Genomic DNA, 56990 nt, shown 5'->3' on the forward strand with positions numbered 1-56990 from the left:
TACGGCGATCAGCCGAGGAGCTTTACGATTTGCTGCACTGCCAGCACGACGAAGAGAATGGCAGAGCCCGCCAGGGTTATGTTGGCAATGACGCCATTGCGCGCTTCGGCGGGCAGTCGCTCCGAATTGTTGAGCATCAGCAGCGTCACCGCCAGGAACGGCATGAACAGCGCGCCGAACGCGCCGTAGATGATGACGAGCAGGAAGGGCCTGTCCGCGAACAGCAGCAGCATTGGCGGGAAAGTGAGCCAGGCGAGGTAGAAGCGATAGGCACCGCTGCCCTCATGCCCGCCCTCGTTGCGGCCTTTCAGCTGATACCACCAATCGGAAAAGAACAGGCTCATGCCCTGCCAAACGCCGAGGAGCGAGGAGACGGACGTGGCGGCAAAGCCTATGAGGAAAAGCATTGCGATGGTCCGTCCGAAGCGCTCCTCCAATACGCCGGAGAGGCCGAGCAGGCCCTGATCGCTATCCTGTAGCGCGATGCCGGCGGAATAAAGAAGCTCCGCGCCGACGATCAGCATCGCGATCACAAAAATGCCCGTGACGATATATGCGACCGAATTGTCGACGCGCATCATCGGCAGCCACGGCGTGCCGCGCCATCCCTTCGCTTGTGTCCAGTATCCGTAAGCGGCGGTGGTGATTGTGCCGCCGACGCCGCCGATCAGGCCTAGTGTGTAGAAGAGCGAGTCCTCGGGCAACGAGAACGCCATGCCGCGGGCCAGATCGGGCAGAGAGGGGGCAACCAGTATGGCAAGGCCAACCATGATGACAAACATCGTGCCGACCAGCGCTTTCATCACCACTTCGAATGTCTCGTACTTGTTGAACCAGACGAACACGAAACCGAAGATGCCGGCAATAATTGCCCATGCGCGTAGCGATAGACCTGGGAAGAGCGCGGTAAGGGGCAGCGCCGTCGCGCTCATCGCGGTGGCGCCGTAGATGAAGCCCCAGATGATGACGTAGATGCCGAAATACCAGCTGGTCCATCGGCCGAGCGATCGCCAGCCGGCCAAGATGGTGGAGCCGGTAGCGAGATGATAGCGGGCCGAACCTTCGGACAAGGCAATCTTGACGATGCAGCCGACCACCGCGGCCCAGAGAAGCGCATAGCCGAACCTCGATCCGGCGATCAGCGTGGCGACGAGATCGCCTGCGCCCACCCCCGTCGCCGCCACGACGATACCGGGGCCCAGATGCCGCCACATCTTTGAACGTGGCGGCGGGGCCTTCCGGGCATCGGGGCCCTCGGCATCGGCGGCGCGATCGTCCTCCGCCTTCTTGTGGGTGTCCTTCATCCTGCCCCCTGTCGCCGTCCAACTGCTACAATCTCGCTGCGCCGGTATAGTGGCGAAAACGGCGGCTGTGCGGCTATTTTTCCGGAACGGCCAGATCGGGGTCCTGATCGATACGGGGCAGCTCGCCCGACGTGGCAGCCTGGAACTGGGCGAGGTCGAAATTCCCCTCCCAGCGGCTGACGACGATGGTGGCAACCGCGTTGCCGATGAAATTGGTCAGGCTGCGGCATTCGGACATGAACCGATCGATCCCCAGGATCAGCGCCATGCCCGCCACCGGGACGCTCGGCACGATGGAGAGGGTGGCGGCCAAGGTGATGAACCCGGCGCCCGTGACACCCGCTGCGCCTTTCGACGAAATCATGGCGACCGAAAGCAGTGCGATCTGCTCGCCCAGCGTCAGCTCGATACCTGTCGCTTGCGCGATGAACAGTGCGGCGAGCGTCATATAGATGTTGGTGCCGTCCAGATTGAAAGAATAGCCGGTGGGCACGACGAGTCCGACGACTGTCTTGGGGCAACCGGCGCGCTCCATCTTCTCGATCAGCGAGGGAAGGGCACTTTCCGAGCTCGACGTGCCGAGCACCAGCAGCAGCTCCGCCTTCAGATAGGAGATCAGCCGGAAGATCGAGAACCCGCAGAGCCGCGCGACGATGCCGAGCACGCCCAGAACGAACACCAAGGCGGTGAGGTAAAAGGTCGCTACCAGCTCGGCGAGATTGGCCAGCGTACCGATGCCATAGGCACCGATGGTGAAGGCGATCGCACCGAACGCGCCGATGGGGGCTGCGCGCATGATCAGCGATACGAACTTGAAGACGATCGTGGAAATATCTTCCAGCACGCTCAGGATGCGGTCACCGCGCTCACCCACAAGCGCTAGGCTGATGCCGAACAGCACCGAAACGAACAGCACCTGAAGGATCGAGCCGCTAGTGAGCGCGGACACCATCGTGTCGGGGATGATGCCGAGCAGGAAGCCGCTGATCGAGTTTTCATGCGCTTTAGCGGCGTAATCGGCGACGGCGCTGGAATCGAGCGTGGCCGGATCGATGTTCAGTCCCGCGCCGGGCTGCACGACATTGCCGATGATCATGCCGATAATCAGCGCCAGCGTGGAGAAGAAGATGAAATAGGCAAAGGCCTTGCCCGCGACGCGGCCGATCTTCGCCAGATCGCGCATCCCGGCGATACCGATGACGATGGTGAGGAAAATCACCGGCGCGATGATCATCTTGACGAGCTTGATGAAAGCATCGCCAAGCGGCTTCATCGCCTCGCCCGTCTGCGGCGCGAAATGCCCAAGCAGGACGCCCGCGATGATCGCGATAAGCACCTGTGCGTAGAGATGTTGCCACCAAGCGCGCGATTTCGGCGGCATGGCGGGTTCGGCGGAATGCTGAACGTGGCGCATGATCATTTCCTCTCCCAAGGTCCCTGCCGAACGGCTGTCCTTTATCCGCAGATGCGTGGAGCGGACACGGGCAGAAGTCCATCATGCCGAATCCGGGTTGCTCCAGGATTCCCATGGTAAACTTTCGGGGAAATGTCAGGCCATTGCTGAAAATGGTTCGCGAAGGCCCCGCGCCGTCCGCGCATTTCCTGTTGGCAAGAGCAACACGCGCGCTGCGTTATCAGCTAATGTCAAAACAGTCCGTCGTCCTCATCATCGTCGTCATCGCCGAATAGACCGAGATCGTCCGCGTCCAAATCGTCGACAACCGGTTCTGGTATGGGAGAGAAAGCGCGGTGGATGTCGCGTTCCTGGGCCATCGAATAGAGTTTGGCGATCTGCGGCAAGAGGACTGCAAGATGGTCCAGAGCCGCTTCGCACGGTTCCGGTGCCCCCCGCGCCAAAGCCGAGAGGCCGTCGCCCGCGCTTAACATCGCTTCTTCCAGCGCCAGTTCATCGGCGAGGTCAGTTCCGGTGCGGTTGAGCAGTTCGATCAGATGGCTGGCATCCGCCCGGCCCTGTTCGAGGCCGGCGTCGTTGGTGCTGCATCCTTTTTGCACAATCTCCAACGCGCCGCCAAGACCGCCATCGTCCAGATCCCGGGGGCGCTCTTCCTGGATCGAAGAGCTTTCCGAGGACAGACGCCTGATCGTATGGATCGTTTCGTCGAGTTCCTCGCCCAGCTGGTTGCACAGCACATCGATTTCCTTGGCAACCACCAGCACCGCGCGGCCCGTGTCGCCTGACCGGCGGCAGAGGAGGGAGGTATTCATGGCTATGTTGCGAAGATCGACCCGTAGCCAGTGAAGCACCTGCAGCTTCGCATCGAGCCCCGCCAGCGTGGACGCCACCATTTCGACAAGCCGCCCCGATTGCTCCTCGGTGGTTTGCAGGCGGTCCGTCAGATCGTCCATCTGAATGATGCTGCGCTCGACTTCCTGCAAGATCTGCGGACCGTTCGATCCGCCGTCCGTCTCAATGACGGAGAGAAGGCGCGTGGTGTGCGGCCCGATGTCCTGCAAGGATCGCAGAAGCGTATTCGCGCCGGCTGAGAAGTCCTCGGCGGCGCCGACAAGCTGTCCTGCGAGAATCGCGTAGATGCTCGATCGAACCGCCTGCTCCACTTCCGGTGCTGGCGCGGCATCCGCGGACCAGCCATCCAGAATTTCCAGCGTCTCGACCACATGTTCCACCCGCTGGCGGGTGCTGTCGCCAACCTGCAGAGCCCCCAGGACGGTGGCCACCTCTCGCTGGATATCGCCGGCAATGGAGAAGATATCGCGCGCCAGTTCGCTCATCGATTGCATGTGCTGTTGAAGCGAGGCGGCGTCGGCGGCAAGCTGCTGCGGTACGGCGGGGACAACACGCTCGCATTCCCGGCGCAGCGGGTCGATGGCGCTGCCTGCCTCTTTCAGATCAGGGGCAAGCCGGTCCAGCATGGCGCCGATGCCGTCCAGCTCAACCAGCCCGCCGTCCAGGCGCAGATTGAGGTCGTCGACGAACTTGATGAAGCCTTCGCCTCCGCCAGCGGCGATCTTGATGTTGAGCCCATAGATGCGAAGGACATCCAGGAGCCTGCGCATTTCGACGAGGTGCTTTTCCAGCGTCTCCGAATGCGATCGCGCCGCATCCAGAGTGAGTTCCCTGGCCTGAAGCGTGTCGGGCAGGCTGCCGAGCCTTTCGGCCATGTCCGTCAAGGTTGCGATCGCATCGCGCGCGGAGGTATCGTCGAGGGCGGAGCTGATGTCCTTCAGCACCGCCATGAGGCGGTCGATTGTCTCGATCGCGGTCATCAGCATGGTGCCGGCCTCGACAAACCGCCGATCCATTCCGGCGGCTAGGCTGGAGAGACCGGCGGCGATACTACGGCTGTCCTGACCGGCGCCGGCGGGGGGCGAACCCGCAGCGCCGTCCGTCGCGAGCGGCCCACCGTTCTGCGTATCGAGCGCTTCGGCAAGCTCTGCGGACAGATCGGAGAAGTGCATGCTCATCGTTGGGATGCTCGCAGTAATTCGTTAGCAATTTGCCCCAAGGGCAGAATGCGGTCTGTCGCACCGCGCGCGATCGCTTCCTTGGGCATGCCGAAGACGATCGAGGTCGCCTCGTCCTGCGCCATGGTGCGTGCGCCCGCCTCCTTCATTTCCAGAAGCCCGCGCGCGCCGTCGTCGCCCATGCCGGTCATGATGATCCCCACCGCGTTCGACCCGGCGGTGCGCGCGGCAGAGCGGAACAGCACATCGACCGATGGCCGGTGGCGCGACACCAGCGGCCCTTCGCGGACCGAGACATAATAGCGCGCGCCCTGCCGCTCCAGCATGGTGTGGCGCAGACCGCCGGGCGCGATCAGCACATGACCACGCATCACGGTATCCCCGTTTTCGGCCTCCTTCACATCAACCTTGCACAGGCCGTTGAGCCGTTTGGCAAAGGCTTTGGTGAAGCTTTCGGGCATGTGCTGGACCACCACGATACCGGGCGAATTGGCCGGCAGCGCCTCCAGCACTTCGCGCAGCGCTTCGGTGCCGCCGGTGGAGGCGCCGATGCACACCACCATTTCGGTGGTGCGGCGCATGGCGCCGGCGCCCGGCGGCGGCATCATCGCATCGGCGGTAAGCCTTTGCTGCGGCCCCTCTTCCTTCCGGGCGGCGGACCGCTTGCCGAGACGCGCCTGCGCCGCGCCCTTCACTGTTTCGCGAATGCGCATATGCGCCTCGTTCAGATGATCGGCGACGCCCATGCGCGGCTTCAGGATCACATCGACCGCCCCGGCCTCCATCGCCTGGAGCAGCGTTTCGGACCCTTCTTCCACCAGGGAGGAGCACATCACAACGGGCACCGGGCACTGGCTCATCAATTTGCGCAGGAAGGTGATACCGTCCATGCGCGGCATCTCGACGTCGAGCGTGACCACATCGGGCATTTCGGCCTGGATATAGCGCGCCGCAGCGAAGGGATCGGACGCCGCAGCGATCACTTCGATCTCCGGGTCCGCCGAAAGAATGGCGGTCATCGCCTGCCGGACGCTGGCGGAATCGTCGATAACGAGGACGCGGATGGTTTTCTTCGGCATCATCCTAGTCCTTCTGGAAGATGGTGTGGCCCACCTGGCGAAGCGGCAGGTTCATGTCGGTGATGGTTTCCGAATGGCCCAGCATGATCCAGCCGCCCGGCTTCAGATTACTGCACAGCCGGCCGATTACCGCCTCCTGCGTCGGCCGATCGAAATAGATCAGGACGTTGCGGCACATGATGATGTCCATCGGGCTGCCGACCGGATAGCGCGGATCCATGAAATTGAGCTGCGCATAGCCGACCGCCGAGCGCAGGGCGGGGACGATGCGGACATTCTCGCTGGCGGGGTCGATCGGTTCCATCACATAGCGCTTGCGCAGAACCGGCGGCACCGGTTCCAGCTGCGTGCGGGGATAGATGCCGCGCCGGGCCACATCGAGCACTTCGCTGTCGAGATCGGTGGCCAGAATGCCATATTCCGGGCCGCCGTGCCGCTGCGCGAAATCGTCGAACAGCATGGCCATGGTATAGGATTCCGCGCCCGTCGAGCAGCCCGCGCTCCAGGCCCTGAGCCGGCGCGTGCCTGCCGCCTTGATCGCGGGCAGGATAGTGCTCTCCATATAGTCGAAATGCTTGGGCTCACGGAAGAAATCGGTCTTGTTGGTGGTGACCGCGTTCAGCAGATGCTCCGTCTCGTCCTCACCGAAATCGCCGTCGAACAGCGCCTCGCAATATTCATCGAGATCGGCCGTGCCGGTGGCTCGCACGCGCCTGCGCAAGCGCCCTTCGAGCATGGTTCGCTTGGTCAGTGGTATCTTGATCCCCGAAAGTTCGTGGATGTGGGCTGCAAGCCGCGCGAAGTTGCGCTGGGATATGTGGTCTTCGGTAATCGGGGAGGCGGCAAGAGCTGCTGAGGCCATGTCACAAAATCCGGAAGGGGCTGACGGCGGCCCGGAAGGGCCGCCGGCTCGAAGACGATCGAGAAAATGCGCCGGAGCGTAAAAGCCGCTCAGGCCGCCTGCAGGCCGGGAAGCATTGCCGCTTCCTCGCTGGAAAAGAATGTCGCCAGGTCCACCAAGATGACGAAGCCGTCGTCCTGCCGCACCACGCCGTCGATATAATCGGACCGCCAGCGCATGCCGATATCCGGTGCCGGTTCGATCTGATCCGCCGAGAAGGCGGTGACGTTGAGCACCCGGTCGACAACCAGGCCCAGCGCGACGTTACGGTCGGCAAGGGCCAGGTCCACGATCAGGATGCGCGTGGTAAGTGTCGGTTCCTGCATCGGCAGGCCCATGCGGGTGCGCAGGTCCACAGTCGGTACGCCCGCCCCGCGAACATCGGTAAGGCCCAAGAGCCAATCCGGCCCCTGCGGCACGCGAAATACCGGAGCATAATCCAGTATCTCGCGCACCATGCCGACCGGGACCGCGAAGATCTCGTCCCCCAAGCCGAATGTTACGGCCTGGGTTTCGGTGCCGCCCGTCATGCCGCCTGACCGAAGTCGGCGTCGTCCGCGTCCGGGCCGCCGCTCGAGAGGTCGAGCGCGAAGCCGCGGGCGCGTTCCTGCTGGTCGCCCACGCTGTTCGGCTTGAACTTGGGAGCGGCTTTCTTGGCTTTGGACATGGCGCCTCTGGAGGCCACCTTCTTCGCTTTCGACACATTGACCGACTGGACCGCATCGTCGGCAGCCACCCGGAAGAAGGCGATGGCCGACTGCAGATTCTCGGCGCGGCTCGCCAGTTCCTCGGACGTGTTGGAGATCTGCTCCGACGCCGTGGCGTTTTGCTGGGTCACCGTATCGAGCTGCTGGATCGCTTCGTTGATCTGGCTGGCACCGATGTCCTGCTCGCGGCACGCGGCGCTGATTTCGGTGACCAGCTCGGCGGTACGACGGATATCGGGGACCAGCTTGGTCAGCATGTCGCCGGCCTGCGTGGCGGCGGTGACGGTTTCGGTCGACATCGAGCCGATTTCCGCCGCGGCAGCCTGGCTGCGTTCGGCCAGTTTACGCACTTCGGAAGCAACCACTGCGAAGCCGCGGCCATGTTCGCCCGCCCGCGCCGCTTCGACCGCGGCGTTGAGCGCCAGAAGATCGGTCTGACGTGCGATTTCCTGCACGATCTCGATTTTCTCGACGATGGTGCGCATCGCGCCGACCGCCTTTTCCACCGCGACACCGCTTTCCTGGGCATCGGTAGAGGACTGGCGAGCGATCTTCTCCGTCTGCGCGGCGTTGTCGGCGTTCTGTTTGATGTTCGCAGCCATCTGCTCCATCGAGGCGGATGCCTCTTCGGCGGAAGCGGCCTGTTCGGTCGCACCTTGCGAAACCTGTTCCGCGCTGGCCGACATCTGCTGGCTGCCCGAGGCAACGGCATCGGAAGCCGAAGTGGTGTCGCCGATGACCTTGCGCAGACGCTCGACCATCATCGCCACCGAAGCAAGCACGCTGTCGCGGTCGTTCGGCTTGACGTCGACCTTGACGGTCAGGTCGCCTTCGGCAACCTTACGTACCACGCCGCTTACGAAAGCGGGTTCGCCGCCAAGCTGCTTGAGCACCGAGCGCGTCACCAGAAGGGCGGCACCCACGCCGATCACCAGAGCGATGGCGATCAGGATCATGAAGATCATGCGAGCGCTTTCAAAGATCGCGTCTCCTTCGAGGCTGGCGGCGTCGCCACCCTCGACGTTCATCTTGACCAGTTCGCTCAGTGTATCCTGCAGGGCGTAGAAGTTTTCGCGCGAAGCAATAAGAGCCTGCTCTGCTTCAGCATTCTGACCGGCCGTAGACAATTCGAGAATGCGCGCACTGTCCGCATCATAGGCCTTCGTCTCGACAAGATATCTGTCATAGACAGCGCGCTCTTTGGGAGAAGAAATCAGCTTCTCATATTCCTTCTCTTGCTGATCCAGCTTTGCGTTTGCAGCCTCGAAATTGTCCTGCGCACGCTTCTTACCCTGGGGCGTTTGCGCAAGCACGTTGCTGTATTGCTGGGTACGGACTTCGGCCGTCAAAGTGTTCATGCGGTGGATCGTGTCGATGCTGGGTAACCAGTTTTCGGTGATGACCGTCGATTGATCGTTGATGGAACTCATTTGCGTGATGCCGAGCCAGCCGAGCGCTCCAGTCAGGAGCAGGATGGCCGAAAAGGCAGCCGCCAGCTTCGCTTTTAGTGTCATGTTCATGGCTGTTCACCTGGTTCAAAAAGAATAAGCGGGAAATTTCGAGAAAACTGAAATGCGTTAAGCCGCCGCGGCCATGCCGGAGGGGGGCGACCGCAAGGTGGGCTCGAAGATCGCGGGAAGATCGGGAATGACGATTACGCCGTCACCCCGGCGCGCGAGGCAGCGGACATGCTTGCGGTTCCACCGCATCCCCACCATCGGTGGTTCCTCGCAGGAAGACTCAGCGATGCCGGCGACTTCGAGCACCTTGTCGGCCCGGAAGCCGAGCCAGTGCTGCTCTTCGTCCAGTTCGGTCTCGATCACCACGATCCGGCTGTCGATGGTGGCCTCTGCAGGCTCCATGTCGAAGGCGAGACGCAAGTCGGCGAGCGGGATGATCTTTCCGCGGAAATTGACTACGTCGCTCACCATTGCGGGGGCACCCGGCACCGTGGTGGAGGTGACCACGTCGAGAATTTCGCGCACGATCATCGCCTCCAGCGCGAACACCTCGCCCTGAAGTTCGAAGTGCAGGAATTCCTCGCCATCTTCGGATTTTTCGGATGTTGGATTGGTCGTCATTCTATCCCGCGGCCTGCAGCCGCTCCTCCTGTTGCTGGGCGAGGGAGACGAGTTGCGGCACATCCAGGATCAGCGCGACGGCGCCGTCGCCCAGGATAGTCGCGCCGGAGAAGGACGCCGCGCTCCGGTGGAAGGCGGACATCGACTTGATGACCGTCTGATGGTTGCCGATGATCTGATCCACCACCAGGCCGACCCGTTCGGCGCCGGTCGAGACGACGATGATCTTCTGATAGGGATCGGGTTTCGTCCCGCTGGTAAACAGCTCGCGCAGGCGCAGGAACGGCACCAGCGCGCCGCGCAGCGAGATCAGGCTGCGTCCGCGATGGCGCATATCGTCTTCCAGCGAAAGCTCGATGCACTCTTCCACACTGGACAGCGGAATGACGTAGGGCTGCTCGCCCACACGCACGAGCAGGCCTTCGATGATCGCCAGCGTCAGGGGAATGCGCAGCGCGATGGTCGATCCTTCGCCCGGTTCGCTGGTCACCTCGATGGTGCCGCGCAGGCTTTCGATCGTGCGCTTGACCACGTCCATACCCACGCCGCGGCCCGATAGATTGCTGATGGTTGCGGCGGTGGAAAAGCCGGGATGGAAGATGAGCTGGAACAGTTCCTGGTCGCTCAGTACCTGATCGGGCTTGATCAGACCGTTCTCTTCGGCCTTGGCGCGCACGCGGTCCCGGTTGATCCCGCGGCCGTTGTCGCGAATGGTGATGACCACCTCGCCGCCCGCCTGATGCGCGGATAGGGTGACATTGCCCGATTCCGGCTTACCCGCGGCAACGCGTTCCTCGGGCGTTTCCAGCCCGTGATCGCAGGAATTACGGACAAGATGGACGATCGGATCGAACAATCGCTCGATCACCGTCTTATCGACTTCGGTGCCTTCGCCCTCGGTCGTCAGCGCGATGGCCTTGCCGGTCTCCTCGGACAGATCGTGGATCAGGCGGCGAAACCGGCCGAACAGAGATGATACGGGAACCATGCGCATCACCATCATGGTGTCGCGCAGTTCACCCGAAAGCCGTTCGATCTCCTCCGAGACGGACCGCAAAGCGAGATCGATATTGCCGTGGGCGATCTGCGAAAGACGGCTCTGGGCGATGACCAGCTGGCCCACCCGGTCCATCAATTCGTCGAGCCGCTCCGCGGGCACGCGCAGCGTATCGCCGGCGGTCTTGCCGCCTTGTGCCTTGCCGTCCGCCGCGGACGCAATGCCTGCAGCTGCTTTTTCTTGTGTGGGCGTCGCCGCTGCCTCGCGCGAAGGCGGAGCGGGCGTGCCCTCGGTTTCGCCGGGCGCATCGGCCAGCGGCTCTATCGATAGCTCCATGTCGTCCATCACAAAGATGAACACATCTTCGATATCGTCCCGGTCGATCGCGCCTTTCAACGTGACATCCCAGCCCAAATGGCATTCGCGCGGGGCAAGATCGGCCCATGCAGGAATCTGATCGGTGAGGAGGGCAATCTCGCATTCCCCCAGCTCGCGCAGTTCGTCGAGCAGGAAGAGCGGATTGGTGCCGTTCGCCATGCAATCGGCAGGCAGACGAAAGCGAACGCGCCAGCCTTCGGCCGCCTCGCCTTCCGCCGGCGCGGAGGCGGGCGGTGTCTGGCCAGAAGCCGCTGCAACGGCTTCGCTCAACTTGCCAAGGATCAACGCCTGTTTTTCTTCGTCCACGTCTCCATTGACCAGCGCCCGCATGCGATCCTGCGCGCTCAGCACGATGGAGATTAGTTCCGGCGTCGTCGCAACCGCGCCTTTGCGGACCTGATCGAACGCGCTCTCGCAGTGATGCGTAAAGCCCGCCAGATCGTCAAAGCCGAACATCGCGCCCGATCCCTTGAGCGTGTGCAGCCCGCGGAACACCGCGTTGACAAGGTCCTTGTCGCCAGGGTTCTCGGCCAGATCCAGCAGTGCCTGCTCGACTTCGTTCAGAACGTCGGCCGCTTCGATCCGGAAGGTTTCGGTCGGATCGGAATGGTCCTGACCGCTCACCGGCCGAGCACTTTGCGTGCAACCTTGGTCAGCTGCTCAGGCACGAAGGGCTTCACCAGCCAGCCGGTCGCGCCCGCCGCCTTGGCCTGCGCCTTCATATCGGCATCGGATTCCGTGGTGAGGAAGATGATCGGCACACCGGCCTGCGCGGGCTGCTTGCGCAACTCGCGGATCATGGAGAGCCCGTCCATCTTCGGCATGTTGAGATCGGTCACGATCATGTCGAATTTGTTCGCATTGGCTGCGGCAAGGCCTTCTTCGCCGTCACCGGCCTCCGTTACAGTGTAACCAGCACCGGTCAGCGCGATGCGGATCGCCATGCGGATGGAGGGGGAATCATCCACCGTCAGAATGGAAGCGGTCATTGGCTGAGTTCTCCGTGAAACCAGAATGCGTGATCTTCGGCATCCGCATGGGTGAGCCGCCCCGAACGTTGGAGCAGATCAGCCAGCGGGCCGGTTGCGGGATGGGAAAGATGTATTGGCTTGCCGCGGCCTGACGCATCGATCCGCGCCGCTTCGACAAGTTGCAGGAAGCTGAGATCGACGGTCTGCAGTTCGCCAATATCGACGCGCACCTCGCCTTCGTCGGCAAGAGCGTGATCGATGGCGGCGCGCCACTCTTCGATATTGGTGATGGTTGCGTATTCGAGCGCAACGGACGTACGACTGGTACTGACTTCGGATGAGATCAAGATGCCGCCCCCTGGATACAGCGATTTGATCGTAAGTGGCACGCGGTGGTTAACGCAGCGTAAAGCATGGGAAGCACTGTTATCAGTCGCCGAAATAAGTGGTGAGTAATGCGGGGTTCAGGACTTTTCAGGGCAAAGTCGGACTACGCCGTTTTGTCTACGGCATGACTGGTGCAAGCGTGTCAGCGCGAATCAACTTCCAGTTTTGCTTGGTCCGATTCGGTACGATCATCGGTCCGCTTCGGTGCCGATTGCACGGTAGGGGTTAGGGATCTGTTCAGCACGGCGCGGCATGACGCTCATGTATGAGCAAACATTTCCGCGTGATCGATGGCGGCTATCGCAAAGCGCCGCGCAGTTACCGGCCGGGCCGTGGTGCGCGGGCCGATCGCCGTACATCTTTCGATCGCTGGCTGATGGCCGCGCCCGTGCTGCTGTTCGCGGCCATTCTCTGGGGGCCGGAGTGGCTTGCCGGAGAAGGGATCGCAGTGCCGGGCCTGTCAGCGGCACCGTCCGGACCTGGCGAGCGGCTGGCCTTCTCAAAATGCCACCGCGGCGGCGGTATCAACTGTGTCGTCGATGGCGACACCATCTGGATGCATGGCGAGAAGATCCGGCTGCTGGACATCGACACGCCCGAAACCCACCCGCCCCGCTGCGCGCGCGAGGCGGAACTGGGCGCCGCGGCGACGAACCGCCTCTACGCGCTGCTGAACGGCGGCGCCGTGAGCATCGCGCGCGACGGCACAGACCGCTACGGCCGCACCCTCGCCCGTGTTTACGTCGATGGCGCCCCGGTGGGCGATCGCCTGATCGCCGAGGGGCTGGCGCGGCCCTATGGGAATGGGCGCAGGCCCTGGTGCTGAGCGGTTTTGCCGCTGCGGGTGCATGCTGTGCAACTCATCTCGACGCATTTCATGCTGCACCGCAGCAAATGCTTCCTATATGATAGAGCCGCCCGCCTTAAAGGTTTGAGCTCATGCGTAACACCAATCTGCCGAACGGTTTGCCTGCCGGTATTTCCGATGCCCTTACGGAGGCGTTTGCCGGAATGCGGGGCGGCCCGCAGCCCGCCGCCGGGCGGCTGGAGCCTTTCGACGACTTCGCGTCCAATCCCGGCGCGCTTTCGGCCTATCGCTACATCCCGACCGAACTGGCGCCCGGCGCGCCGCTGGTGGTGGTGCTGCACGGCTGCACGCAGAACGCGCAGGGTTTCGATCTCGGCAGCGGATGGTCCCATCTGGCGGACCGCTACGGCTTTGCGTTGCTGGTTCCGGAGCAGACGCGCGGCAACAACCCCAATCTCTGCTTCAACTGGTTTCAGCCCAAGGACACCGCGCGGGGGGAAGGCGAAGCGGCCTCGATCGCATCCATGATCGAGGCGATGGTTACGCGCCACGGGCTCGATCCCGCCCGCGTGCACATCACCGGCCTTTCGGCGGGCGGCGCAATGACCGCATCCATGCTCGCCGCCTATCCGGATCTGTTCGCGAGCGGCGCGATTATCGCCGGGCTTCCCCACGGCATCGCCCGCAATGTGCCGCAGGCGCTGGACGCGATGGCCGGGCGCAGCTCCGCCGATGACGATACGCTGGGCGATCATGTCCGCGCCGCATCGGAGCACCAAGGCCCCTGGCCGCGCGTATCCGTGTGGCAGGGCGATGCCGATCACACCGTGGTGGCGGCCAATGGCGATGCGGTGGCCGCGCAATGGCGTAGCGTTCACGGGCTGGACGGACCGCCGGATGTGGCGGAGCGCATCGGCCCCCACCGCCGCAGCGCGTGGACCGATGCCCAGGGGCGCGAACTGGTCGAACTCTACGCAATTTCCGGCATGGGCCACGGCGTACCCCTGCGCCCCGGCATAGGTGACGGAGAGGCCGGAACGGCAGGCGCACATATGCTGGACGTGGGGCTGGACTCCACCGGCCGCATCGCCGCCTTCTTCGGCCTGACGAATGCTGAAGCGGCTAAGGCGCGCACCGCTAAACCCGAAAAGCCCTCAACCCCGCATAAGCCCGCACCCCGCAAGGCCACCGCCCAAGTCGTACCGCTGGTCCGCAAAGCCAAGCCGAAACCGCAGCCTCAGCCCGAAACGACGGGTGTACAGGCGGTCATCGAAAAGGCGCTTAAAGCGGCTGGGTTGATGTAGCAATTGTCACTTTTGCCGGGCAATCGCGAGATCGCCAGACGCTGCAACGAACAAAGCCCGCTTCGGGAATCGATATGGGCTGGTACGATTCACAACTGCCTGGTACGAGATACGAGCGTTGTAAGTGGATCGGGAAAAGGGCTCCAAGCGCAAGGTCTGTTTGGTAGTGCTCGACCTGCTTCTGCTCGCCTTAGCCGGCACTGGACGCCCGATGAGAGACGGTACATCTTGCCTTCTTTGGACCAGACTTTCTTAATCGCTGGTTGCATCACCTTCTTCAGTAGCTAGCATCTTAATCTCAAACGTCATCTTTTTGTCGGATTGTTCCATAAGTTGGAATAGCCGTAAAAGTTTTCCTTGTATATCTCCGCCCCCTGCATAATTGTCCAACCGCTGGCGAAGGTAAAACAGAAAAGACGGCTCAACTATATATAGAACACGCTCATCATCATGCCAATCCAAGAGGCGCATTTTGCTTCTCTCTTGAAAATTCCCCAATGCCTTCAGAGCAGAGGTGACAGAGGCATTGGGGATATTTTCGTCATCGTCACTAAGCTTATGAACTCTTTCTATGAGCTCATGATACTTCAGCGAAAACTGAAGGGGCTCAAGGGCGAATGACGCAAGAATCTTTTCATAAGTTGCATGCTTTCTTTGACTTTTACGGGGCCCAGTTATTAGCTGCTCGTAATCGCCCTTATGATTTGCATATAGATTGTCAGCGACAAAGGTTTGAGCCTTTTCCAAGGCGTCGAATTGGACGCTCGCACTTCGCTTTAATGAACCTGGAGACATGTCATGATTATTTGCGATTTCCTGACACAATTGCTGGGCAATGATAGGGAGGCCAACAGACTCTTTGGCAATTCTGTCCCTTATGGCGGCGGATGTTCTAATTCCCAGCACTTTAAAGCCCATCTCTGGTATTTTGGCCAAGTCTGCCTCTGACCATTGACCCACGTCTATAAAGCGGGTTCGTCCAGATAGATCGGGATTCGCTCGAGCGATATCTATGGCGTGGTGAGTAGTGCTGACAACCAGTACCGAAACTCCCTCGTCAACAAACGCCTTCCACTGCTGAAATATTTCCTTCTTTGTCTCTTCCTCTAGGTAATGAAAGTCTTCAACAATCAATTGTAAAGGTAGGTCTTTCAGGAGGGGTATCAGGTGTTTCGCACTTAGAGATGCTTTAACTACCTCCTTCTTTATTGCATACTCGCCTGAAGCTGAAACATCAAAGCCGATTGTTGCCATGGCTTTTGCGACCCATGACCAACCTGCTTCTCCTTTGAACCCAATTTTTGTACTAGTTGCTAAGCCCCATTTTTCGGCTGACTCAGCTAGGCGCTCAAAATTCAGCGTTTCCAAAGCACTCGCCCAGAATTCGCTGGCTGTAAGTTTTCCGGAGCATCGTATGATGAGTTCCTGTCGCCGAAGCATGGGGAGTACGCTTTTGTACAGCGATGTCTTACCAGTCTTTGATGGACCAGTTACCAAGCAAATCTGGCCTGGATTTCTTAGCCCGCTTTCGAGTCGCCGCTCATTTTGACCCTCTTCGCGTTCTACGTAGGTGTACGTAGGCCTGCCAACTGCAGGGAAGACAGTCTCAGGAGAAGGTCTTTTTTCAAACATAGGAAGTCTTTCGTTAGATCCTATTGGCATGGATTTATCGTAAACATTTGCTAAGTGTTACCGGCAATTTCCGAGAACGTCTCTTTCTACAAAAGCGCTTCTGCCCACCTTGTTAGGCAATGTCTACAGGCAGTATGTCCGCTGATAACTAGGCAACTGTTCTGGCCTTTCTTCGACAACTATATTCATGCTCAAGTATACCAAACCTAAGTATATAAAAGCACGCGGAAGGCCTTCGCTCTGTTCGGGCCGAAAAAAACTAGGGCCATTAAAACCGACCGTAACCGACTGTAGTAAAACGCGAATGCTATGGTTTTCCGACATCTCCGCTGCCGGCTTACTACCCACTCTTGATCGCGGTGATGAAGACGTTGTCTACTCCGCCGCAACCCCCGCCTGCGCGAACATGTCCTCGCCTTCGTCCGCGACGATGTCTTCATTCGCGACCTTCTTCTTGCGCCGGTCAAAACTGTCCCAAACCTCGTTCCAGTTACCGCGCGTTGCCGCTTTGGAATATTCGGTGGCGCGGGTTTCGAAGAAGTTGGCGTGCTCCACGCCGTTCAGCAGCGGGGCGAGCCAGGGGAGGGGGTGTTCGTCGATCATGTAGACCGGCTTCAGGCCCAGCTGGCCCAGGCGCCAGTCGGCGATGTAGCGGATGTATTTCTTGATCTCGGTCGCCGTCATGCCGGGCACGGGGCCCATTTCGAAGGCGAGATCGATGAACGCGTCTTCCAGCCGCACGGTCTTCTGGCAGGCATCGGTGATGTCTTCCTTCACCGCCTTGGTGAGGCAGTCCCGCTCCGCGCAGAAGGCGTGGAACAGCTTGGTGATGCCTTCGCAGTGCAGGCTTTCGTCGCGCACGGACCAGGACACGATCTGGCCCATGCCCTTCATCTTGTTGAAGCGCGGGAAGTTCATCAGCATCGCGAAGCTGGCGAACAGCTGCAGCCCTTCGGTGAAGCCGCCGAACATGGCGAGCGTGCGGGCGATATCCTCGTCTGAATCCACGCCGAACTGCTGCAGATAGTCATGCTTGTCGCGCATCTCCTGATATTCCAGGAACATGCCATATTCGCTTTCGGGCATGCCGATGGTGTCGAGCAGGTGCGAATATGCGGCAATGTGCACCGTCTCCATGTTGGAGAAGGCGGTGAGCATCATCTTCACCTCGGTGGGCTTGAACACGCGGCCATATTTGTCGTGATAGCAATCCTGCACCTCGACATCGGCCTGGGTGAAGAAGCGGAAAATTTGCGTCAGCAGGTTGCGCTCATGATCGGACAGCTTCTGCGCCCAATCGCGGCAATCCTCGCCCAGCGGCACCTCTTCGGGCATCCAGTGGATCTGCTGCTGGCGTTTCCAGAAGTCATAGGCCCAAGGGTATTGGAAGGGCTTGTAGGTCTTGCGGGCTTCGGTGAGGGACATGGCGGTTTGCCTCCTTATGGCGGGCTAAAAAGTAATGGCGAGTATGATGAAAAGGACGCCGAGGGCGGCGATGACGAGACCGGCGGTGCGGACCACGCGGGGCGGGCTCTCACCCGCCTTGCGTTGGCTATAATAGCCGGTGCCGATCAGGATCGCGCCGATCAGCAGCACTAGGCCGGGGATGAAGAACAGCCAGTTCACAGGCCGGCCCTTCGCGCGGTGTGCGTCAGACGATATGATAGCGGAACAGCATGACGATGAGCGAGACCATCGCGCCGATCAGCAGCAGGCCTGACGTGGCGAACATGGCGGCGCGCTTCTGCCCATCGTCCACATTGCGTGCGAAGGTGGAAAGAGCGGCGGCGCCGATGAACACCGCGATGATCAGGATGATGAGCGTCATGACCCTCCCTTAGCACAATGCGGCTGTACGCGCGCTGACCTGCGGCGAACGATATGCGGACAGCGGTGGAAAGCGCGGAGGCCGCGGAACGATCGGGCGCCCCCGTGCATTGAACCTTTGAGAGACCGGCGGAAAAGACCGGCATAAAATCAAGCAGTTCGCAGGAAGGAACAGGTTTATGTTCGATAAGTTTCGGATCAAGGAACATATGGAAGTGGTCGGGAAGAACGGCCAGCATGTCGGCACCATCGACGAGAAGGAAGGCGATCGCATCAAGCTCACCAAGAGCGACAGTGACGACAACCGCCACCACTTCATCGACGAGGACATGGTCGACCGCGTGGAAGATAACCGCGTCTATCTGAAGGTCGATCAGCCGACCGCTGAAGACGTCAAAGTCTAAGCGTACCGAACAAGAGTTTCGCGCCCGGGCGACCGGGCGTGCAAAAGCGGCCCCGGAAAGCCTCGTGCTTTTCGGGGCCGACCTTTGTGGAGAAGGCACGCGGCGCATCACCCCTCTCCTTTAGGGAGAGGGAGGGGCCCGCCGGGCGCAGCCCGGTGGGAGGGTGAGGGGGCGATGTCTCGAGAAGCGATGGCGGACTTTTCACACTCACCCTTCCACGCTTTTGGCGCTTCCTCCCTCTCCCGCAGTGAGAGGGATAGTCGTGATAGTACCCCTTCGAGATTCTGGAGGACATCGTTGTTCCAGAAGCGGATGATGCGGTAGCCTTCGCTTTCGAGAAAGCGCGTGCGGACGGCGTCGGCCTCCACGCTATGCTGACCGCCGTCGATTTCGACGATCAGCTTTTCCCCAAAGCAGAGGAAATCGGCATAATAGGGTCCGATCGGCACCTGTCGCCGCCATTTATGCTGCGGGAATGCGCTACGCATGGCCCGCCACATCGCCTTTTCGGCATCGGTCGAAGCGCGGCGCAGTGTGCGGGCGCGGTCGACCGTTCCGGCTGGCTGGTTTTCATAGACGCGCATCGCCCTCACCTTTCCGCGCGGGCTTCGCCGCGCTCCCTTCCTCTCCCGCGGGGAGAGGAAAAGATCAGCGAAATTCTCTTACTGGCAGGCCAGGCATTCGTCGTAATCGGTGGTGCCGGCGGTGGTCATCAGCTCGACCTTCTTGGGATCGAGCGTGTTGTCCGCCTCCACGCCGCCGCGCACGTCCTCGGGCTCCTTGCTGCCCGCAAACCCGGCGCGCTGGACGCTCTTGGAACGCAGATAATAAAGCGATTTCACGCCCAGCTCCCAGGCGCGGAAGTGGAGCATCAGCAGATCCCATTTTTCCACGTCGGCCGGGATGAACAGGTTCAGCGACTGCGCCTGATCGATATAGGGCGCGCGGTCCGCAGCCAGTTCCAGCAGCCAGCGCTGATCGATCTCGAAGCTGGTCTTGAAGCTGTCCTTTTCTTCCGGCGTCAGGAAGTCGAGATGCTGGACGCTGCCGCCCTTCTCCAGGATCGAGTTCCAGACATTGTTGCTGTCCTTGCTCTTCTCGCGCAGCAGCGCCTCGAGATGCGGGTTCTTCACGACGAAGCTGCCCGACAGCGTCTTGTGCGTGTAGATATTGGCCGGGATCGGCTCGATGCAGGCGCTGGTGCCGCCGCAGATGATCGAGATCGACGCGGTCGGCGCGATCGCCATCTTGCAGGAAAAGCGCTCCATCACGCCCATATCCTCGGCATCGGGGCACGGGCCGCGTTCCTTCGCCAGCATCATCGATGCGGTGTCCACCTGCGCGCGGACATGCTTGAAGATCTTGAGGTTCCAGCTCTTTGCGAGCGCGCTCTCGAAGCCGAGGCCGCGTGCCTGCAGGAAGCTATGATAGCCCATCACGCCTAGGCCCACGGAACGCTCGCGCGCCGCGCTATATTTGGCGCGTGCCATTTCGTCGGGCGCCCGCTCGATGAAATCGGTCAGGACATTGTCGAGGAAACGCATCACGTCCTCGATGAACATCTTGTCGGTGCTCCACTCGTCCCATTTTTCGAGGTTGAGCGAGGACAGGCAGCAGACCGCGGTGCGATCATTGCCCAGATGATCGGTGCCCGTGGGCAGCGTGATTTCGCTGCACAGATTGGACGTGGAAACCTTCAGGCCCAGATCGCGATGATGCTTGGGCATGCTGTTGTTCACCGTGTCGGAGAACACGATATAGGGCTCACCCGTGGCTAGGCGGGTTTCGACCAGCTTCTGGAACAGCGCGCGTGCATTCACTGTCGCCCGCACGCTGCCGTCCTTGGGCGATTTGAGATCGAAATCGTCGCCGGCGCGCACCGCCTCCATGAACTCGTCCGATATCAGCACGCCATGGTGCAGGTTCAGCGCCTTGCGGTTGAAGTCTCCGCTGGGTTTGCGGATTTCGAGGAATTCCTCGATTTCCGGGTGCGAGATGTCGAGATAGCAGGCGGCCGAACCGCGGCGCAGCGAGCCTTGGCTGATGGCGAGGGTGAGCGAATCCATCACCCGCACGAAGGGGATGATGCCGCTGGTCTTGCCGTTGAGGCCGACGGGCTCACCGATGCCGCGCACGCTGCCCCAATAGGTGCCGATGCCGCCGCCGCGGCTCGCCAGCCAGACATTCTCGTTCCATGTGTTGACGATGCCTTCCAGCGAATCGTCCACCGAGTTCAGATAGCAGCTGATCGGAAGGCCGCGGCCGGTGCCGCCGTTGGACAGTACGGGCGTTGCCGGCATGAACCAGAGCTTGGAAATGGCATCATAGAGACGCTGCGCATGCTCCTGATCGTCCGCATAGGCGGATGCGACGCGGGCGAAGAGATCCTGATAACCCTCGCCGGGCAGCAGATAACGGTCTTCCAGCGTTTCCTTGCCGAAATCGGTGAGGAGCGCATCGCGCGAGGGATCGGTGACGACATCGAACCGGCGCGCGTCGATCGATTTGCTGCCGCCCGCACCGGCCGTGGCGGTTTCGGCTTCCTGATCCACCGTGGCCCGCTCTTCCATGACGCTCGCCTCGTTCATCGCTTCCGTTTCCCTGAAATCCACCGCACTCAACTCCCGATATCCCAACCCAATGTTCTTGTCATGTTCGACTCGGCCGGAAGCTTCCAGCCTATCAGATTATGACCGTCCGGGGGGCCGCGCTCCGGCTTATCCCCAGCTTTGTTTTTCTCCCTCCGGGAGGCGCAGAATTCGGGCGCAAACAGTCAGACCGGAGGTCGCCCCTCCCGCCGGGATTTACAAGCCCTAGTTGTGCCCCCTCAGACCAACCACTATCCATTGTGCCAAAGCCGGCAGCCGACGCAAGGGGGTTAATCAACGGTTCACCGCGTCGAGCCCTGCGACGAACGGTTTTGCGACGCCATGTTGCACACGCGACGCGTGGACCGAGCGTGGTTTTGGAAGCGCGCAAGAGTGAATGCGGGCAGGCGAAAAAATATTCTCCGACAGACACAGCGTGGAGGGCGGGATAACACGAAGTCCGAGCCAGCCCGACTTGCGCCTGGCTAATGCGGCGAAGTTTCCCAAACCGGGGGGGGGGGGGGCGGAATGAGCTTACAGCGGCGCCTTGTGATTGCGCCCGGAGCTATAAAAATCTGGCCCTCAGCAGAATTAGGCCTACTGCGGCCATTCGCTATTTATCGAAAAGAATCCTCGATAGCGCGATGAATATCAGCAAGCAGCCGAGAACCCGCGTCTGCCAATAGCCGCGGGGTTGGTAGGTTTCCAACGCCCGCCGCTCTTCAAAAAATGCTTCGTCTGCGCCGTTTCTGAGCTCTTTGAGCCGTCTGGAGTGTCGCTGCCGCGGCTTTCCGTCGAGCACTTGGGGGAATGCGAGGAGCAGGAGCCCGACGGCCAGCAGAATCAGCTCAAAAATCATGAGTGCTCGTACCAGTTCGAACCGTGAGAGCAACGACCGAAAACCGATCCGATTTCCATCATTCTCATCGGTATGCGCCACCCCCCCCAACCGACCAAGCGTATCTGCGACCGCCCGCAAAGAGTATCGACTGATATCGTAGCAGCTCGCCTTTGCGAGGCACGATAGGGTTGGCGAGCGGCGGCCATCCTTTCCCCCGGCGCCCCGCGCCCCTATATCGGCCCGCGTGCCACCCGAGGTTCATCATTCCGGCGCGGAGCCGGCCATCCTTCCCACGCTGAAGCGCTTCCTGCCTTATCTCTGGCCGAAGGATTCGCCGGGCCTTCGCGGGCGGCTGGCGCTGTCCGGCCTGCTCGTGCTGCTTGCCAAGGGCGGGGCGCTGCTCGTCCCCTTCGCCTATAAGGCGGTGGTGGACCGGATGTCCGGCGATACGCCGGGCGCGCTGGGAATCATCCTCCTTCTTGTGGGCGCCTATATCCTGGCGCGCTTTGCTGGCGTCGCGTTCGATTCGCTGCGGCGCGTGGCATTCGAGCGGGTGGGGCAGACGGCCACCCATCGCCTGGCCAGCCGCACCTTCGAACATCTCCACAAGCTCTCGCTGCGCTATCATCTCTCCCGCCGCACGGGCGAGGTGACCAAGGTGGTGGAGCGCGGCACCAAGACCATCGATACGATGATCTATTTCCTGCTGTTCAACATCGCGCCCACGGTGGTCGAGCTCGTGGTGGTGCTGGTGGTGTTCTACATGAAGCTGGGGATCGGCTCGGTCCTCGCCACCGTCTTCATGGTGTGGCTCTACATCTTCTTCACGCGCAAGGTGACGGACTGGCGCAACCATCTGCGGCAGGAGATGAACGACCTCGATACCCGCGCGATCGGGCGCAGCGTGGATTCGCTCTTGAATTACGAGACGGTAAAATATTTCGGCGCCGAGGACCGTGAGACCGCGCGGTACAGCCATGCGGTGCAGACCTATGCGCGCGCGGCCGAAAAATCGGAAAATTCGCTCGGCTTCCTCAATATCGGCCAGGCCTTCATCACCAATGCGATGATGCTTGGCGCCATGCTCTACACGGTGTGGCTCTGGGACAGCGGCGATCTGACGGTGGGCGACCTTGTGCTGGTGAACGGCCTGCTGATGCAGCTTTTCCGTCCGCTCGATCTCCTGGGCATGGTCTATCGCATGATCCGGCAGGGGCTAATCGATATGGCCGCGATGTTCGATCTGATGGATACCGAGCCGGAGATCGTCGATGCGCCGGGCGCGCTGCCGCTGGAGGTCGATCATGGCCACGTCGAATTTCAGGACGTGCGCTTTGCCTATCATGAGGATCGCACCATCCTGCACGGGATCAGCTTCGCCGTGCCTGCGGGCCACACGTTGGCGCTGGTGGGGCCGTCGGGGGCGGGCAAGTCCACCATCGGGCGGCTATTGTTCCGCTTCTACGATCCGCAAGGCGGGCGCATCCTGATCGACGGGCAGGACATCGCGCAGGTGCAGCAGGCAAGCCTGCGCGATCAGATCGGCATCGTGCCGCAGGACACCGTGCTGTTCAACGATACGATCGGCTACAACATCGCCTATGGCAAACATGGCGCGACCGGGGACGAGGTGGAAGAGGCCGCGCGCGGCGCCGCCATCGACGGCTTCATCGCGCAGCTGCCGCAGGGTTACGACACGCAGGTGGGCGAGCGGGGCCTGAAGCTTTCGGGCGGGGAGAAGCAGCGCGTGGCGATTGCCCGCACGCTCCTGAAAAACCCGCCGATCCTGATCCTGGACGAAGCGACCAGCGCGCTCGACAGCCGCACCGAGGATGCGATCCAGGAGACGCTGGACCGGATCGCGCGGCGGCGCACCACGCTGATCGTGGCGCATCGCCTGTCGACCGTGACGCATGCGGATGAGATCATCGTGCTCGATCACGGCCGCATCGCGGAACGGGGCAACCATGCCGCGCTGTTGGCGCAGGACGGGCTCTATGCCGAAATGTGGCGCCGGCAGGCCGAAGAGCGCGAGACGCAGCAGGCGGCGGAGTAAGTCTGCGGCAAATCCCTGAGGTTTTTCCCGCGTCCGGCACCTTCAGCCTGTAGTCAGCCGCGCGGTGCTACCCATATAGGCATCAGGCGGTCTGCGCGGCCGGTTCTCGGCTCTTCCGTGATCCGCCCAAGACAGAAAGGCCACCCATGCTTTCCCGTAAACTCCTCTTCCGAACCCTCCTTGCCAGCTCGGGCCTCGCGCTCGCGGGCACTGCCATGCCGGCTATGGCAGATGCGCCGCCGGCCAAGCCTGCCAAATCCGCGCCTGCAGCGGCGGCGAACCCCTTTGCCAAGCCCAGCCCGCTGCCCTTCCAGGCGCCCGATTTCAGCGCGATCAAAGACAGCGACTATGCGCCCGCCTTCCAGATGGGCATGGCGCAGCATCTGGCCGAAGTGAACCGGATCGCAAACAGCAAAGCCACGCCGACTTTCGACAACACCATCGTCGCTATGGAAAAGTCCGGCCGCATGCTGGACCGCGTGAGCCAGGTGTTCTTCGCGGTCAGCCAAGCGAACAGCAATCCGGCGCTGCAGGCGGTGGAGACCGAGATCGCTCCGAAGCTCGCCGCGCATAGCGATGCGATCTATCTGAACAAAAAGCTGTTCGACCGGGTCGAGACGCTGTGGAACGCGCGCGACACGCTGGGCCTCGATCCCGAGCAGGCGCAGCTCCTGAAAGTCTATCATCAGAACTTCATCCAGGCCGGTGCGCAGCTAAACCCCGCGGATCAGGCCAAGCTGAAGGAGATCAACAAGGAGCTCTCCACGCTTTCCACCCAGTTTTCGCAGGATCTGCTCGCAGCCACCGCGGACGGCGCGCTGGTGGTCGATGACAAGGCGAAGCTGGCGGGGCTTAGCGATGCGGAGATCCAGAACGCTGCCGATGCCGCGGCGGAGCGCGGGATGCAGGGCAAATATTTGCTGGGCCTGCACAACACGACGCAGCAACCGCTGCTGCAGGACCTTAACGACCGCGCCACGCGCGAAGCGCTGTTCAACGCCAGCTGGACCCGCGCCGAAAAGGGCGGAAAGAACGACACGCGCGCCAGCATCGCCACCATCGCCAAGCTGCGCGCGGACAAGGCCAAGCTGCTCGGTTATGACAGCTATTCCGCCTATGTGCTGAGCGACCAGATGGCCGAAACGCCCGAGGCGGTCGCCGATTTCATGGCCAAGCTGGTTCCCGCCACCGCCGCGCAGGAACGGCGCGAGGCTGCGGTATTGCAGCAGCAGATCCAGGCCGACGGCGGCGATTTTCAGCTGAAGCCCTGGGATTGGGACAAATATTCCGAGGAAGTGCGCAAGGCCAAATATGATCTCGATGAGGCGCAGGTGAAGCCCTATTTCGAGATCAACAGGGTGCTGGAAGACGGCGTGTTCTACGCCGCGAACCAGCTTTACGGGCTGACGTTCAAGGAGCGCACCGATCTGCCGGTCTATCAGCCGGACGTGAAGGTCTACACCGTCTACGACAAGGACGGCTCGGAACTCGGCCTCATGTATTTCGATTACTGGAAGCGCGACAACAAGGCGGGCGGCGCCTGGATGTCGAACTTCGTCGGCCAGTCCAAGCTGCTCGGCACCAAGCCGGTGATCTACAATGTCGCCAATTTCCAGAAGCCCGCGCCGGGCGAGCCTGCGCTGATCAGCTTCGACGACGTCACTACCATGTTCCACGAATTCGGCCACGCGCTGCACGGCCTGTTCGCGGATCAGACCTATCCCACGCTGTCGGGCACCAATGTGGCGCGCGATTTCGTGGAATTCCCGTCGCAGTTCAACGAGCATTGGGCGCTCGATCCGAAAGTGCTCTCGCATTACGCGGTGAATTACAAAACGGGTGAGGCGATGCCGCCCGAACTGGTCGCCAAGATCAAGAAGGCGGCGACGTTCAATCAGGGCTATTCGCTGGGCGAGGTGCTGGCCGCCGCGCAGCTTGATCTGAAATGGCATGCGCTGCCCGCCAGCGCGCCGAAGCAGAATGTCGATGCGTTCGAGGCGAAGACCCTGGCCGATATGGGGTTGGACACGGCGGACGTGCCGCCGCGCTATCGCTCCAGCTATTTCCGCCACATCTGGGCGAACGGCTATGCCTCCGGCTATTACGCCTATCTCTGGACCGAGATGCTCGACGACGACGCCTATAGCTGGTTCATGAACCATGGCGGGCTGACGGCGGAAAACGGCCAGCGATTCCGCGACCTGATCCTGTCCAAGGGCCACACCATGGACTACGGTCCCATGTTCCGCGCCTTCTACGGCAAGGATCCGGAGATCGGCCCGATGCTGGAATCGCGCGGCCTGACCACCGCTGCCATGGGTGACGGCACCGCCCCGCCCACCGCCGACGGCCCTGCACAGGCACCGACGAGTGACGCGGGTCAGACTGCGGGCTGATTGAAGAAATACGTCATTGCGAGGCCGTAGGCCGAAGCAATCCAGGGCAATTGCAGCGCTGCATTCGCCTTTGATTGCCGCGTCGCCTTCGGCTCCTCGCAATCACGACTTGCTATGGCGCGCACCGGCGCTTGGTCCCCCTGCTCCTTCGGAGCGGGGGGGCTAATGTTCGTAGATCATCTTCACGGTCATGCCGCCGTCGACCGCGAAATGCTGGCCGGTGACGAAACCGGATTGCTCACCAGACAGATAATCGACCGCCGCGGCGATATCTTCCGGTTTGCCGATGCGGCCCACCGGATGCTGCTGCCGGTCGACATCGCGATGCTCGGGATTTTCGTTCCGCTCGCTCGCTTTCTGCCATGGGCCGGTCTCGATCCAGCCGGGCAGGACGGCGTTGACGCGCACGTCCGGCCCCAGGCTGATCGCAAGCGCATGGGTGAGCGCCAGCAGACCGCCCTTGGCCGAGGCATAGGGTTCGCTGTTCGGTTCGCTCATCACCGCGCGGGTGGAGGCGATGTTCACGATCGCACCCTTGCGGCGCTTCAGACCCGGCACGAAGGCGCGCGCGCACAGAAAGGCGCTGGTGAGGCTGGCATCGATCCACGCCTGCCAATCGGCAAAGGATAGCTCCTCGATCGGCCCGGCATAGGGTGTTGCGATCCCCGCATTGTTGACGAGCAGATCGATGCCCGCAGGCTCACCCTCCTGCCAGTCGGCAATATCCTCGAACGCGCGGCCGACCGCATCTTCCTTGCCGACATCGCAGGCGATCGCGAGCAGTGGCTTGCCCGGATAGGCGCCGCGCAGATCCTCGATGGCTTCGGCGTCCTTATCCAGCGCGACGGCGCGCCAGCCCTTTTCAAGGAAATGATGAATGATAGCGCGCCCGATACCCTGCGCGCCCCCGGTGACGATGGCGATCTTGGTCATAGGGCGGAGAACGCGCCCCTTGCAGGATGGTTCAGTGCGCCGGTTTCACCGTCATTGCGAGGCCGGAGGCCGAGGCCGAAGGCGACCGCAGGTCAACCAATCCAGGGCGATCGCAGTGTTATATCCGCCCCGGATTGCCGTCTCGCCTGACGGCCCCTCGCAATAAAGGCGCGCTGGGTCGCCCCGTCAGCCGCTGTTCCTCAGTGCCGTGGCGATGGCGTTGATCGTCAGCTGGATGCCTTCGCTGATGCGCGGATCGTCTTCGCCGGCGCGGTGGCGCTTCATGAGTTCGATCTGCAGTTGATTGAGCGGCTCGATATAGGGAAGGCGCAGGCGGATGGATTCCAGCAGCGAGGGATTGGATTCCAAGAGATAGCTCTCGCCCTTGGCTTCCAGAAGGCCATCATGCGCGCGGTGCCATTCGCTTTCGATGCGGGCGAAGATCGCGTCGGCGAAATCCTTGTCCGGCACCAGATCGGCATAGCGGCGGGCCAGCGCCATGTCGGACTTCGCCAGCACCTGCTCCATATTGGCGAGCGTCGCGCGAAAGAACGGCCATTCGGCGGCCATTTCCTTCAGGAGCGCCTTGTCCTCGAACGCCGCCAGCGCGGTGCCCACACCGTACCAGCCCGGCAGCATGATGCGCGCCTGTGCCCAGCTGAACACCCAGGGGATGGCGCGCAGATCCTGAATCCGCTGGCCTTTCTTGCGGCTGGCGGGGCGCGATCCGATCTTCAGCCCGCTGATTTCGGTAATCGGCGTCGCCTGAAAGAAGAAATCGGAGAAATTGTCGGTGCCGTAGACGAGATCGCGATAGGCGGCGAAGGCGCTGTCCGACAGCGCCTGCATCCCATCGGAATAGCGCGCGCGATCGTCCAGCTTCACGCGCCGATCGCCCATCGTCGCCAGCATGGTGGCCGAAACCATCGCCTCCAGCGCGACGGCCGCATTGTCCACCGTGCCATATTTGGCGGCGATCACCTCGCCCTGTTCGGTGATGCGGATGCGGCCCTGCACGGTGCCGCGCGGCTGCGCGCGGATGGCGTGGAAGGCGCTGCCGCCGCCGCGGCCCACCGCGCCGCCACGGCCGTGGAACAGCCGCATGCCGTAGCCTGCCTCCTCGAACACCGGCGCCAGCGCGCGGCTCGCCATGTTGAGCTGCCAAGTGGAGGTGAGATAACCGCCGTCCTTGTTGGAATCGGAATAGCCGATCATCACTTCCTGCACGCCGCCCGCGCCCAACAGATTCTTGATCGGCGGCAGCGCGAAGGCGGTGCGCATGACGTCCGGCGCGTTTTCGAGGTCCGCGACCGTCTCGAACAACGGCACGGCGCGCAGCGGACAATGCGGGGTACCGTCCTCATCCACGCGGTAGAGCCCGGCTTCCTTGAGGAGCAGATACACCTCCAACATGTCCGAAGCGGTCTCGCCATGGCTGATGACGTAATTGTCCATCGCCGCGGGGCCGTAGGAGGCAAGCATGTCGGCCGCGGTGTTCAGGATCGCGAGTTCCTTTGCGGTTTCTTCCGAATGCTCGGCGGTGATCGAGGCGAGCGGGCGGTTGTGCGCCAGTTCGGCCACGAGTAGGTCGATCCGCGCCTGTTCGTCCATCGCGGCATAATCGTCGGCCACGCCGCCGGCCTTCAGAAGCTCGGCCACTACGCGTTCGTGCACGCCGCTGTCCTGGCGCATGTCCAGCGTGGCGAGGTGGAAGCCGAACACCTCCACCGTGCGGATCAGCCGGCCGAGCGCGCCGCCCGTCGCCAGCGCGCCGTCGCCGTCCGCGGACAGCGCATTGGCAAGGACGGCGAGTTCCGCGCGCAAGTCGGCAGGCGCGTCATAGGGAACGCCCGGCAGCGGGGAGGGGCGCGCGGGCGCTTCTCCGATCAGCTTGCGATAGGTGGCGGCAAGGCGCGCATAGATGCCGGAAATGACGCGGCGATAGGGCTCGTCCTCCCGGCTGGGCGCATCGTCGCCGCTCGCTTCGGCCAGATCGAGCACGGCCTGCGGCACATCCGAATATTTGCTGGAAAGCGAAAGCTCCCCGCCCAGCGCATGCACCATGTCCAGATAATGGCCGAGCGCCGCCTCCGCCGCGCCCTTGAAGGCCAGGCGCATGGTCGCCGCGTCGACATAGGGGTTGCCGTCCCGGTCCCCGCCGATCCAGCTTCCGAGCTTCAGGAATGCGGGCAGGCGCGTGCCCAGTTCCTTGTCCCAGCGCGCATAGAGCAGCGGCAGCGCCGGCAGGAACACGTCGCGCATATAGGCGCGGGCATTGTCGATCTCGTCCGCGACGAACAGGCGGCGTTCGCGAAGCGGGCGCGTCTGCCAGAGCAGCGCGACCTGACGGCGGATCGCATCTTCGACATTGTCGCCTTCCGGCGTCGTGTCGTTGCCCTTGTCGCGCAGGCGCATCAGCGTGGCGATGCGCGTCTTGTGGTCAATCACGCTCTTGCGGCGCACCTCGGTGGGGTGGGCGGTGAGCACGGGGACGACCGCTGCGCCTTCCAGCATATCGGCGACGGAAGCGCGGGTGACGCCCTGTTCCTCCAGCGCGGCGAGCGCTTCGGCCACGCTCGCCCCTTCCTCGCGCGCCACGCCCTGCCGGTCTTCGGCGAGGTTGGCGAGCAGCGAGAACAGCATGAAGCCGCGCACGAAATCCAGCGTGCCGTCCAGGTCCAGAGCGTCCAGCTCCGGCACCGCGGCGGCACCGGGCGTGGCGCTGCGGTGGCGCTCAACGCTGGCGCGGCGGATTGCCTCGGTCTTCGCGTACAGTTCTTCCCCGCCATAGCTGCGGATCACATCGCCGAGGATGCGGCCCAGGAAGCGGATGTCGGGGTTTTGCGAGATCGGGGGTAGGTCAGCCATGATGTATGTTGTGCGTTGCAGCACCGGGGGCGTCAAGGCGGAGTGGACTATTCCTCCAGCTCGATGTCCCAATACAGCCAGTCGTGCCAGCTTTCGTGCAGATAATTGGGCGGGAAACCGCGACCGCGCTCCTGCAGCTGCCAGCTGGTGGGCTTATGCGGCTTCGTGAACAATTGCATATGCGCCTCGCGCGGGGTGCGACCGCCCTTCTTCAGGTTGCACGGCAGGCAGGCGGTGGTGACATTTTCCCAGCTGGTGCCGCCGCCCTGACGGCGCGGCACGACATGATCGAAGGTCAGATTGTCCTCGCTACCGCAATATTGGCAGGCGAACTTGTCGCGCAGGAACAGGTTGAAGCGGGTGAAGGCCGGATATTCGCTGGGCTTCACATATTGGCGCAGCGCGATCACCGACGGGATTTGCATCTGGAAGCTGGGGCTATGCACCGCGCGGTCGTAACTGGCGACGATGTCCACCTTGTCGAGGAACACCGCCTTGATCGCGGTCTGCCATGGCCAGAGGCTGAGCGGATAATAGCTGAGCGGTGTGTAGTCGGCGTTGAGGATCAGCGCCGGACAGCTTTCCGGGTGGCGCAAACTGGCCGGATTATCCAGAATGTCGGGATGATACATGCCCGAACTCCCGCTCCTCCATTTCCTGAGAGCCGTGATAAGCGCAAAAAAGTGACAGGCCAATGACCTTGCGCGAAACTTCCTGCACAATCGTGCCCCCGCGCGTGGAAAAAGCTGTGGACAGCCCGGCGATAACCCGTTTCGCGCCGAGCCCCAACGGCCCGCTGCACCTTGGCCATGCCTGGTCCGCGCTCGCCTGCCACGATCTGGCGCGGGCGAGCGGCGGGCGCTTTCTGGTGCGGATCGAAGATATCGACGGCACGCGCAGCCGCGCCGAACATATCGACGGCGCGCTGGCCGATCTGGCCTGGCTGGGGCTGGAGCCGGACGAGCTGCCGCTGCGGCAGTCGGCGCGCATTCCGGCCTACCGCGCGGCGTTCGAGAGTTTGTGCGAGCGGGGCTTCGCCTATCGCTGCTGGTGCACGCGCAGGGAAATCGCCGAGGCGCTGCGCCATAGCCCGGTGCGGCACGGGCCGGACGGCCCCGCTTATCCCGGCACCTGCCGCCATGCCGCGCGGGGGGAGCACGACATTGACATTCCGCACAGCTGGCGTCTCGACATGGCGGCGGCAGTGGAGGCGGCGGGGCCGCTCGGCTGGCGCGATCTGATGCGCGGCGAGGTGGCGGCCGATCCGGGGCGCTTCGGCGATATCGTCTTGTGGCGCAAGGATGCGCCCGCGAGCTATCATCTCGCCGCGACGGTGGACGACGCCGCGCAAGGCATCGGCCCGGTGGTGCGCGGGATGGACCTGTTCGATTACACCGACATCCATGTGTTGCTGCAAGCGCTGCTCGGCCTGCCGCAGCCGCTCTACTGGCATCACGAGTTGCTGCTGGGGCCGGACGGCGAGAAGCTGGCGAAATCGAAGGACGCCCCGGCGCTGGCCGATCGGCGCGCGGCGGGTGAGGACGGGCGCGCATTGGCGGATGAATTGCGACGCGGCTGCTTTCCTGCTGGCATTTCGCTCAGCAATTCCTAGGTTGGGTACATGGGTGCCATTCTCGTCATCGGAATCATCATCGCAGCATGCCTTGTGCTGGCAGCGCTCGTGCGCGGGCTCGGCGCGTTTGCCAATGTACGGCCGGAAGACCGCGACCTGGACGGCACGCCCAAATCGGCGAACATGCAGAACAGGATGATGTTCGCGCGCGTGAAATGGCAGGCAATCGCGATCGTATTGGTCGCGCTGCTGCTGATTTTCAGCCAGGCCAAATAAGCCCCCTTGGTCAAGCTCAACAAGATCTACACTCGCACGGGCGATGACGGCAGCACCGGCCTTGTCGATGGCTCGCGCCTGTCCAAAAGCGATCCGCGCATGGAGGCGATCGGCGATGTTGACGAGGCGAACAGCGCCATCGGCGTAGCGATCTCCGCCTTTGATGGTGCGGACACCGCGGGGCTTATGGCCAGTCTTTCGCGCATCCAGAACGATCTGTTCGATTTGGGCGCCGACATTGCGACGCCGGGCACGGATTTCGAGCCGTCCGAGATGGAACTGCGCGTCGTGGCGTCGCAGACCGCCTGGCTGGAAGATGAGATCGACCGGCTGAACGAAGCGCTCGAGCCGTTGACGAGCTTCATCCTGCCGGGCGGCAGCGCCTTTGCCGCAGGGCTGCATCTGGCCCGCGCGATCACCCGCCGCGCCGAACGGGCGATGGTCGGCGCGCACCGTATCCACGGCCTCAACCCGGAAGCGCTACGCTACATCAACCGCCTGTCGGACTATCTCTTCACCGCCGCGCGCCGCGCGAATGCGGTCGGCGATGGCGGAACCGGAGCGGGCGATGTGCTTTGGAAACCCGGAGCGTCGCGCTAGAAACCCCGGCAAGGTTGATCTGTGTTGAGGACGTCCCTTCCGATCACGGCCAGAAGAAAGGCCCAGCCATGTCGACCCAGCCGAACTCCATTCCGCATGACGATGCTTTGCTGCGCGATTTCCGCGCGACGCGAGAGCTGACGCTGGCGCTGGCCGCGCCGCTGTCGGATGCCGACGCTACCGTCCAGTCGATGGAAGACGCCTCGCCCTCCAAATGGCACATGGCGCACACCAGCTGGTTTTTCGAAACCTTCGTGCTGCGCGATTTCGTTGACGGCTATGAGCCGTTCGACGAGCAATTCGCGTTCCTTTTCAACAGCTATTATGAAGCCGAAGGGGAGCGGCATGAGCGTTGCCACCGCGGCATGATCACGCGGCCTTCGCTGGATCAGGTTCGCGATTACCGCGCGCATGTGGACGCGGCAATCGGCGAGCATTTCTATGCGTTGCCGGACGAGGCGCTGACCTTGGTGGAGCTTGGCATCCATCATGAGCAACAGCATCAGGAGCTGTTCCAAACGGACATTCTGCACCTGTTTTCGCGCAACCCCACCGCACCTGCGCTTTGGCCCGCGCCGCGGCGGCTGCACGAAGCGCCTGCGCCCGAACTGCGCTGGATCGAGGGGCGCAGCGGGGTGGTCGATCTCGGCCATGATGGCGGCGGCTTCGCCTATGATTGCGAAGGGCCGCGTCATCAGGCGCTGCTGACCCCCCATGCGCTCGCCAGCCGCTGCGTCACCAACGGTGAATGGAAGGCGTTCATCGCCGACGGCGGCTATTCCGATCCGATGCTGTGGCTTTCGGACGGCTGGGCCTGGGTGCAGGCGGAGGGCATTGCCGCGCCGCTTTACTGGCGCCAAGACGATGAGGGGCGTTGGCACCAATTCGGTCTCGACGGGCTGCAGCCGGTCGATGATGCCGCGCCGGTCTGCCATATCAGCCTGTATGAGGCGGACGCCTATGCCAGCTGGGCAGGCGCGCGCTTGCCGACCGAAGCGGAATGGGAAAGCGCTGCGCAGCAGCTCGATGCGAGCGGCGGCAACCAGCTCGATGAGGCGGGCGGCATCCGCCCCGCCCCGGCCAAAGGCGGCGATGGGCCGTCCCAGATGTTCGGCGATGTGTGGGAATGGACGGGCAGCGCCTTTCGCCCCTATCCCGGCTTCAAGCCGGCCGAGGGCGCGGTAGGCGAATATAACGGCAAGTTCATGAGCGGGCAGTTCGTCCTGAAGGGCGGCAGCTGTGCCAGCCCGCGCGGCCATGTGCGCGCCTGCTATCGCAACTTCTTCTATCCGCACCAGCGCTGGCAGTTCACCGGGCTGCGGCTGGCCAAAGATCTCTAAGATTTCCAGACTAAGATTTTCAGAGAGGGGCACTTCATGACTGATTCCGACGCCGGCACTACCGGCGCCCTCGACAGCGCCTTCCGCGCGGACGTTCTGCGCGGCCTCCAGTCCCATCCGCGCGCCATCCCCGCGCGCTGGCTGTACGATCACGCTGGCTCCGGATTGTTCGAAGATATCACCGACCTGCCGGAATATTACCCCACCCGTACCGAACGCGGGCTCTTGGAGGCGCATTGCCCCGAAGTGGCCGAGATTGCGGGCACCGGCCATGCGGTGGTCGAATTCGGATCGGGCAGTTCGGTCAAGACGCCGATCCTGCTGCGCGCCGTGAAGCCGGCGGTCTATGTGCCGATCGACATCAGCGGTGAATTTCTGCGCGAAAGCAACGCCGTGCTCGCCAAGGACTTTCCCGATCTCGACATCTCTCCGGTAGAGGCGGACTTCATGCACCCGGTGGAGATGCCGGAAGCAGCGCAGAAACTGCCGCGCATCGGCTTTTTCCCCGGCTCCACCATCGGCAATATGGTGCCGCGAACGGGCGTGGATCTGCTGCGCCGGATGCGCGAAAATCTGGGTGAAGGCGCGCTGCTCTTGATCGGCATGGACCGGGTGAAGGATGAGGAAATCCTGGTGCCCGCTTATGACGACAGCGCAGGGGTGACGGCGGATTTCAACCTGAACCTGATCGATCGGATCAACCGGGAAATCGGCGGCGATATGCCACGCGAGAAATTCCGCCACCGCGCCGTCTGGAACGCCAGCCACTCGCGGATCGAAATGCATATCGAGGCGCTGGAGCCGGTCGACTTCACCGTCGGCGGTGAGCGCTTTCATATGGAAGCGGGCGAAACCATCCATACCGAGAACAGCCACAAATTCGCACCGCGCGACCAGCGCCTGCTGCTGCGCGCCGCCGGGTGGGAGCCGATCCGCGAATGGACCGACGAAAAGGGCTGGTTCTCGCTAATTCTCGCCGAAGCGACACCGCAGCGCTTCGCGCCATGACACCGGCCTGACCTCCCCCGCCCCTTGAAAGCGGCTTCTACCTGCCTGATATAATACCCCCATAGGGTATCAACAGGAACCGTGATGGCCGATTATCGTCAGTCCAGCATCAACCGCCTGCGCCGGATCGAGGGGCAGGTGCGCGGTCTTGCGCAGATGATCGAGGACGATCGCTATTGCATCGACATCCTGCACCAGCTGCAGGCGGTGAAATCCGCGCTCGCCAAGGTGGAGAGCCAGGTTCTGAAAAGTCATGCCGCGCATTGCGTGGCCGACGCCATCCGTTCCGGCGATGCCGAAGACCAGAAGGCGAAGTTCGGCGAGCTAGTCGAACTGTTCGAAAAGGTGAAGCGATGAGCACGAAGACCGCCACCCTCTACCGCATGGTGATGGACAAGCATGTCTGCCCCTATGGCCTGCGATCCAAACATCTGTTGGAGAGCCACGGCTATACGGTGGAAGACCATCATCTGACGACGCGCGAGGAAACCGACGCGTTCAAGGCGAAACATGACGTCAAGACGACGCCGCAGACCTTTATCGATGGAAAGCGGATCGGCGGGAACGACGATCTCCGGCGTTTTTTCGGCAAGTCCGTCGCCGATCCCGATGCCACCAGCTACAAGCCGGTTATCGCGATCTTCTCGGTCGCCGCGCTCCTGGCCCTGTCGATCGGTTACGCACTGACCGGCGCGTTCGTTTCCCTGCGCGCGGCCGAACTGTTCATCGCCATCTCGATGTGTTTCCTTGCCGTACAGAAGCTGCAGGACGTGCGCAGCTTCGCCACCATGTTTCTGGGCTATGATCTGCTGGCGCAGCGCTGGGTGCCTTATGCCACGATCTACCCCTTTGCCGAGGCACTGGCGGGCATTCTGATGGCGGGCCGTATTCTCGATATCGTCTCGATCCCCGTGGCGCTGTTCATCGGCGGCGTGGGCGCGGTGTCGGTGTTCTACGCGGTCTATGTGCAGAAGCGGGAGCTGAAATGCGCCTGCGTGGGTGGCGGCTCCAACGTTCCGCTGGGCTTCGTCTCGCTCACCGAAAATGTGATGATGGTGGCAATGGCGCTGTGGATGCTGTTCAACTGATCGAAGGGCAAGGGTGATGGCCGATTTTCCCGCCTGGCTGCATGACGTCGCCGTCATTTCACTGATCCTGGCGGGGGTCTGTGCGATCACCATTGCACTGGACGAGCGGCGGCGACCGCAGAAGATGAAGATCATGTATCTCGTCTGGCCGCTTACCGCCCTGTTCGGCAGCGTGATCTGGCTGGCGGCCTATTATCACTACGGCCGCGGCCCGGCGCCCGGCGAGGAACTGGGCGATCCGCCCTTTCCGGCAAAAGTGCTGAAGGGTGCCAGCCATTGCGGCGCAGGCTGCACGCTGGGCGATATCATTGCAGAATGGACAGTTTTCGCCGTGCCCGTGATCGCCACTTGGTTCGGCTACGGCACGCTGTTTCAGGAAAAGATGTTCGCCGTCTGGATTCCGGATTTCATCCTGGCTTTCGGCATCGGCATCGTCTTTCAATATTTCTCGATCAAGCCGATGCGCGATCTTTCGCCCGGCGAGGCGGTTAAGCAGGCGCTGAAGGCGGATTTCGCCTCGATCACGTCCTGGCAGGTCGGCATGTACGGCATGATGGCGGTGGTGCAGTTGGCCATCTATCGCCCGCTCTTCGGCGCGGTGGCCGAGGTGAACACACCGGAATTCTGGTTCGGCATGCAGATAGCCATGCTCGCGGGGTTCTCTACCGCCTATCCGATGAACTGGTTCCTCATTCGCATCGGCGTGAAGGAAGCGATGTAACTCTATATCCCGGCGCAGTGAAGCGTGCTAGCGTGCCTGTGTTGTAGCGGGGCTGTGCCCTAACAGGAGAGCGTCATGACCGAGATCATTCTTGCAGTCGGCTGGGCGCTTGTCCTTGCGGTGGTCGGCGGGCTGCTGACCGAAGTGGGCCCCTGGTATCGCAACCTCGAAAAGCCCAGCTTCCAGCCGCCGGACTGGCTGTTCGGGCCGGGCTGGACGGTGATCCTGGGCTTGGCCGCCTGGGCCGGCGTGATCGCTTGGCGCGCGGACACAAGCGGGGGTGCGCATCTCGCCATCGCCGGGCTGTTCTTGGTCAACGGCGTGCTCCACATCCTCTGGTCGCCCCTATTCTTCAAGGTGAAGCGGCCGGATTGGGCGCTGATCGAGGTGGTGCCGCTGTGGCTGTCCGTCCTCGCGCTGATGATCGGACTATGGAGCTATGCGCCGCTCGCGGGCTGGCTGATCGTACCCTATCTGGCTTGGGTAACCTTTGCGAGCATGTTGAACCTGGCCGTCGTGCGGCTGAACGGGCCGTTCGGAAGGCCTGCCCACGGCTAAGTTCAGGCGGGCTGCTCGCCCGCAGTCCGTTTGCGGCCGAGCCGCGCAGCCAGCGCATTGCCGATATTGGCGAAGAACAGCCGCGCATGCGCCTTGTGCTGCGCCTTCACCATGCGCTTGTTCATATAAGCGTCCCAAGTGAGCCGCTGCACATCGGGATCACGGCACATGGCGACGAAGCGCTCGCGTAGCCAATCGTTGCGATACCAGAGCGCCTGCAGCCAGCCGAGCACGCGGAACACGCGGCCATGTTCGGCCAGGAAGGCGGTGCGGGCACCGGCGAGCGCCCGGGCGTCACCCGTATCGAGCGCGCTGGCGACTGCCGCGGCGCCGATCGCCCCGCTCGTCATCGCGTAATAGATGCCCTCGCCCGAAGCGGGGGCGACCACGCCCGCGGCATCGCCGATCAGAAGGACATTGCGGCGGTTGTCCCAGCGCTTGCGCGGTTTGAGCGGGATAGGCGCGCCTTCGCAGCGCACCGTCCTGCAAGCGTCGAGCCCCGTTTCCTTGCGCAATTGCTCCACCGAGCCGCGCAGCGAAAAGCCCTTGCGCGCGCTGCCGACGCCGATGCTGCTATGCGGCCCGTGCGGGAAAATCCAGGCATAGAAATCGGGCGACAGTTCGCCGCGGTAGATCACGTCGCATTGCTTGGGATCGAACACGTCGGACGCTTCCTTCGGGGAATCGACGATCTCATGATAGGCGAAGACGGACTTGGTGCGCTCATGCGGCAGCGCTTGTTTGGCGACTTCCGAATTGGCCCCGTCCGCACCGATTAGCATCGCGGTGCTGACGCGGATATCCTCACCTCCGCGGCTTTCGCGATAGATAACATCGACGCCGCCATCCGCACGCTGTTCGAGCGAGGCGAAGCGGCCCGTGCGCCGTTCGGCCCCGGCTTCGGCAGCGCGGACGCGCAGGAATTCGTCGAAATCGTCGCGGTCCACCATGCCGACATAGCCGCCCTCGATCGGCATGGTGACCGATTTGCCCGAGGGTGCGACGGCGCGCGCGGCGTTGATACGCGCCTTGATCTGCGCGTCCGGAATGGCGAAGTCGCGGATCAGGCGCGGGGGTACAGCGCCGCCGCACGGCTTGATGCGTCCGGCCCGGTCCAGCAGCATGACGCGGCGGCCTTCGCGCGCCAGATCATAAGCCGCGGTGGCTCCGGCAGGCCCGCCGCCCACCACGATCACATCGAAATCTTGCATCATCCGTCCTCCTCCTACTCCGCCGGTTCTAGTGCGTAGGCCCCTGGCGACACCGATCGATCCGCCTGCGCGAAGCGGCCCATCAGCGCGGCTGCACCCACGAACAGCGCCCCCTCGATCAGGAAAATGCTGGCATAGGCGGGCACCGCCGATCCGATGACGAGCCGCGCGCCGTCCACCGCCAGCGTGCCGATGAAGCCGCCGCTGCCGAAGGCTACGGCCTGCGCCGCGCCCCATACGCCCATGCGCACGCCCGCGCTGCCGCGCTTGCCCGCCAGCGTCATCATCAGTCCGATCGCAGCGATGGCGAACACCCCGTTGGAAAAGCCCAAGGCAATGATGGCGGGCCGGATCAGCGGCTCGATATGCATCGATCCGGTTATTGCGATCGCCGCGAGCGAGGCACCGGACATCACGCAGCCCGCCAGCGTGATCATCCGCATGCCGTTCACGCTGTCGCCGCCCAGGCGCTTGCCGAGCAGCGCCACTGCCAGCATGCCGGCCAGCACCCCGCCATTCTGGAGCGAAGTGATCGCGGTGGTTTGCGCGGGTGTGAAGCCGAAGACGATGCCCGCAAAAGGCTCCAGAATCAGGTCCTGCGCGCTGTAGGCGAGCATGGAGACCAGGATGAAGATGGCAAAGCGCCGCGCGGTGCCGTCGGCCCAGACGGTGCGCAGCGCCTGGGCGAAGGGCGCGCGCTGTTCCGCCGGGCGGGGCGGGGCCTGATCTTCCAGCCCGCGCACCGCGAGTACCGTTACCAGGAAAGCTACGATGCTGACGCCCGCGCTCAAGCCGATCAACCGCGCGAAGCTGAATGGAGAAATCGCGATGCTCGCCACGATGGTGGTGGCGATGAAGCCTGCGATCATCATGATCCATACGGTTGCCGCTGCGGCGGGGCGACGCTCGGGCGAAACACCGTCCGCCAGCAGGGTAAGGAGCGCGGTGCCCGAGGCCCCGACCCCGATGCCGATCATCACGAAAGCAAGGACGGCAAGCGCGATGCCGGCGGCCAATTGGCCCCCCATCACGTCGGTGGCGACAGCGGCTAGCACGCCGCCCGCCGCGAGCAGGCCCATGCCGCCGATAATCCAGGGCGTGCGCCGGCGGGACAGATCGGCGCCGTGGCCCCAGCGCGGACGCAGCATCTGAAGGGCGTAATGCAGGCCTACGAGCACACCGGGGATGCTGGCGGCGAGGCCGAGTTCGATCACCATGACGCGGTTCAGCGTGGAGGTTGTCAGTACCACGATCGCGCCGATCGCTGCTTGGATGAGACCGATCCGCGCAATCGCGAACCAGCCGAAGCCGGGGGTTTCCGCCGTATCGGTCACAAGCTTGCGCGCACGGCGAAGGCGGCGACCATCATGCCGGCAACATATAGCACGACGCCTGTGCCGTTATACCACGGGGCAAAGCGCACCGGATCGCGCACCAGCCGCCGCATCAGCGCGAGCTGGCCGAGCGCGAGCAGCAGGATCGCGCCGCCGCGCACCGGCATCGCTTCGGCAAACAAGAGTGCAGCGACGATCAGTTGCGGCACCAGCATGACCGCGCAGGCGAGACGTACCGCCCGGTCCACACCCATGGTGACGGGCAGGGAGGCGATGCCCATTTCGCGGTCGCCCTCCACCGCCTTGAAATCGTTCAGCGTCATGATGCCGTGCGCGCCGATGGAATAAAGGACCGCGAAAAGCACCAGCATCGGGCGGCCCATCGCCGCGCCGCCGCCGATGACCAGTGACCCGGTGATCCACGCCAAGCCTTCATAGGAAAGCCCGGTGAGCCCCGCGCCCCACCAGCCGCTGGTCTTCAACCGAAGCGGCGGCGCGCTATAGGCCCAGCCGGACAGCAGTGCGAGGGCCGCGGCGGCAAGCACCAACGGGCCCAGGAGTGCGGCATAGCCGAGCGAGACCAGCGTTGCGCCGACCGCCACGTAAAAGCCGGTTCGGCCCGGCAGGCGGCCCGAGGGGATGGGGCGTTCGGGCTGGTTGATCGCATCGACATGCCGATCGCACCAGTCGTTCATGGCTTGGCTGGCGCCGCATACCAGGGGGCCGGCCAGCAGCACGCCCGCCAGCATCATCGCATAAGGGAAGGGCGCGCCGGGATCGCTGGCGGCAACCGCGCCGCAGGCAAAGGCCCACATCGGCGCGAACCAGGTAACAGGCTTCAGGATTTCCAGGATGGCACCCGCGCTTGGCGATCCGCCGGTGGGCGATGCCTTCACGGCAAGAGGCCGAGTCTTCTCCATCGCGGAGGAAGGTATACCCCGTCAGTCCATCTGTCTATTTGTTTAGACAGTGGATTCTGTCAGGCGCTGCCGTTCTCATCGTCGTCCCCGCCGATCCCGTAACGCGCCAGCTTGGCATAGAGGCTCTGGCGGCTGATGCCGAGCATTTCGCTGGCCGCCGCGCGATTGTTCTCCGTCATGCCGAGCGCGGTTTCAATACACAGACGTTCGATCACGTCGGTAGTGTCGCGGACGATTTCCTTGAGCGATACCCGGCCCACCACTTCGGTCACCCGCTCGGCAAAGCCCGCTCCTTCCTGCGCGCCGATCGTGGCGGCGCGTCCGCTTCTGTCCGCAACGCGAACGAAGAAGCCGAAGCACTCCTGGTCGCGGCCGTTCAGGCGCACGGCATCGATATCGATCTCCGTGGCCGCGCCGAACGCGCCCGTCAGCACGGTCGCGAAGTTGCGCACCGCATTCTGATCGCGCAACGCACCGACCAGAATGTCGGTGTCCACACCATTGCGACCGATGAACCGCTCAAGAGGCTGGCTCAACGCATTTTCTTCAACGCTGAGCTGGGCCAGATCGATAAAGGCGCGGTTGACGTGCAAGATCCGAAGCTGTGCGTTCGTCACCACCATGGCGTGCGGAAGATGCGCAAACAGGGCGTGCGTACTGCACGTCGCGTCGAATGCCTCGCGGCGTTCGGCGTCGTCCATCAAGCGGACGAGCAGCCGTGAGGCGTGCTCATATCGGAACAAGGCGACCTGGAAGACTTGCTCTCCGCCGCCGCGCAAACGGGCGGAAAAACTGCCGATGCGGCCGGTGGCCATGGCAAGATCGAGCGCCTTGCGGACCGTATCGACATCCTCGCGGTCGATCAGCGATAGGAATGGCTGCCCGTTTGCATTGCGGCTCGCGCTGGCCAAGCGTTCTGCTGCGACATGGTTCAGATCCAGAACCCTCAGATCGTCGCCGTCCACCGTCAGCACGGCCAGATCGGACAAGGCCAGCATGGTCTGGAAGCGCAGATCAGCCTGACGCAGGCGCGCATGATTCTGCTCCAGCTCGCGCTGTGCTTCGATAAAGCGGCGCTGCATCACCGCGCCCTGCCGCTCGTCCCGCCCAACCGCGAGCATGCGCCCCCGGCCAAGTCCAAAGGTCTGCATGCTGATCGGTACGTCGCTGCCCCCCTGAACAGGAAAGTTCAGGTGCCTCCAGCGGCCATCCTGACTGCCATTGGCCAGCAATTCTTCGATCTTACCGCGCGATTCGGTGGTGACCAGATCGATCAAAGACTTACCGATCAGGGGGCCAAGTCCTGCGTTGATCAAGTTGCTCGTGCCATAAGACACGTCGCGGATCACGCCGTCCTCGCTGCCAAGGACCATGGCGATATCCGAAACGCGCCCCATGATGCGCGCGAAAAGATCAGCCGAAACCTGGCTGAAGCTTTCCTCCGGATTTTCAAAATTACGGTTCATAACGCACCCGTTTCGGTTGTCACTCCGGCCCCTGTCAACCAGCGCTGACAGGAATAGGCTTAACAATGGCTATATAGCTACATTGGCACAAATGGGGCGAGGCGCTGAACCAGGCCGAGGCCATCGGCCGCCCAGAGATCTGCGCCGAGAGTGCCCGCAATTGCCGGATCAGCGATGATCATCGGTCCGCCAACCATCACTTTCAGCAGTTTGTTGCGCGACCGGCGCCGGATGTTGCCGATCAGCTGGGTGAGCGGAGAGATGGCCCGTTCATGGCCGACGGAGAAGCCGATGCAATCATAATGGCGCGCGCCCAGATGATCGATCAGCCGGTCATCCCCGGCGTTCAGCTCCGCCGAGACGTCCCAGCCCGCGCGGCGCAAATAATAACCCACCATCGCTAGGCCGAAGCTGTGTTGATCGCCCGGTGCCGGGGCCAGGAAAACCCGGCCGCCATGACGCGGCTCGGCGTCGGGTTCGCCGCCGAAAGGCTCCAGCGCAATCAGCATCATGGTGAGGCGGTGCATGCCGATGGTAACATCGTGGAAGGAGCAGCTGTCCTCCAGCCACATGTCGCCCAGGCGGCGCGCGATCGCGGTGAGGTGATCGAGCGTTTCGTCAGGCGTGGCGATGCCATAAGCGCTTAGGATTTCGGCAAATTCCGCCCGGTCGAACGCGAAGCCCGCCACCGCGTCGGCGCAGATCTGAACAAAGGCCTCATAACGCTCGGCATCGCTCATGTCGGGCAGAAGACGGAAATTGGGCAGCGCATTGCTACCGGAATGAAGGCAGTGGCCCGGGCGCTCGCCTGGTTCGCCGTCCTCGGAGGCCCTTTGATAGAGCGCCTCGACATCGGTGCGATCGTGCAGCCTTTGGGCCATCTGCGCCTCCCTGCGATCGACCGGCGCCAGGACGCGTCGAGTCGTTGTCGCTGCGGCGACAGTAAACAGCAAGTTGAGCTGTTTGCCAAGAGCAGAACTGTCAATCTGGCTTAACGTCAGATTTGGTTGACATGCAGCCCCACGCTCTTATCCTGAACCATGCTGAATCGAGGTTCGCAAATGATGTCCATCAACGCCCAGCGCCCGCCGCTTTACACTGCCGAGCAACGGCGCCGCCGGGATGCCAGCAAGTGGACGCTGGTTCAGGGCGTGCTGGCGCCGGTTCAGTTCCTTGCGTTTCTGATCAGCCTCGCGCTGGTGCTCTACACCCTGGCGACGGGTGAGGGCTATGTCGCGGCAACCGCCTCGGTCGTCATCAAGACGCTCATTCTTTACGCCATCATGATCACCGGAGCGATCTGGGAGAAGCATGTCTTCGGCCGCTGGCTGTTCGCCCCCGCCTTCTGGTGGGAAGATGCGGTCAGCATTCTCGTCCTCGCCCTCCACACGCTTTATATTGCGGCGCTGGTCACCGGCGCGCTGGCTTCGCAAGCATTGCTGCTCTTGGCTCTGGCGGCCTACGCCACCTATTGCGTGAATGCCGCGCAATATGTCTGGAAATTCCGGCTCGCGCGCCTCTCGACGCCTGAGCCGGCTGCGGTGACGGCATGAGCGGCACCGACGTCCTTCGCGATCCCGGCCAGCGCGCGGTTTTCTGCGGGCTCACCGGCATCGTCTGGCTGCACCGCAAGATCGAGGATGCATTCTTTCTTGTGGTCGGCAGCCGAACCTGCGCGCATCTGATCCAGTCGGCCGCGGGCGTGATGATCTTTGCCGAGCCACGCTTCGCCACCGCGATCATCGAGGAACGCGATCTCGCCGGCATGGCAGATGCGAATGAGGAGCTGGACCGCGTGGTCGACCGGCTGCTGGAGCGCCGCCCGGAAATCAAGCTGCTGTTCCTGGTCGGCTCCTGCCCGTCGGAAGTGATCAAGCTGGATCTGTCGCGCGCCGCGCTGCGTCTTTCGACCAAGCATCAGGGCCGCGCCCGCGTGCTCAATTATTCGGGCAGCGGGATCGAGACGACCTTCACGCAAGGGGAGGACGCCTGCCTCGCCAGCATCGTGCCCGAACTTCCCGCAGATAAGAGCGATGCGCCTTCGCTGATCGTGGCCGGCGCGCTCGCCGACGTTGTCGAGGACCAGTTTGCCCGGCTGTTCGCGCAGATCGGGATCGAGAAGGTAGCTTTTGTCCCCGCGCGCGCCGCTGCGCTGGAAACGCCGGTAGGGCCGAACACGCGCTTCCTGCTGGCACAGCCATTCCTGACCGAGACCGCGAGGGCTCTCGAATCGCGCGGCGCGGCCCAAATTGCCGCTCCCTTCCCGCTGGGGGCGGAGGGCACGGCAGCATGGTTCCATGCCGCCGCGGCCGCCTTCTGCATCAAGCCCGATGTTGTGGACGCAGCCATCGAACTGCCGCGCGCCCGCGCCGTCAAAGCGCTCGCACGCTATCGCGCGGAGCTTGCCGGAAAATCCCTGTGGTTCTTTGCCGATTCGCAGCTGGAGGTGCCGCTGGCGCGCTTCCTCTCGCGTGAATGCGGTATGCGGCCCGCCGAAGTGGCGACGCCCTATCTCAACCAGCGGCTGCTTGCGGCGGAGTTGGAACTGCTCGGCGATGTGCCGGTGCATGAAGCACCCGATCTGGAACGGCAGCTCGACCGCGCCAAGGCGGCGCGGCCCGACATCACCGTCTGCGGCCTCGGCCTTGCCAACCCGCTCGAAGCGCTCGGCCTCACCACCAAATGGTCGATCGAGCTGGTCTTCTCGCCCATCCACGGCTTCGAACAGGCGGGCGATCTGGCCGAACTGTTCGCCCGCCCCCTGGACCGCGCCATGCGGCTGGCGGTGTAGCGATGGAACTGACGCTCTGGACCTATGAAGGACCGCCGCATATCGGCGCAATGCGCGTCGCCACGGCGATGCGGAATGTGCATTATGTGCTGCACGCGCCGCAGGGCGATACCTATGCGGACCTGCTGTTCACGATGATCGAGCGGCGCGACAAGCGCCCGCCCGTCACCTACACCACCTTTCAGGCGCGCGATCTGGGCGCGGACACCGCAGAGCTGTTCAAGAACGCCGCGCGCGAGGCGGTGGAGCGGTACGATCCGGCACTGCTGCTAGTGGGCGCGTCCTGCACGGCGGAACTGATCCAGGACGATCCCGGCGGCCTCGCCGCGGCACTGGGCCTGGATGTGCCGGTGGTGCCGCTGGAGCTGCCGGCTTATTCCAAGAAGGAAAATTGGGGGGCCGCAGAGACCTTTTACCGCATCGTTCGCGGTCTATGCGCGAATGCGCCGCGGCCGGAGCTCAGCGGTGAAGGTCGCAAGACCGCCAATATCCTGGGTGCGACCGCGCTCGGTTTTCGCCACCGCGACGATCTGAAGGAAATCCATTCCATTCTCGATGCGCTCGGCATCGGTATCAACGTCGTCGCACCGTGGGAGGCGAGCCCGGCGGACATCACGCGGCTGCCGGAAGCGGATTTCAACATCGTCCTCTATCCCGAAGTCGCGCGCACTGCCGCCGATTGGTTGAAACGCGAATTCGGCCAGCCGATGACGTCCGCCGTTCCGATCGGTGTCGGCGCGACCCGCGATTTCATCGAGGAAGTGGCCGCTTTGGCCGGGGTCGACCCCACGCCCGCGCTGAGCCACTCGAACCTGCCCTGGTATTCGCGCTCGGTCGACAGCACCTATCTGACGGGCAAGCGCGTATTCGTGTTCGGCGATGCCACGCACGTCATCGCCGCCGCGCGCGTCGCGACCGAGGAATTTGGCTTCACTCTCGCCGGGATCGGCACTTACAGCCGCGAACTGGCGCGCGAAGTTCGCGCCGTGGCCAAGCAGCATGGCCTGGAAGCGTTGATCGCGGACGATCATCTCGCCGTCGAAGAAGCGATCCGCGCGGCGAGCCCTGAGTTGGTGCTGGGCACGCAGATGGAGCGGCACATCGCCAAGCGCCTCGGCATTGCCTGCGCGGTGATCAGCGCGCCGGTCCATGTGCAGGACTTCCCGGCGCGTCACAGCCCGCAGATGGGTTTCGAGGGCGCGAACGTCCTGTGGGACAGCTGGGTGCATCCGCTGGTCATGGGGCTGGAGGAGCATCTGCTCACCATGTTCCGCGACGATGTGGAATTCCACGATCGGGCAGGCCCCTCGCATCTTGGCGCGGAGCATAAGGCATCGGACCTCGCTCAGGAAGCGATCGCGGATGAGCCCGAACCGCAAAACGACAATGTCGCGCTGTGGGAACCCGAGGCGGAGAAGGAGCTCTCCAAAATCCCGTTCTTCGTGCGCGGCAAGGCACGGCGCAATACCGAGGCGTTCGCCAATGAACGCGGCGTTTCGCGCATCACGCTCGATACGCTGTACGAAGCGAAGGCGCATTATGGCCGGTAAGGGTGCGCCTCTGCACATGGTGGTCGTCACCCTGGACGCGCATCTGACCGCGGTGCTCGAAGAGGCGGCCGACCGCGTGTCGCGGGCGCTGCCGGGCTTCCGCCTGTCGGTCCATATGGCAAGCCGCTGGGCGAACGATCCCGGCGCGGCGGACGCGGCCAATGCGGACATCGCGCGCGCGGACATCATCGTCGCGCATATGCTGTTTCTGGAAGATCATTATCTGCCGGTGATCGACGCACTGAAAGCGCGACGCGAAGAGTGCCTCGCCATGATGGGCTGCCTGTCGGCCGGCGAAGTGGTGAAGCTCACCCGCCTCGGCAAATTCCGCATGGACAAGGAGGCGGGCGGCGCGCTCGCGATCCTGAAGCGGCTGCGCGGCCGCGCCAAGGGGCCGGAAACGGCCGGGGCACGGCAGATGGCGCTGCTGCGCCGCCTGCCCAAGATCCTGCGCTTCATCCCCGGCACCGCGCAGGATGTGCGCGCCTATTTCCTCGGCATGGGCTATCTGCTCGCCGGGTCTGCCGAGAATATGGAAGGCCTGATCCGCCACCTCGTTGCGCGCTACGCCCCCGATCGCGGGCTCGGCGAAGGCGCGGAGCCGGTGCATTATCCCGATGTCGGGCTCTATCACCCGCGTCTGGCGGGGCAGATCACCGAAGATGCCACGAAGCTGCCGCGTGTCGATGGTGCGAAGGGCCGCGTCGGCCTGCTGCTGATGCGTTCCTATGTGCTCGCCTCGGACACCGGTCATTATGACGGAGTGGTCGCCGCGTTGGAGGCACAGGGGCTGGACGTCGTGCCCGCTTTCGCCAGCGGTCTCGATTCGCGCCCGGCGGTCGAACGCTTCTTCCTGCGCGACGGCGCGCCTGCAGTCGATGCGGTGGTCTCGCTCACCGGTTTCTCGCTCGTCGGCGGCCCGGCTTATAATGATGCGGGCGCGGCGGTGGAGCTGCTGAAAAAGCTCGATGTGCCCTATCTCGCCGCGCAGGCGACCGAGTTCCAGACGCTGGAAGGCTGGAAGAGCTCTGCGCACGGGCTGACCCCGGTGGAAACGGTGATGATGGTCGCTCTGCCGGAGCTCGACGGCGCGGCGGTGCCGATGACCATCGGCGGGCGCGCGGCTGAAGGCAGCGCCATGGCCGTCGATTCCGAGCGCGCCGATATGCTGGCGCGCCGCGTCGCCAAATTAGTTGCGCTGCGCAACACGCCGGTGGCCGAGCGCCGCATCGCGATCACCCTGTTCAACTTCCCGCCCAATGCCGGGGCGACGGGCACCGCGGCCTATCTCTCGGTCTTCGCCTCGCTCTGGAACGTGCTCGTCGATCTGAAGGCCGCGGGTCACGCCGTCGATCTGCCTGAAAGCCGGGAGGCAATGACCGCCGCGATCCTGGCAGGAAACGCCGTGCGCCACGGTGCGCCCGCCAACGTCTTTACCGAGATCGGCGCCGACGATCATATCCGGCGTGAACCGCATCTGCGTGATATCGAAGCGCAATGGGGCGCGGCGCCCGGCAAGCAGCAGTCCAATGGCCGCGCGATACAGCTCTACGGCGCGCAGTTCGGAAACGTCCTGGTCGGCGTGCAGCCGGCCATGGGCTATGAAGGCGATCCGATGCGCCTGCTGTTCGACGGCAGCTTTGCGCCTACCCATGCCTTCAGCGCCTATTATCGGCACCTTCGCGAGGACTTCGGTGCCCATGCGCTGCTGCATTTCGGCACCCATGGCGCACTGGAATTCATGCCCGGAAAGCAGGCGGGCCTGACCGGCGATTGCTGGCCCGAGCGGCTGATCGGCGATGTGCCGCATTATTATCTCTACGCGGCGAACAACCCGTCCGAGGCCGCGATCGCCAAGCGCCGCGGCATGGCCGTGACGATCAGCCACCGCACCCCGCCGCTCGCCAAGGCCGGGCTTTATGCAGAACTGGGCGAGCTGAAGGCCTCGCTCGCGCGCTGGTTCGATGCGTCGGCCCGCCGCGATGGGTTGCTGGAGCTGATCGCCACCCAAGCTGCCGCCCTCGATCTGATCGACGACGAAGCCGCGCTGACCGAAGCGGACATCGACGGCCTGTCCGCCGATCTGGCCGAGCTGGAAGCGACGTTGATCCCCAGCGGGCTGCACGTCGTCGGCCAGCCGATGGATGCGAACGCCGCCGAAGAGCTCGCCGCCGAAATGGCCGCTGCGCAGGATGCCGATATTGGCGAAATCCGCGAACGGCTGCTGGCCGAAACCGAACTGCCCGCGCTGCGCCACGCATTGGGCGGCGGCTATATCGCGCCGGTAGCGGGCGGCGATATCCTGACGACCGGCGATGTGCTGCCGACGGGCCGCAACATCCACGGCTTCGATCCCTTCCGTATGCCTACCGCGTTCGCCTGCGCGGACGGGGCGCAGCAAGCCGATCGTCTGCTCGCCCGGCACGCCGAAGAGGGCAAGGGCCTGCCCGCGAGCATCGCGATCGTGCTGTGGGGCACCGATACGCTGAAATCGGGCGGTGCGCCGATCGGCCAGGTTCTGGCGCTCTTGGGTGCGCGCCCGCGGTTCGATGGCTTCGGCCGCCTGGCGGGCGCGGAACTTATTCCGCTGGAAGAGCTCGGCCGCCCGCGCATCGACGTAGTGGTGACGCTGTCCGGTATCTTCCGTGACCTGTTGCCGTTGCAGGTGAAGCTGATCGCCGAAGCCGCCTGGCTGGCAGGCGAGGCGGATGAGCCGGAAGCGCAGAATTTCGTCCGCGCGCACCGCATGGCGGAAATTGCCGCCGGGGCCGATCCGGAGGTGGCGTCGCTGCGCGTTTTCTCGAACGCCGAAGGGGCTTACGGCGCCAACGTCAATCATCTGATCGAGGCGGGCCTGTGGGAAGGCGAGGATGAGCTGGCCGACCAGTTCGCCGCGCGCAAGGGCTTCGCCTATGGCCGCGACGGCAAGGCAAGCGCGCAGCCCAAGCTGCTCGATTCGCTGCTCGGCCATGTCGACCTAGCCTATCAGAACCTGGAATCCGCCGAACTGGGCGTCACCTCGATCGACCATTATTTCGATTCGCTGGGCGGCATGACCCGCGCCGCCAGCCGCCGCGGCGGGGCCACCGTGCCCGTCTATATCGGCGATCACACCGGCGGGCGCGCCAAGGTGCGCACCATGGCCGAACAGGTGGCGCTGGAAACGCGCACCCGCGCGCTCAACCCGCGCTGGTATGAGGCGATGCTGGATCACGGCCAGGAAGGCGTGCGGCATATCGAAGCGTCGGTGACGAACACCTTCGCCTGGTCCGCAACCACCGGCCAGGTGCAGCCCTGGGTCTATCAGAAGCTGACGCAGACCTATGTGCTGGACCCGGCGATGCGCCGGCGCCTGTCCGAACTCAATCCCACCGCCTCTGCCCGCATGGCCCACCGCCTGATCGAGGCGCATGACCGCCACTATTGGACCCCCGACGCCGCCACCCTCGCCGCGCTGCACGATGCCGGCGACGAACTCGACGATCGTATGGAAGGAATCGCCGCATGAGTACCGCGACGCTGCTCGAACGCGCTGCCGGACGCCGCCCGGACGGGGAGGGCTCGGTCCAGTACAAGCCCGATCCCTCGCTGAAAATCGACGGGGCGCAGGTGTTCGCCATCTACGGCAAGGGGGGTATCGGCAAATCCACCACCAGCTCGAACCTTTCGGTCGCCTTCTCCATGCTGGGCAAACGCGTGCTGCAGATCGGCTGCGATCCCAAGCATGACAGCACGTTCACGCTCACCAAGGCGCTCTGTCCCACGGTGATCGACATCCTGGCGGAGGTCGATTTCCATTCCGAGGAGCTGCGGCCCGAGGACTATGTGTTCGAAGGCTATAACGGCGTGATGTGCGTGGAGGCCGGCGGCCCGCCCGCAGGCACGGGCTGCGGCGGCTATGTGGTCGGCCAGACGGTGAAGCTGCTGAAGGAGCATCACCTGTTGGAAGATACCGATGTCGTGATCTTCGATGTGCTGGGCGATGTGGTGTGCGGCGGTTTCGCAAGCCCGCTGCAGCATGCCGACAAGGCGATGATCGTCACCGCCAATGATTTCGATTCCATTTTCGCGGCGAACCGCATCGTCTCCGCGATCCAGGCGAAGGCGAAGAATTACGACGTGCGTCTGGCGGGCGTGATCGCCAATCGCAGCCGCGATACGGACGAGATCGACCGGTTCAACGCGCAGACGGGCCTGAAGCGCCTGGCCCATTTCGGCGATCTCGATGCGATCCGGAAGAGCCGCCTCAAAAAGGCGACGATCTTCGAAATGGGCGACGATCCGGACATCGTGGCCGTGCAGAAGGAATATCTGCGCCTCGCCCAGTCGCTGCTCGACGGCGTGGAGCCGCTGGAGCCGCGTCCGATGATCGACCGCGAGCTGTTCGACTTTCTGGGGTATGACTGATGGCCAGCGCCACATACGATCTGCGCCGGGCCGAGCTCACCCGCTATTTCGATCGCACTGCGGCCGATGCCTGGGAAAAGCTGACGTCCGATGCGCCGGTCAGCCGCGTCCGCGCGACGGTGCGTGCCGGGCGGGACCGGATGCGCGCGCTGCTACTGTCGCGCCTTCCTGCCGATCTAGCGGGCACCACCCTGCTCGATGCAGGCTGCGGCACGGGCGCGCTGGCCGTGGAGGCGGCGGGCCGCGGCGCGCAGGTGACCGCGATCGACGTCAGCCCGCGCATGATCGAGATTGCGGGCGACCGCTATGAGGGCGCGACCATCGATTTTCGCGCCGGCGACATGCTTTCGCCCGAACTGGGCCGCTTCGACCATGTCGTCGCGATGGATTCGCTGATCCATTACGCCGCCGCCGATATCGTGTCCGCGCTGGCGGGCCTTGCCGCGCGCACGGAACGCTCGATCCTGTTCACCATCGCACCCTCAACCCCGCTACTGGCCGTCATGCACCGCGTCGGAAAGCTCTTCCCGCGCGGCGACCGGGCGCCCGCGATCGAGCCGGTGGCCCCCGCGAAGCTGGCCCGGCTCATCGCGGGCGATCCGCGCCTTTCCGGCTGGCGGATCGCGCATCAGGAGCGCGTGACCAGCGGGTTCTACATGAGCCAGATGATGGAGCTGGTTCGCCGATGAGCGCATTTGCCGCCCGAGCTGTACGCATCTGGCGCGCCATTCCGGCCGAGCTGCTTCCGCTCGCCGAGGCGGCGGAGGGGTTGCCGATGGGCCGCCTGCTGCGCCTCAGCCTGGTGCAGGTGAGCGTGGGCATGGCGCTGGCGCTGCTGAACGGCACCCTCAACCGAGTGATGATCGTGGAGATGGGCATTCACGCAGGATTGGTCTCCGCGATGATTGCGCTGCCGTTGCTGATTGCACCGGTACGCGCGCTGATCGGCCAGAAGTCCGATCATCATCGCTCCGTGTTCGGCTGGCGGCGGGTGCCTTATATCTGGCTCGGCACCATGGCGCAGTTCGGCGGCCTCGCGCTGATCCCGATGTCGCTGATGCTGATGGGCCACGCGCCGACCGCTTCCGGTTTGCTTGCCGGAGAGATGGGCGCGTTGCTCGGTTTCTTCCTGGTCGGTATCGGCCTTCATACCGAACAGACCGCCGCGCTGGCGCTCGCCTGCGACGCTGCGCCGGAGGACAAGCGTCCGCGCGTGGTGGCATGGATGTACGTCTCGCTGCTGCTCGCCATGGTGTTGAGCGCGCTCGTCTTCGGCTGGCTGCTGGACGATTTTACGCCGCGCCGCCTGTTCATGGCGGTCAGCGGCGCGGCGATGGTCACCGTGGGGCTGAACATCGTGGCGCTGTGGAAGCAGGAGGGGCGGGGATCGGCTCCGCAGCGCAGCGACGATGCGCCGGTCAGCCTGATCGCCTCTTGGCGCGCCTTCGATCGCGGTGGGCGCGCGCGGCGCATGCTGGTTGCCGTTGGCCTCGTCACCATGGCGTTCAACATGCAGGATGTGCTGCTGGAGCCCTATGGCGGCGAGATCCTGGGCCTGTCGGTCGGCGCGACGACGCTCCTGACGGCGATCTGGGCGGTCGGCTCGCTCGGCGGATTCTGGATGGCGCAGCGCGGATTGCGCATGGGCCGCGATGCCTATCTGCTGGCCGCTTATGGCGCGATCATCGGTTTGCCCGCCTTTGCCGCGGTGATCTTTTCCGGCGCGCTCGATGCACCGTGGATGTTCCGTACCGGCGCATTCCTGATCGGGCTGGGCGGTGGCCTTGCATCGGTCTCGCTGCTTCACGCCGCGACCGCGCTGGCGGAGGAAGGCAGCTTCGGCTTCGCCATCGGCGCCTGGGGCGCGGTGCAGGCCAGCGCGGCTGGCCTTTCCATTGCGTTCGGCGGCGTGCTGAGGGACTGGCTTCACGCCAGCGGCGCGGGCCGGACGGTGATGGGCGAGGCGGCTCCCTACGTCCTCGTCTATCACATTGAAATCGCGCTGCTGTTCGCCGCGCTGATCGCGTTGGGGCCGATGGTCAGCCGCGCACGTACTGCCGCCCGTCCGGTCGGGCTCGCGGAATTTCCCTCATGATTGCTAGCTGGAGGACATCATGCCGATAGGGGCCTTTACCGAAAGCCTGGACCTTCCGCTGGTCTTGGTGAACGTCTTTTTCCTCTTCTTCCTGTGCCTTGTCTATTACCTGCGCCAGGAGGATAAGCGGGAGGGCTATCCGCTCGTCTCCGATCGGACGGAACGCTCGGACGGCCGCGTGGACGTGGTCGGCTTCCCGCCGCTTCCCAGTCCCAAGACGTTTATCCTACCGCATGGCGAGGGCACCACACAGGCCCCGCATCCAGAAGAGATCGAGGAGGTGCCCAGCGCCTTTGCCGGCAACCGCAGCGGCCTGCCGGTGAACCGCGAAGCGGCTGCGCTCGGCACGCGCCTTGGCCCTGGCTCCTGGACGGTACGGCGTGATCTGCCCGAGCTTACCCACAATGCGACCCCGGTGTTTCGTCCGCTACGCTTCGCAACCGCTTTCGACGTGATGAAGGGGGAACCCGATCCGCGCGGCTACACCGTCCTCGGCATGGATCGCCGCATCGCCGGAACGGTCACCGACATCTGGGTGGACGAGAGCGAGCATATGGCCAAGTTCCTTGAGGTGGAGCTTGCCTCCGATGTCTTCGGGCTGCGCAGCGAGGATGCCCGTCCCGAACGCGAGATGGAAACGGTGGGTGTCGTCGTGACCGATGAGATTATCGAGACGCCGCGCGGCACGGTGGAACGCATCGAAGTCGACGAAATCGTCGCGCCGGCGGAAATCTCGGATGACGAATACGGCGCGGGCGACTGGGAGCGCAGCCCTGCGCCGCGCGGCTCCATCCTATTGCCGATGGATTTCGCCGCGGTGAGCAAGCTGCACGGCACGGTCAGCTGCGGCGCAATCACCGCCGATCAGTTCGCCGGTGTGCCCGGCCGCAAGTTCGATACGGTGATTACTTCGCTCGAGGAGAACCAGCTGCGCGGCTATTATGGCGGCGGCTATCTCTGGGCCGATCCGAAGCGGGCGGAGCCGGTGCTGTGAGCGTGCAGCGCGGCCTGACGGATGCCGAGCGTGCCGCCGGGCTCGATGGCACGCTGCCGGCCGGTGAGACGATCCTGTGGCAGGAAAAACCGCAGCCGCGCGCGCTGACCCGTAGCATTTTCCATGCACGCGGCCTGGCAACCTATTTCGGTACGGCGGCGCTGCTCGTCTTCATGCTCAGCGTGGTGGAATATCCGGTGGGGCAGGCGGTTGCGGTCACTACGCTGCTGCTGCCCTTTTTCGGGCTGGCTTATGGCATTCTCGCGCTGATCGGGCGGGCGACGGCGCGGGCGACCACCTACACGCTCACCAACCGGCGGGTGATCCTGCACATCGGCATCGCCTATGAAATGACGGTCAGCGTGCCGCTTTCCGCCGTCCGCAACGCCTCGCTGCGCCTGCGTCCGGATGGCAGCGGAGAGATCGCGCTGAAGGTCACCGATGTGAACAATGTGCGTTATATCGCGCTGTGGCCGCATGCGCGCGCCTGGCATTTCCTGAAACCCCAGCCGATGCTTCGCGGGCTTTCGAATCCGGACCGGGTTGTCGAGACGATCGGCGAAGCGCTGATCGCGTTCAACGCCACCGGTCGCCGCGCCGTCCCGGCGGAGCGCTACGCCGAAGCGGCCACGGCGCGTGAGGCGGTGGCCGCGTGACCGTTCTGACCGACTTTTCCGGCGAACCACGCGAATCCCGCCCAGCCGCGCATGATCACGACCAGATACATGTGCCGCGTCCGGTCATCTGGCTGACGCTGGCGCTGATCCTGTTTACCATCGCCGCGGTCAGCATCGGGCGCATTTACGACATCGGCCTCACGCGCGAGGGCGCGCTGGCGGAGACCCGCGCCGTCAGCTTCCGTTTCCGTGCGCCGCCGATCGGCGAGACGCCGATCGCCATTGTTGCCACCCGCGCCGATGGCAGCAGCGTCGTTCTCGCCAAGGAAAATGAGGAAACTTTCCCCCGCCTGATCCTGCGCAGCTTTTCCAATATCCGCATGCGCGAAGGCGTTGATCCCGACACGCCGATCCAGCTGATCGAGACCGCAGACGGGCAGCGCCTGCTCGTCGATCCCGCCACGCATCGCACGATGCGGCTGGCCGCGTTCGGCCCGGAAAATCAGGAAATGTTCGATCCGGTGTTCGAAAGCAGTCCGGAGAAAGGGCCCGCGATATGACGCGCCGCCGTTTCCAGTCCGGTTGCCTGGTAGAGGTGGTGAACCGTTTCGAGAGCCTGGGCGCCCATGTCCAGCTTGACGGCGATGTCGCATTGGAGCCGGGCGACCGCGTGATTGTTCACGGCCCGCCGATCGTGGTGCCCTATGGCGAAAGCCACAGCGAGCGGCGCACCGCCACCGTTACCCGCGCAGGGCCGCTGCGCGCCTTCTGGGCGCGCCATGTTGCGCAATGGGATCTTACCTCGCTTTACGAAGTCGGCTTCGACGGAGAACCCGCATGACCGCTTATGCCTCGATCAAGCCTGCCGACAAGGCGGCGCCTAACGAAACCACAAGCGAGGCCCAACGCGACACGCTGCTCTCTCCGCGCTTTTACACCACCGATTTCGACGAGCTTGACCGCACGGACGTGTCGCCGGTTCGCGAAGATTGGGATCAGGTGGTCGCCGAGCTGGCCGAGGACGGCAACCGCCGCCACTTCAAACGCAACGACAACTGGGTGGTGCCGAGCCTGGACAGCTACCCGCCCGAATTGCAGCGCGAATTCGTGGACTTTCTTGTGAGCTCACTGACGGCCGAATTTTCCGGCTGCGTCCTCTACAAGGAAATGAAGCGGCGCGGCACGAACGAGGATATCTGCCGCCTGTTCGGCTATATGAGCCGCGACGAAAGCCGGCATGCGGGCTTCATCAACGATGCGCTGAAGGATTTCGGCATCGGCGTGAATTTGGGCTTTTTAACGCGCGAGAAGAAATACACCTTCTTCAAACCGAAGTTCATCTTCTACGCGACCTATCTGTCCGAAAAAATCGGTTATGCGCGCTATATCACCATCTATCGGCATCTGGAAAAGCATCCCGAGCGCTGCTTCCACCCGATTTTCCAATGGTTCGAGCAATGGTGCAACGACGAGTTCCGTCATGGCGAAGCCTTCGCACTGCTGATGAAGGCCGATCCGAAGCTGACCGCCGGGCGCAACCGCTGGTGGATCCGCTTCTTCCAACTCGCCGTCTACTGCACGATGTATGTGCGCGATCATGACCGGCCCGCTTTTTTCGCGGCGCTGGGCATGGAGCCGGGCAAGTTCGGCCGCGACGTGTTCCGGCTGACCAACGAAATCTCGAAGCAGATCTTCCCGAGCCTGCACGATGTCGACGATCCGCGCTTCCTCGCGGGCCTCGAAAGAATGCGCAAGATCGGCGAAGGCTTTGCCGCCAGCCGCAAGAAGGGCCGCATCCTCGGCGGTCTTCAGCGCTTGGGCCTGCGCGCTCGCGCCGCCGGTGTGTTCGCGCGGCTCTACTTCCTGCCGCAGCAGCAAAACACGCCGCCCGCTTCCCCTGTGCTTCAGCCAACCTGGTGACCTGATATGACCATCGCCCTAGCCATCATCTTCGCGCTGTTCATCTGGTGGGCCAGCACGGTCGCGATCATCTATCTCGACGGACTGAAGCCGCACACCTTCAAATACAGCCTGGCGGGCATGACGGTGGTGACCATCGCCTCGCTCTACGGCCTGTATCTCACGAAGAACGATCCGACCGTTCAGGGCGCCTATATCGCGTTTACCTGCGGTCTGCTCGCTTGGGGCTGGCAGGAATGCAGCTTCTATATGGGAATGGTGACGGGCCCGCGGAAACAGGCCTGCCCGGAAAACTGCAAGGGCTGGGCGCATTTCGGCCATGCCATTCAGACCAGCCTTTATCATGAGCTGGCGATCATCGCCTCGGCGATCCTGGTGGTTGCGCTCACCTGGGGCGGGGCGAACCAGATCGGCACCTGGACCTTCATGATCCTGTGGTGGATGCATCAGTCCGCCAAGCTCAACGTGTTCCTGGGCGTGCGCAACCTGAACGAGGAGTTCCTGCCCGAACATCTCACCTTCCTGAAGGGTTTCCTCAACAAGAAGGCGATGAACCTGCTGTTCCCGTTCAGCGTCACCATCTCCACCGTCATCACGGTTATCGTGGCGATGCGG

General features: G+C 63.4%; 53 protein-coding genes (1 of these 53 cut by a window edge). 27 read left to right on the top strand and 26 right to left on the bottom strand.

The features are described from left to right. Nucleotides 1-8: 8 nt before the first annotated feature. The 11 genes from I6A82_RS03245 to I6A82_RS03295 all read right to left on the bottom strand — a co-directional run bounded on the left by I6A82_RS03245 (nt 9) and on the right by I6A82_RS03295 (nt 12209). Nucleotides 9-1304 carry an Nramp family divalent metal transporter gene (locus I6A82_RS03245; protein ID WP_198093709.1) on the bottom strand — a complete coding sequence of 432 codons (1296 nt, stop codon included), beginning with the start codon at nt 1302-1304 and terminating at the stop codon, nt 9-11. Between the two features lie 73 nt (nt 1305-1377). Beyond that, nucleotides 1378-2718 carry a dicarboxylate/amino acid:cation symporter gene (locus I6A82_RS03250; RefSeq protein ID WP_269750366.1) on the bottom strand — a complete coding sequence of 447 codons (1341 nt, stop codon included), beginning with the start codon at nt 2716-2718 and terminating at the stop codon, nt 1378-1380. Nucleotides 2719-2948: 230 nt separating this feature from the next. Then, nucleotides 2949-4748, bottom strand: a complete 1800-nt coding sequence (locus tag I6A82_RS03255) for a hypothetical protein (RefSeq protein WP_198093710.1) — start codon at nt 4746-4748, stop codon at nt 2949-2951. After that, a complete protein-coding gene (locus I6A82_RS03260) occupies nt 4745-5827 on the bottom strand; it encodes a protein-glutamate methylesterase/protein-glutamine glutaminase (protein WP_198093711.1) in 1083 nt (360 codons plus the stop codon). The genes I6A82_RS03255 and I6A82_RS03260 overlap by 4 nt, the downstream gene beginning before the upstream one ends. Nucleotides 5828-5831: 4 nt before the next feature. After that, nucleotides 5832-6689, bottom strand: a complete 858-nt coding sequence (locus tag I6A82_RS03265) for a CheR family methyltransferase (RefSeq protein ID WP_198093712.1) — start codon at nt 6687-6689, stop codon at nt 5832-5834. 89 nt (nt 6690-6778) lie between these two features. After that, nucleotides 6779-7258, bottom strand: coding sequence for a chemotaxis protein CheW (locus tag I6A82_RS03270; RefSeq protein WP_198093713.1), 480 nt, complete (start codon nt 7256-7258; stop codon nt 6779-6781). Continuing rightward, entirely contained in the window at nt 7255-8955 is a 1701-nt protein-coding gene (locus tag I6A82_RS03275; RefSeq protein ID WP_198093714.1) for a methyl-accepting chemotaxis protein, read from the bottom strand. The genes I6A82_RS03270 and I6A82_RS03275 overlap by 4 nt, the downstream gene beginning before the upstream one ends. A gap of 57 nt (nt 8956-9012) precedes the next feature. Then, nucleotides 9013-9516: a chemotaxis protein CheW gene (locus I6A82_RS03280; protein WP_198093715.1), complete on the bottom strand. Its 504-nt coding sequence runs from the start codon at nt 9514-9516 to the stop codon at nt 9013-9015. Nucleotide 9517: 1 nt separating this feature from the next. Then, nucleotides 9518-11515: a chemotaxis protein CheA gene (locus I6A82_RS03285; protein ID WP_198093716.1), complete on the bottom strand. Its 1998-nt coding sequence runs from the start codon at nt 11513-11515 to the stop codon at nt 9518-9520. Beyond that, nucleotides 11512-11880 carry a response regulator gene (locus tag I6A82_RS03290; RefSeq protein WP_187335042.1) on the bottom strand — a complete coding sequence of 123 codons (369 nt, stop codon included), beginning with the start codon at nt 11878-11880 and terminating at the stop codon, nt 11512-11514. The genes I6A82_RS03285 and I6A82_RS03290 overlap by 4 nt, the downstream gene beginning before the upstream one ends. Further along, a complete protein-coding gene (locus tag I6A82_RS03295; RefSeq protein ID WP_198093717.1) occupies nt 11877-12209 on the bottom strand; it encodes an STAS domain-containing protein in 333 nt (110 codons plus the stop codon). Before I6A82_RS03295 ends, I6A82_RS03290 begins: the two co-directional genes overlap by 4 nt. A 305-nt stretch (nt 12210-12514) precedes the next feature. On the opposite strand from I6A82_RS03295, the gene I6A82_RS03300 reads away from it, so the two are divergent. Together I6A82_RS03300 and I6A82_RS03305 are read left to right on the top strand one after the other, a co-directional pair. Beyond that, nucleotides 12515-13075, top strand: coding sequence for a thermonuclease family protein (locus I6A82_RS03300; RefSeq protein WP_232343257.1), 561 nt, complete (start codon nt 12515-12517; stop codon nt 13073-13075). A gap of 113 nt (nt 13076-13188) precedes the next feature. Then, nucleotides 13189-14361: an extracellular catalytic domain type 1 short-chain-length polyhydroxyalkanoate depolymerase gene (locus tag I6A82_RS03305; RefSeq protein ID WP_198093718.1), complete on the top strand. Its 1173-nt coding sequence runs from the start codon at nt 13189-13191 to the stop codon at nt 14359-14361. A 252-nt stretch (nt 14362-14613) separates the two neighbouring features. On the opposite strand, the gene I6A82_RS03310 is transcribed toward I6A82_RS03305, so the two are convergent. From I6A82_RS03310 to I6A82_RS03325, 4 genes are all read right to left on the bottom strand, one after another. After that, nucleotides 14614-15993 carry a hypothetical protein gene (locus I6A82_RS03310; protein WP_198093719.1) on the bottom strand — a complete coding sequence of 460 codons (1380 nt, stop codon included), beginning with the start codon at nt 15991-15993 and terminating at the stop codon, nt 14614-14616. A 375-nt stretch (nt 15994-16368) separates the two neighbouring features. Continuing rightward, nucleotides 16369-17418, bottom strand: a complete 1050-nt coding sequence (locus tag I6A82_RS03315; RefSeq protein ID WP_198093720.1) for a ribonucleotide-diphosphate reductase subunit beta — start codon at nt 17416-17418, stop codon at nt 16369-16371. Between the two features lie 24 nt (nt 17419-17442). Next, complete coding sequence (locus I6A82_RS03320) at nt 17443-17619, bottom strand: hypothetical protein (protein WP_187335048.1); 177 nt, start codon at nt 17617-17619, stop codon at nt 17443-17445. A 25-nt stretch (nt 17620-17644) separates the two neighbouring features. Then, nucleotides 17645-17821: a hypothetical protein gene (locus I6A82_RS03325; RefSeq protein WP_187335049.1), complete on the bottom strand. Its 177-nt coding sequence runs from the start codon at nt 17819-17821 to the stop codon at nt 17645-17647. A 178-nt stretch (nt 17822-17999) separates the two neighbouring features. Here I6A82_RS03325 and I6A82_RS03330 point away from each other — a divergent pair, with 178 nt between their 5' ends. Continuing rightward, entirely contained in the window at nt 18000-18224 is a 225-nt protein-coding gene (locus tag I6A82_RS03330; protein WP_198093721.1) for a DUF2171 domain-containing protein, read from the top strand. A gap of 107 nt (nt 18225-18331) precedes the next feature. Here I6A82_RS03330 and I6A82_RS03335 read toward each other — a convergent pair whose 3' ends face one another. From I6A82_RS03335 to I6A82_RS03345, 3 genes are all read right to left on the bottom strand, one after another. Beyond that, nucleotides 18332-18808, bottom strand: a complete 477-nt coding sequence (locus tag I6A82_RS03335; protein ID WP_198093722.1) for an endonuclease domain-containing protein — start codon at nt 18806-18808, stop codon at nt 18332-18334. Nucleotides 18809-18886: 78 nt separating this feature from the next. Next, the gene (locus tag I6A82_RS03340) at nt 18887-20794 is read right to left on the bottom strand and encodes a ribonucleoside-diphosphate reductase subunit alpha (protein ID WP_198095471.1); all 1908 of its coding nucleotides are present in this window, start codon (nt 20792-20794) and stop codon (nt 18887-18889) included. A gap of 631 nt (nt 20795-21425) precedes the next feature. Continuing rightward, nucleotides 21426-21671 carry a hypothetical protein gene (locus I6A82_RS03345; protein ID WP_198093723.1) on the bottom strand — a complete coding sequence of 82 codons (246 nt, stop codon included), beginning with the start codon at nt 21669-21671 and terminating at the stop codon, nt 21426-21428. A gap of 226 nt (nt 21672-21897) precedes the next feature. Here I6A82_RS03345 and I6A82_RS03350 point away from each other — a divergent pair, with 226 nt between their 5' ends. Together I6A82_RS03350 and I6A82_RS03355 are read left to right on the top strand one after the other, a co-directional pair. Continuing rightward, nucleotides 21898-23709 (top strand): ABCB family ABC transporter ATP-binding protein/permease, encoded by a 1812-nt coding sequence (locus I6A82_RS03350; RefSeq protein ID WP_332310926.1) that lies wholly within the window; start codon nt 21898-21900, stop codon nt 23707-23709. Between the two features lie 146 nt (nt 23710-23855). Next, entirely contained in the window at nt 23856-26105 is a 2250-nt protein-coding gene (locus tag I6A82_RS03355; protein WP_232343258.1) for a M3 family metallopeptidase, read from the top strand. Between the two features lie 162 nt (nt 26106-26267). On the opposite strand, the gene I6A82_RS03360 is transcribed toward I6A82_RS03355, so the two are convergent. The 3 genes from I6A82_RS03360 to I6A82_RS03370 all read right to left on the bottom strand — a co-directional run bounded on the left by I6A82_RS03360 (nt 26268) and on the right by I6A82_RS03370 (nt 30538). After that, nucleotides 26268-27038: an SDR family NAD(P)-dependent oxidoreductase gene (locus I6A82_RS03360; RefSeq protein WP_198093724.1), complete on the bottom strand. Its 771-nt coding sequence runs from the start codon at nt 27036-27038 to the stop codon at nt 26268-26270. A 186-nt stretch (nt 27039-27224) separates the two neighbouring features. Then, entirely contained in the window at nt 27225-29906 is a 2682-nt protein-coding gene (gene ppc / locus I6A82_RS03365) for a phosphoenolpyruvate carboxylase (RefSeq protein ID WP_198093725.1), read from the bottom strand. Between the two features lie 47 nt (nt 29907-29953). Continuing rightward, a complete protein-coding gene (locus I6A82_RS03370; RefSeq protein WP_198093726.1) occupies nt 29954-30538 on the bottom strand; it encodes an HNH endonuclease in 585 nt (194 codons plus the stop codon). Nucleotides 30539-30600: 62 nt separating this feature from the next. On the opposite strand from I6A82_RS03370, the gene gluQRS reads away from it, so the two are divergent. The 9 genes from gluQRS to I6A82_RS03415 all read left to right on the top strand — a co-directional run bounded on the left by gluQRS (nt 30601) and on the right by I6A82_RS03415 (nt 37070). Continuing rightward, nucleotides 30601-31518 carry a tRNA glutamyl-Q(34) synthetase GluQRS gene (gluQRS, locus tag I6A82_RS03375; RefSeq protein WP_198093727.1) on the top strand — a complete coding sequence of 306 codons (918 nt, stop codon included), beginning with the start codon at nt 30601-30603 and terminating at the stop codon, nt 31516-31518. 9 nt (nt 31519-31527) lie between these two features. Beyond that, entirely contained in the window at nt 31528-31755 is a 228-nt protein-coding gene (locus I6A82_RS03380) for an HIG1 domain-containing protein (RefSeq protein ID WP_187335058.1), read from the top strand. A gap of 6 nt (nt 31756-31761) precedes the next feature. Then, on the top strand, nt 31762-32355 hold the full coding sequence (locus I6A82_RS03385; RefSeq protein ID WP_198093728.1) for a cob(I)yrinic acid a,c-diamide adenosyltransferase: 594 nt from the start codon (nt 31762-31764) through the stop codon (nt 32353-32355). A gap of 68 nt (nt 32356-32423) precedes the next feature. Then, nucleotides 32424-33695 (top strand): ergothioneine biosynthesis protein EgtB, encoded by a 1272-nt coding sequence (egtB, locus tag I6A82_RS03390; protein WP_198093729.1) that lies wholly within the window; start codon nt 32424-32426, stop codon nt 33693-33695. Between the two features lie 36 nt (nt 33696-33731). Next, nucleotides 33732-34703 carry an L-histidine N(alpha)-methyltransferase gene (gene egtD, locus I6A82_RS03395; protein WP_198093730.1) on the top strand — a complete coding sequence of 324 codons (972 nt, stop codon included), beginning with the start codon at nt 33732-33734 and terminating at the stop codon, nt 34701-34703. A gap of 84 nt (nt 34704-34787) precedes the next feature. Beyond that, on the top strand, nt 34788-35060 hold the full coding sequence (locus I6A82_RS03400; protein WP_198093731.1) for a metal-sensitive transcriptional regulator: 273 nt from the start codon (nt 34788-34790) through the stop codon (nt 35058-35060). Continuing rightward, complete coding sequence (locus tag I6A82_RS03405) at nt 35057-35791, top strand: MauE/DoxX family redox-associated membrane protein (protein WP_198093732.1); 735 nt, start codon at nt 35057-35059, stop codon at nt 35789-35791. The genes I6A82_RS03400 and I6A82_RS03405 overlap by 4 nt, the downstream gene beginning before the upstream one ends. A gap of 16 nt (nt 35792-35807) precedes the next feature. Continuing rightward, nucleotides 35808-36512: a DUF4396 domain-containing protein gene (locus I6A82_RS03410; protein WP_198093733.1), complete on the top strand. Its 705-nt coding sequence runs from the start codon at nt 35808-35810 to the stop codon at nt 36510-36512. Between the two features lie 75 nt (nt 36513-36587). After that, nucleotides 36588-37070 (top strand): TspO/MBR family protein, encoded by a 483-nt coding sequence (locus tag I6A82_RS03415; RefSeq protein ID WP_198093734.1) that lies wholly within the window; start codon nt 36588-36590, stop codon nt 37068-37070. A gap of 2 nt (nt 37071-37072) precedes the next feature. Here the strand turns inward: I6A82_RS03415 and I6A82_RS03420 are convergent, their stop codons facing one another. From I6A82_RS03420 to I6A82_RS03440, 5 genes are all read right to left on the bottom strand, one after another. After that, nucleotides 37073-38284: a geranylgeranyl diphosphate reductase gene (locus I6A82_RS03420; protein WP_198093735.1), complete on the bottom strand. Its 1212-nt coding sequence runs from the start codon at nt 38282-38284 to the stop codon at nt 37073-37075. A gap of 11 nt (nt 38285-38295) precedes the next feature. Next, on the bottom strand, nt 38296-39615 hold the full coding sequence (locus I6A82_RS03425; RefSeq protein WP_198093736.1) for a BCD family MFS transporter: 1320 nt from the start codon (nt 39613-39615) through the stop codon (nt 38296-38298). Then, nucleotides 39612-40511: a chlorophyll synthase ChlG gene (chlG, locus tag I6A82_RS03430; RefSeq protein WP_332310927.1), complete on the bottom strand. Its 900-nt coding sequence runs from the start codon at nt 40509-40511 to the stop codon at nt 39612-39614. Before chlG ends, I6A82_RS03425 begins: the two co-directional genes overlap by 4 nt. A gap of 83 nt (nt 40512-40594) precedes the next feature. Next, the gene (ppsR, locus tag I6A82_RS03435; protein WP_198093738.1) at nt 40595-42001 is read right to left on the bottom strand and encodes a transcriptional regulator PpsR; all 1407 of its coding nucleotides are present in this window, start codon (nt 41999-42001) and stop codon (nt 40595-40597) included. 77 nt (nt 42002-42078) lie between these two features. Continuing rightward, complete coding sequence (locus I6A82_RS03440; protein WP_198093739.1) at nt 42079-42882, bottom strand: cobalamin B12-binding domain-containing protein; 804 nt, start codon at nt 42880-42882, stop codon at nt 42079-42081. A 180-nt stretch (nt 42883-43062) separates the two neighbouring features. Between I6A82_RS03440 and bchF the strand changes: the two genes are divergently transcribed. The 13 genes in view from bchF to puhE are tightly spaced (at most 19 nt apart) and all read left to right on the top strand, a layout consistent with a single transcriptional unit that may run on beyond the window. Next, nucleotides 43063-43554, top strand: coding sequence for a 2-vinyl bacteriochlorophyllide hydratase (gene bchF / locus I6A82_RS03445; protein WP_198093740.1), 492 nt, complete (start codon nt 43063-43065; stop codon nt 43552-43554). Continuing rightward, nucleotides 43551-44792 (top strand): ferredoxin:protochlorophyllide reductase (ATP-dependent) subunit N, encoded by a 1242-nt coding sequence (locus I6A82_RS03450; RefSeq protein WP_198093741.1) that lies wholly within the window; start codon nt 43551-43553, stop codon nt 44790-44792. Before bchF ends, I6A82_RS03450 begins: the two co-directional genes overlap by 4 nt. Before the next feature lie 2 nt (nt 44793-44794). After that, nucleotides 44795-46342, top strand: coding sequence for a ferredoxin:protochlorophyllide reductase (ATP-dependent) subunit B (gene bchB / locus I6A82_RS03455; protein ID WP_198093742.1), 1548 nt, complete (start codon nt 44795-44797; stop codon nt 46340-46342). Further along, a complete protein-coding gene (locus I6A82_RS03460) occupies nt 46332-49850 on the top strand; it encodes a cobaltochelatase subunit CobN (protein ID WP_198093743.1) in 3519 nt (1172 codons plus the stop codon). Before bchB ends, I6A82_RS03460 begins: the two co-directional genes overlap by 11 nt. Continuing rightward, nucleotides 49847-50749, top strand: coding sequence for a ferredoxin:protochlorophyllide reductase (ATP-dependent) iron-sulfur ATP-binding protein (gene bchL, locus I6A82_RS03465; RefSeq protein WP_198093744.1), 903 nt, complete (start codon nt 49847-49849; stop codon nt 50747-50749). Before I6A82_RS03460 ends, bchL begins: the two co-directional genes overlap by 4 nt. Then, nucleotides 50749-51438: a magnesium protoporphyrin IX methyltransferase gene (gene bchM, locus I6A82_RS03470; RefSeq protein WP_198093745.1), complete on the top strand. Its 690-nt coding sequence runs from the start codon at nt 50749-50751 to the stop codon at nt 51436-51438. The genes bchL and bchM overlap by 1 nt, the downstream gene beginning before the upstream one ends. Next, a complete protein-coding gene (locus tag I6A82_RS03475) occupies nt 51435-52844 on the top strand; it encodes a BCD family MFS transporter (RefSeq protein ID WP_198093746.1) in 1410 nt (469 codons plus the stop codon). The genes bchM and I6A82_RS03475 overlap by 4 nt, the downstream gene beginning before the upstream one ends. Nucleotides 52845-52863: 19 nt before the next feature. Further along, entirely contained in the window at nt 52864-53838 is a 975-nt protein-coding gene (gene puhA / locus I6A82_RS03480; protein ID WP_198093747.1) for a photosynthetic reaction center subunit H, read from the top strand. After that, on the top strand, nt 53835-54494 hold the full coding sequence (gene puhB / locus I6A82_RS03485; protein WP_198093748.1) for a photosynthetic complex putative assembly protein PuhB: 660 nt from the start codon (nt 53835-53837) through the stop codon (nt 54492-54494). Before puhA ends, puhB begins: the two co-directional genes overlap by 4 nt. Then, nucleotides 54491-55015, top strand: coding sequence for a photosynthetic complex assembly protein PuhC (gene puhC, locus I6A82_RS03490; RefSeq protein ID WP_198093749.1), 525 nt, complete (start codon nt 54491-54493; stop codon nt 55013-55015). The genes puhB and puhC overlap by 4 nt, the downstream gene beginning before the upstream one ends. Next, nucleotides 55012-55296, top strand: a complete 285-nt coding sequence (locus I6A82_RS03495; protein ID WP_198093750.1) for a hypothetical protein — start codon at nt 55012-55014, stop codon at nt 55294-55296. Before puhC ends, I6A82_RS03495 begins: the two co-directional genes overlap by 4 nt. Further along, the gene (gene acsF / locus I6A82_RS03500) at nt 55293-56375 is read left to right on the top strand and encodes a magnesium-protoporphyrin IX monomethyl ester (oxidative) cyclase (RefSeq protein WP_198093751.1); all 1083 of its coding nucleotides are present in this window, start codon (nt 55293-55295) and stop codon (nt 56373-56375) included. The genes I6A82_RS03495 and acsF overlap by 4 nt, the downstream gene beginning before the upstream one ends. A gap of 6 nt (nt 56376-56381) precedes the next feature. Further along, a protein-coding gene (gene puhE, locus I6A82_RS03505; RefSeq protein WP_198093752.1) for a putative photosynthetic complex assembly protein PuhE crosses the window boundary here: on the top strand, nt 56382-56990 show its 5' portion. The gene runs 1137 nt beyond the window's last position; 609 of the gene's 1746 nt are visible here — the first part of the coding sequence; the start codon lies at nt 56382-56384; the stop codon falls past the right edge of the window.

The organism is Novosphingopyxis sp. YJ-S2-01 (genome assembly GCF_016093175.1).
GTDB lineage: Bacteria > Pseudomonadota > Alphaproteobacteria > Sphingomonadales > Sphingomonadaceae > Novosphingopyxis > Novosphingopyxis iocasae.

Coding starts and splice junctions, on each gene's coding strand:
- I6A82_RS03245 (WP_198093709.1), bottom strand. CDS start 1,304: ATGAAGGACACCCACAAGAAGGCGGAGGACGATCGCGCCGCCGATGCC.
- I6A82_RS03250 (WP_269750366.1), bottom strand. CDS start 2,718: ATGCGCCACGTTCAGCATTCCGCCGAACCCGCCATGCCGCCGAAATCG.
- I6A82_RS03255 (WP_198093710.1), bottom strand. CDS start 4,748: ATGAGCATGCACTTCTCCGATCTGTCCGCAGAGCTTGCCGAAGCGCTC.
- I6A82_RS03260 (WP_198093711.1), bottom strand. CDS start 5,827: ATGCCGAAGAAAACCATCCGCGTCCTCGTTATCGACGATTCCGCCAGC.
- I6A82_RS03265 (WP_198093712.1), bottom strand. CDS start 6,689: ATGGCCTCAGCAGCTCTTGCCGCCTCCCCGATTACCGAAGACCACATA.
- I6A82_RS03270 (WP_198093713.1), bottom strand. CDS start 7,258: ATGACGGGCGGCACCGAAACCCAGGCCGTAACATTCGGCTTGGGGGAC.
- I6A82_RS03275 (WP_198093714.1), bottom strand. CDS start 8,955: ATGAACATGACACTAAAAGCGAAGCTGGCGGCTGCCTTTTCGGCCATC.
- I6A82_RS03280 (WP_198093715.1), bottom strand. CDS start 9,516: ATGACGACCAATCCAACATCCGAAAAATCCGAAGATGGCGAGGAATTC.
- I6A82_RS03290 (WP_187335042.1), bottom strand. CDS start 11,880: ATGACCGCTTCCATTCTGACGGTGGATGATTCCCCCTCCATCCGCATG.
- I6A82_RS03300 (WP_232343257.1), top strand. CDS start 12,515: ATGAGCAAACATTTCCGCGTGATCGATGGCGGCTATCGCAAAGCGCCG.
- I6A82_RS03305 (WP_198093718.1), top strand. CDS start 13,189: ATGCGTAACACCAATCTGCCGAACGGTTTGCCTGCCGGTATTTCCGAT.
- I6A82_RS03310 (WP_198093719.1), bottom strand. CDS start 15,993: ATGTTTGAAAAAAGACCTTCTCCTGAGACTGTCTTCCCTGCAGTTGGC.
- I6A82_RS03315 (WP_198093720.1), bottom strand. CDS start 17,418: ATGTCCCTCACCGAAGCCCGCAAGACCTACAAGCCCTTCCAATACCCT.
- I6A82_RS03325 (WP_187335049.1), bottom strand. CDS start 17,821: ATGACGCTCATCATCCTGATCATCGCGGTGTTCATCGGCGCCGCCGCT.
- I6A82_RS03330 (WP_198093721.1), top strand. CDS start 18,000: ATGTTCGATAAGTTTCGGATCAAGGAACATATGGAAGTGGTCGGGAAG.
- I6A82_RS03335 (WP_198093722.1), bottom strand. CDS start 18,808: ATGCGCGTCTATGAAAACCAGCCAGCCGGAACGGTCGACCGCGCCCGC.
- I6A82_RS03340 (WP_198095471.1), bottom strand. CDS start 20,794: ATGGAAGAGCGGGCCACGGTGGATCAGGAAGCCGAAACCGCCACGGCC.
- I6A82_RS03345 (WP_198093723.1), bottom strand. CDS start 21,671: ATGATTTTTGAGCTGATTCTGCTGGCCGTCGGGCTCCTGCTCCTCGCA.
- I6A82_RS03355 (WP_232343258.1), top strand. CDS start 23,856: ATGCTTTCCCGTAAACTCCTCTTCCGAACCCTCCTTGCCAGCTCGGGC.
- I6A82_RS03360 (WP_198093724.1), bottom strand. CDS start 27,038: ATGACCAAGATCGCCATCGTCACCGGGGGCGCGCAGGGTATCGGGCGC.
- ppc (WP_198093725.1), bottom strand. CDS start 29,906: ATGGCTGACCTACCCCCGATCTCGCAAAACCCCGACATCCGCTTCCTG.
- I6A82_RS03370 (WP_198093726.1), bottom strand. CDS start 30,538: ATGTATCATCCCGACATTCTGGATAATCCGGCCAGTTTGCGCCACCCG.
- gluQRS (WP_198093727.1), top strand. CDS start 30,601: ATGACCTTGCGCGAAACTTCCTGCACAATCGTGCCCCCGCGCGTGGAA.
- I6A82_RS03380 (WP_187335058.1), top strand. CDS start 31,528: ATGGGTGCCATTCTCGTCATCGGAATCATCATCGCAGCATGCCTTGTG.
- egtB (WP_198093729.1), top strand. CDS start 32,424: ATGTCGACCCAGCCGAACTCCATTCCGCATGACGATGCTTTGCTGCGC.
- egtD (WP_198093730.1), top strand. CDS start 33,732: ATGACTGATTCCGACGCCGGCACTACCGGCGCCCTCGACAGCGCCTTC.
- I6A82_RS03400 (WP_198093731.1), top strand. CDS start 34,788: ATGGCCGATTATCGTCAGTCCAGCATCAACCGCCTGCGCCGGATCGAG.
- I6A82_RS03405 (WP_198093732.1), top strand. CDS start 35,057: ATGAGCACGAAGACCGCCACCCTCTACCGCATGGTGATGGACAAGCAT.
- I6A82_RS03410 (WP_198093733.1), top strand. CDS start 35,808: ATGGCCGATTTTCCCGCCTGGCTGCATGACGTCGCCGTCATTTCACTG.
- I6A82_RS03415 (WP_198093734.1), top strand. CDS start 36,588: ATGACCGAGATCATTCTTGCAGTCGGCTGGGCGCTTGTCCTTGCGGTG.
- I6A82_RS03420 (WP_198093735.1), bottom strand. CDS start 38,284: ATGATGCAAGATTTCGATGTGATCGTGGTGGGCGGCGGGCCTGCCGGA.
- ppsR (WP_198093738.1), bottom strand. CDS start 42,001: ATGAACCGTAATTTTGAAAATCCGGAGGAAAGCTTCAGCCAGGTTTCG.
- I6A82_RS03440 (WP_198093739.1), bottom strand. CDS start 42,882: ATGGCCCAAAGGCTGCACGATCGCACCGATGTCGAGGCGCTCTATCAA.
- bchF (WP_198093740.1), top strand. CDS start 43,063: ATGATGTCCATCAACGCCCAGCGCCCGCCGCTTTACACTGCCGAGCAA.
- I6A82_RS03450 (WP_198093741.1), top strand. CDS start 43,551: ATGAGCGGCACCGACGTCCTTCGCGATCCCGGCCAGCGCGCGGTTTTC.
- bchB (WP_198093742.1), top strand. CDS start 44,795: ATGGAACTGACGCTCTGGACCTATGAAGGACCGCCGCATATCGGCGCA.
- I6A82_RS03460 (WP_198093743.1), top strand. CDS start 46,332: ATGGCCGGTAAGGGTGCGCCTCTGCACATGGTGGTCGTCACCCTGGAC.
- bchL (WP_198093744.1), top strand. CDS start 49,847: ATGAGTACCGCGACGCTGCTCGAACGCGCTGCCGGACGCCGCCCGGAC.
- bchM (WP_198093745.1), top strand. CDS start 50,749: ATGGCCAGCGCCACATACGATCTGCGCCGGGCCGAGCTCACCCGCTAT.
- I6A82_RS03475 (WP_198093746.1), top strand. CDS start 51,435: ATGAGCGCATTTGCCGCCCGAGCTGTACGCATCTGGCGCGCCATTCCG.
- puhA (WP_198093747.1), top strand. CDS start 52,864: ATGCCGATAGGGGCCTTTACCGAAAGCCTGGACCTTCCGCTGGTCTTG.
- I6A82_RS03495 (WP_198093750.1), top strand. CDS start 55,012: ATGACGCGCCGCCGTTTCCAGTCCGGTTGCCTGGTAGAGGTGGTGAAC.
- acsF (WP_198093751.1), top strand. CDS start 55,293: ATGACCGCTTATGCCTCGATCAAGCCTGCCGACAAGGCGGCGCCTAAC.